Below are 57,671 nucleotides of genomic sequence, written 5' to 3'. Positions count from 1 at the left end.
TGAGCCAACAGAAGTAAGCTCAGGTAACGACGGGATCTCTATTCTCCATCCCTCATCATCTGTTAAATGCAGGTGCAGCGTATTCAACTTATACAGGCTCATGGCTTCGAGCAGTTTCAACACCTGCTGCTTTGACTGAAAGTTACGGGCAACATCAAGCATTACCGCCCGATAAGAAAAACGTGGCGCATCAGCAACCTCAACACAGGGTATTTGTACCGATGATAGCGTTTTAGCCATGGCAGCAGCCGGGATCATACTTTTAAATGATTGGATGCCATAGTATATCCCCGTACTGGTTGATGCCCGGATAACAACAGCGCCTGGTTTTATACTTAATTCGTATGCTTCATCGCCCAAACCGGCTTTATATTCAAATGAGATCATATTAGCCGAAACCTTGCCCGCTTCCTTTTTGCCGAAGATGGTAGTGATATAATTACTTAAAGTCAAAGCCTCTTTGCTAAAGCGCAGATCGGCAGCCACAATATCTGTTTTACGCGAAAACGAAAAGCTCCCATTACCCGCGGTATAACTTACCGGCGTAGGAAAAACTTTTGTTAACTGATCGGCCGGAATATCGGTAACAGTTTTATTCCTGTCGTAAACAATTTCAGGAGTTATCAAACCTTGATAAGTTGGTTTATATGGCGTAATATCATATGAACCAAAAGAATAGCCTTTTTCGGGAGCATTATCCCAAACCAGGTAAGGGCCTTCAGGCGCATCGGTAATGTTTACAACGGGATCATCGCAAACAAATTCAATGCGGGCGCTTCCCCCGGGTTTCAGGTCCTTAAAACCTGTAGTTGGCGTTATGCTGTACATATCGCCGTTCACCTGTTCAATTAAAGCATTATTGCTTACCGCTGCCTTTGTAAAACCACGACCAGAGTTAAAATAGATCTTCCATCCCCCTGCCGGTAAAGTTTCATGGCTTTTATTGGTAATTACCAGTGCGGTGAGTGCTTGATTCTTATTCTGATAGTTATTGTCCATCACCTGCCAGTTGAGGTGCAACTCGGTAATGTTCGGCTTCTGATCGTCGTTAAATTTAAAACCGCTGCAAACAAAAACCGCGGCGATAACCATCATCGTAAAAATTTTGTTCATAATTGATACTGTGCCTGGGAGAAAGCAGACAAGTAAATATATTACTTTTTAAATTATTTTAATAAGTATTTTAAGGAAGATTTAGTCCAAAGTACTAAGTCTTAAGTTAAATCCATGGTAGCTCATTTTCGACTTAAGACTCTAAACTTCCGACTTAGGGCTTACACCGAAAACTTAATCCATCCCTCGCCCTCATACCCAAAAATGAATTGTTTAGGGCGAATAATTTCGGCCAGGATCTCGATGGAATCAATAATGCGGGGACCGGGACGGTTAAAGTATTGGTTGCCGTCGGCGATATAAAACCTGTCGTTTTTTACAGCTTTGAGCGATGCAAAGCCTGGGCGGTCCAGCAATAAGTTAATCTCGCGCATAGTACGCTCAATGCCGAAGCCGCAAGGCATTACCACAATAATTTCAGGGTCTTGTTGAAGGATATCGTCCCAGGTTACATACGGCGAATGTTTTCCATCCTGCGCTAATACCGGCGTTCCGCCTGCAATGTTTACCAGGCCTGGAACCCAATTTCCTGATATCATTAAAGGCTCGAGCCATTCAATGCAAGCCACGGTGGGCTTGTTATCTATGAATTTCAGCTTGTGTTTAATGATGTCAACACGTTCCTGCAGGTTTTCAATTAAATCGGCTCCTGCTTGCGGTATATTTAGTGCGCCGGCAACATTGGCGATATCACTAAAAATATCATCGAGACTATTGGGTTGTAATGATATAATTTGTGCCTGTTTGTCAAGATAGTTTTCCAGTGCTTCTTCAACATCCTTTAATGATACGGCACAAACCTCGCACTGGGCCTGCGTTACCACTACATCTGGTGAAAGGGCTTTAATTTGCTCACGTTTTACAGTATAAACCGAAAGAGCATCGGCAAGAATCTCTTTTACCTTTACGTCGATATCTGCGCTGCTCATGCCGTCTGGAAAATTAGCTTCGGTGCATACCGGCAATTGTTTTACCGACTCAGGAAAATCGCACTCATGCGAGCGGCCCACCAGGTTTTTCTCTAATCCTAAAGCACAAATTATTTCGGTGGCGGCCGGCAGTAATGAAACTATTTTTTCAGTTGGCATGTTAACAAGTTAAAGTTTGCAAATGTAAGAATTATAGATGTGCAAATTCCAGATGTGCAGATGTGCAAATTATGATAAGATGTACAGATTTGAAATGTGCAGATTCCAGATGTGCGGATTGTTGAATTGAGATGAAAATCATTATACCTCAATTGAAATCATCTGCACACTTGCACATCTGAAATTTGCACATCTGCCCATTTGCCAACTTCAATTAACACCCTATCTTTGCTGCGATGATATTTTTGACTTTTTTCATCGGGCTTATAGCCAATTTCATAGGCTATATACCACCCGGCAACATAAACCTAACTTTAGTACAGATCACTATAAACCGTGGCATTAAAGAAGCGGTACGCTTTATAACTGCCTTTTCGGCCGTTGAATTTTTCTTTACTTATTTCATCATGCATGCCGCCCGCTGGCTTTCGGGACAGTTGAAACTGGGTACCATCATCGACTGGATCATGGTTGTTTTGTTTGGCGTAATGGGTTATATCACCTGGATCCATCGTAACGCCCCACCAAAAGCTAATTACTCGGAGCATGCCAGCATTAAATATGGTATTTTATTAGGATTCTTAAACCCTATGCAGGTACCCTTCTGGATGGTGACCGGCACCTACCTCATCACGCACGAGTGGATACTTGACGGACGGGTAGCACTGGTTATTTTTAGTTTAGGCTCGGCAGCAGGTGCATTTTTATGCCTGTTTATCTATGCCAAATTTGCCAAATACATCCAGGATAAATTTGCATTAAGCAACAAACTGATCAATACCAGCATAGCTATACTGTTTTTTGCATTTGCTGTGTATCATGTTGTAAAGCAGATCTATTTGTCGTTTTATAAGCATTAAAACCTTGATTTGCCCGATTTGAGGATTACCTGATACGATCCATACTAAATTCAAGGTAATCCTTAAATCACGAAAATCATGGTTCCTTTAAAATTCAAGACTTAAAACATCCACCTTATCCTGCGCCAGCTGCACTTTCAACTCATTAAGTGATGAAAACTTAACATCGCCGCGAATGTAGTGGTGAAATTCCATGCGGATAGTCTGATTGTAAATCTCCTCGTTAAAATCAAAGATATTTACTTCAATGTTACGGGTAAGCCCATTAACCGTTGGACGGCTGCCGATGTAAGCCATTCCCTTATATTTCTGATCTGCAATGATAACCGTTACTGCAAAAATGCCATCGCCCGGAATAAGCTTATATTTTTCTTCGACAACAATATTGGCCGTAGGATAGCCGATTTGACGACCGATCTGGTCTCCGCGTACAACCTTTCCGGTGATAAAGAATGGGTAACCTAAAAAGGTGTTCGCCAAATCGATATCGCCATTTAATAAAGCATTCCTAATTCGGGTTGAACTGATAGCAACTTCATTGATGTCCTGCTCCGGGATCTCCACTACATCAAAACCATATATCGGGCCAAGACGCTGCAAATCTTCAAAACCGCCTTGTCTGTCTTTACCGAATCGGTGGTCATAACCTATCACTATTTTCTTTGTACCGATTTTGTTTACCAGCACATCGCGGATATAGCTTTCGGCAGATTGATTAGAGAAATCCCTTGAAAAAGGGGTTATAATCAAATGATCGACACCAAGCTGTTCCATCAGTTCGGCCTTTTCGGCTATGGTGGTTATCAGTTTAAGACTTTCATCCTCAGGGTGCAGGATCATACGTGGGTGTGGGAAGAAGGTAAGGATCACCGTTTCACCACCTGTACTTTCGGCCAGTTCTTTTATGCCTGATATGATTTTACGGTGCCCTATGTGTACCCCATCAAATGTACCGATGGTGACTACTGCATTGTTTACCGCTATAAATTCGTCAATGTTATGATAAACCCTCATTAATTATATGAGTAAAACACAAAGTTAATTTTTAGTTGATGGGATTAACAACCGGAGTGTTTGCGCTTTGTAAATTTCCTTTACCGTGCCGTTTGCACATCTGATACTTTTAATTCCCTGATGGTGTTTACCAGTTCCATCACCTCCCAGGCATCTTCAATTTTGAAGTTTCCGCTGCGTGTACGCCTCAATTTTGACAGATATGCCCCATTATTCAAAGCAGCGCCAAAATCATTTACCAGCGAGCGGATGTAAGTTCCCTTGCTGCATACTACCCTGAAATCAATCTCGGGCAGTTCAATACGGGTTAATTCAAATTCCGATATGGTTACGTTACGTAGCTTTAGCTCTACATCTTCGCCGCGGCGTGCCTTTTCATATAAACGCTCACCATCAACTTTGATGGCCGAGTGCGCAGGAGGATACTGCTGGATGTCACCAATAAACTTTCCGCAGTTATTACGGAGCATTTCTTCGGTGAGTTGGCTGATATCGAAACTTTTGTCGGGCCCGGTTTCCATATCGTACGAAGGCGTAGTTGCGCCCAATACCATGGTACCTGTATATTCTTTTTCTTCGGCCTGGAAAGTATCTATCTGCTTGGTCATTTTACCGGTACAGATAATCAGCAAGCCTGTAGCCAGCGGATCAAGCGTGCCCGCATGACCAACCTTTAATTTAAGCGGTTTAAACGAATTGCGAAGTTTGCCAACCACATCAAAGCTTGTCCATTGATAAGGCTTGTTAACCAGTAAAAGCTGACCTTCAGCAAATTCCTCTATTTTGGTGTACGTATTCTTCAAATCTTCTATTTATCCGGGCCATGTTGCCCGATTTTCCGCAAAGGTACGATTTTCGCCTTGATTGACGCAGAATGGGGAATTGCAGCAAAAAACAAATCGGATATCCGCAAATATTTAAAACACTTGCAGATATCCGATCTAAAAGAAAATATCCTGTTAAATATTTTGTAACTGATGACCGCTCAGCATTAAGCCGATAATGATGGCACCAACAACAATACGGTACCAACCGAATATTTTAAAGCCTTTACGCTCCAAAAAGGTTATGAATGTTTTTATGGCAAGCATGGCAACAATAAATGCTATAACGTTGCCTATTGCCAGTAACTTGATTTCCTCACCGGTAAATATGTGACCTTCTTTATGAAAGTCATACAATTTTTTAGCGGTTGCAGCAAACATGGTAGGCACAGCCAAAAAGAATGAAAACTCGGCAGCTGCGGTACGGCTCAGCTTTTGGGTCATACCTCCAACAATGGTAGCGGCCGAACGTGAGGTACCAGGAATCATAGCCAAACATTGAAAAAAACCAATTTTTAGAGCAGTTAAATTGCTGATATCCTTCTCCTCTTTAACTACAGGCTTATTAAACCATTTATCAACAAACAATAAAATGATACCTCCCACAAAAAGGGTAATCCCTACTACATAAACGCTTTCAAGCAGGGCATCTATCTTTTTGCTGAACAATACACCAAATACTGCAGCCGGTATAAAGGCAATAAATAATTTCAGGTAAAAATTAACCGATTGTAAAAACCTTTTCCAATACAGGATCACTACCGATAAAATAGCGCCCAGTTGTATGGCAATAGTAAAGAGTTTAACAAAAGGATCGGCAGCTATGCCCATTACCGATGAGGCAATGATCATGTGCCCTGTCGACGAAACAGGCAAAAATTCAGTTATCCCTTCAATTATTGCAAGGATAATAACATGGATTAAATTCATTGGGATTTTAAGGGGTTGAGGTAGAGGTATATGTTATTTACAGCAGGCATGCTTTAATTAAGACAAACCTGCTGTAAAAATCAGCCTAATTATTAATTGGCCGAAGGTTTTTTAAGAATAGCGAAGAAACCTAAAGCAAAGCCGCCTAAAACTACTATTGGGGCAATAACTATTTTGGTGGTACTGTAAATATCAGTTGTACCCGACATCAGCACAAAGCCGAAAGCTACAACAGCTACGCTGATGATCAGCATTCGGTAATTGCTTTTATCAAATATAAATTGTACCGGTTGTGCTGGCGCTGTAGCTTTTACAGTACCTGCAGATGCCGGCGAAGCTGCAGCAGTTGTTTTTACAGAAGCAGTTGGTTTAAATTTTTGTGCCATATCTTTTAATTACTGAATTATTGAGTTTTGAATTAATGATTAAAGTTCAGACAAACCTTTCAGCTTTATCCTTTCGCCTTTAATCTTATCTGTACAGATCGTATATTTTTAAACGTAAAAATTTGTTAACTGCTAAAAAGGTGCTAAAGCCCGATATAAAAATACCCAGCCCAACAACACCTAAAAATACAATACCAAACTCAGTGTAGTTTTGTAGAAACACCAGGTCGGGTACATTGTCATAAGCTACATAAAGCGTACCTATCAGCAAGATGATAGCGATTAAGCCGCCCAGTAAGCCATGCCAAATACCATATAATAAAAAAGGCTTGCGAATAAACCCTTTGGTAGCTCCAACCAATTGCATTGACTTAATCAGGAAACGCTGCGAGTAAATGGCCAGCCTGATAGTATTGTTAATCAACGCTACCGAAAGCACCACAAAAATACCGGCAAAGGTAAGAATGATCAAACTGATGGTAGTTACATTCTGATTCATCTGATCAACAAGTGATTGCTGATATTTAACCTCTTTTATCAACGGGTTTTTCAGCAGCTCGGCTTTAAACTTTTCAATATCCTTATTATTGGCATACTCGGCTTTCAGGTAAACATCAACAGATTGCGACAGCGGATTGTACCCTAAAAACTTTACAAAGTCTTCGCCAAGATCCTTTTGCAGGTTGCGGGCTGCAAGCTCTTTGCTTACGTATTGGGTTTGTTTCACCATTACGTTGCCATCCAATTGCTTTTGAAGTTGCAATACATCGCTTTCATGGGCAGCATCATCAACAAAAATATTAAGCACGATGTTTTCTTTAACATAGCTCGAAATATTTTTAGCGTATACCAGTATTAAACCCAGCAACCCTACCATTAACAGCACCATGGCAATACCAAATACAGTTGAAATGTAGATGGTTTTTGTCTTTTTTGAGGATGCGCTTGCTTCAAATTCTTCCATTTACTTTTGTTAGATGTTAGATATCAGACATGAGGTTTGAGACCACTATCCCCCCTCAATTTAATATCATATTTCTGCGAAAATAAGAAACCCACCCTAAAGGTAAAAGTTTATTGCTTATAAATATGTTTAATAATGCCTTAGCTAAACAGATTTAACATTTATTAACAGCTGAACCGGATCAGAATTTACAGGATTTAAGAATTAACAGAATCTTATTCGCTTTTGGCGACTTGATTACACTGACGGATAATTCTGAAAATTTAAAAATTATGTAAATTCTGATTCAGACAAATTAACCACCAAATTCTGATCTAAATCTGGAATTAAACAAAGCATCATTGCCGTTGTTATTAAATCATGACAAAGCCAGCAAATCAGAAAGATAAACCTTCACCATCAGACACTCCTACCCATAGACCAAATGACAATGGGCATAAAAGTAAAGTACGTAAGGAAGATAAACAGTATCACGCCGATAACCCGCATGGCGGCGATATCGCCAAAAAGCATGAAAAGGAAGAGCAACCGGTGCATTCTGTTAAGAGTGTACCGAAGAAGTAAGTCGGAAGTCTTAAGTCCAGGATTCTAAGTCTGAATGCTTTTGACTTCTGGCTTAATACTTTCGGCTTCGAACTAAGACTTAACAATCCCCGCCGAATTAAACTGCAGATCGTACAGCTTCCGGTAGTGGCCGTTATCAATTTTAAGCAGCTCCTGGTGGGTACCCATTTCCATGATTTCGCCGTGGTCAAGTACAATGATCCTGTCGGCATTTTGAATGGTGGATAACCTATGCGCTATCACTATAGCCGTACGGCCTTCCATTAATTTATTGATAGCATTCTGGATCAGGATCTCCGTTTCGGTATCAACAGATGAAGTAGCTTCATCCAAAACCAAAATTGCAGGGTTATAAACCAAAGCCCGGATAAATGAGATCAGCTGCGATTGCCCAGCCGAAAGGGTGGAACCGCGTTCCATTACATTATAATCATATCCGCCGGGCAAGCGCTCAATAAAATCATGCGCGCCAACATCTTTGGCAGCAGCCACAATCTGTTCGCGGGTGATAGTTGGATTATTGAGGCTAATGTTATTGGCAATCGTATCGCTAAATAAAAACACATCCTGTATCACGGTAGCTATCTGCGAGCGCAGGTAGTTAACATCATAATCATGAATATCATGCCCATCTACTTTAACGCAGCCTTTACCTATTTCATAAAAGCGGTTCAGGATATTAATGGTTGATGATTTACCCGCCCCGGTTGCTCCAACCAAAGCCAGCGTTTCGCCGGGTTTGATGTGGAAGCTGATGTTTTTTAATACCCAGTTTTCATCGTTATAGGCAAACCATACTTTATCAAAGCTGATATCTCCTTGAAGCCTGCCGGTGGTAAGTGTGCCATTATTTTCAGCTACCTCGTCGGTATCCAGTACTTTAAAAATCCTGTCGGCCCCAACCATACCCATTTGCAGGGTATTAAATTTATCAGCCAGTTGACGAATAGGCCTAAAAAGCATATTGAGCAATACAATAAAACTGGTGATCAAACCAGGAGTAATGCCTTTACCTGACACGGTAATAGCAGCCATTTGACTGTCAGACAGCATCCGTTTACAACCATACCAAACCAACAGGCCCATGCAGATGGCAAACAAAATTTCTACCACCGGAAAAAATATCGAATAGTACCAGTTTGAGCGGATATTGGCATCACGGTATTTTTCATTCACGGCTTTAAACTTGCGCATCTCCTGGTCTTCGCGGGCAAAGATCTGGATTACACTGATGCCCGAAATATGTTCGGCCAAAAAGGTATTGAGCCTCGCCACTTGTGTACGCACCTCCTGAAACGATGATTTGATAGCCTCCTTAAACACATAAGTTGAAGCAAACAGGAAGGGCATCGGGATGAGGGTAATCAATGCCAGTTTCCAGTCCTGCCAAAGCATGTAGCCTATTACCGCAACCACCAATAGCATATCCCCCATGATGGAGATCAACCCTTCCGAAAAAATATCGGCAATAGTTTCCAGGTCGGATACCGTGCGGGTGATGAGCATACCAATGGGTGTACGGTCGAAATATTTTAATCTTAAACTGGTAATATGATTAAAAATGTCGATCCTCAGATCACGGATAACGTACTGACCAAGCGCGTTGGTTGAATAGGTTTGATAATACTGGGCAATGGTTTGAATGATAAGCTGGGCAATCATAAGCTCAACCATAAAAACCAGCCCGTTATAATCATCGTTCAAAATATTAACATCAAGCGTACGCTGAATCAGGATAGGCTGCAACAAAGCATTGGCAGCTATAAAAATGGTGAGGAAAGTAGCTACAACAAATGTTTTGTTATATGGCTTAACATAGTGCATTACCCTACCAAGCAGCTTCCAGTCAAGGGCCTTTCCGGTTACGCCCCCCCCGCCCCCTAAAGGGGGTGCCGCTTGCTTAGTTGCTCCCCCGTTTGCTGAGGGGGGAATTTCCTGCTTATTATCTTTTTCGTCTTTAGCCACTATATCAAAGTTAAAGTATAATTATAAATCTTAAAATAACATTCTCCGCCATTGTTCCCCCTTTAGGGGGCTAGGGGGCTTAAGGGGTACGGATATTTAACCTCTGTCAAATACAGCCCGCAAGCAGGTACACTTGTGCCTGCGTTTGAACGGTTTTTACTTTCAATAATTTCGCGGATAGCTTCCGGCTTCAATTCTTCCCGGCCAATCATCATTAACGTACCAACAATAGCGCGAACCATGTTGCGCAAAAACCTGTCGGCCGTAATATGAAAAACAATACCATTATCAGTCTTTATCCATTCGGCACGGGTAATTTTGCAGTTATTGGTTTTTACCTGGGTATTTGATTTACTGAAACAGCTAAAATCAATATACTGCATCATGATAGCCGCCGCCTGGTTCATCAGGTCAATATTGGGCACATCACGCAATTGCCATGAATAGCCGTGTAAAAACGGATCTTTATTAAAATGGAGGTGATATTGATATGAACGCGCTGTGGCATCAAACCGGGCATGCGCGTCGGCATGAACGGGAATAACATTTTTTATAGCGATGTCATAAGGGAGCAGGGCGTTTAGGCCCCCCCGCCCCCTAAAGGGGGTGCTTTCCAGTACGCTTACCCCCCCTTCAGGGGGCAGGGGGGCATCAAAATGCGCAAAAAACTCTTTTGCGTGTACGCCTGTATCCGTGCGGCCACAGCCGGTTGTTTCTATTGGCTGGCGTAATATGGTGCTTAAGGCTTTATTTAGCAACTCCTGCACACTTACGGCATTTTGCTGCACCTGCCAGCCGTGATAGGCGGTGCCATTATAAGCCAGTTCAATAAAATAACGCTGATTGGTATTCACGACAACAAAGTTAATAATCTGACACCGATGACGGGTTCATAATTTGGTCATAGTATTTTAAGGCTGCAACAAATCGGCTACATTCTACAAGCAAAACAATTATATTTGCCCATATAATTATTAATATCATGCTTCAACGCATCCAAAGCATTTATCTTTTATTTGCCAGCCTTGTGCTGTTCGCCCTTTTCTTTTTTCCGCTTGCACACAACGTTTACATTAATGATAAAGCATCAAGCATTATGGTTACCGGTATTTACCAGGATGTAAACGGGGCGCAGCAACACACTCAAACATTTGTTGCACTTACTGCCATAACAGCTATTGTTGCCCTTGTGCCGCTGGTTATCATCTTTCTGTATAAAAACCGCAAACAGCAAATAGCTTTTTGCTACAGCGCTATATTGGTGCTTATAGGCTACAGCTTTTGGATGGCACAAACTGTTAAAGCTGTGGCTGGCAGCATTACACTTGATACACATACTATGGGCATTGGCTTGTTCCTTACTTCATTAAGTATAGTATTCATCATTTTTGCCCAAAAAAGTATTAAAAAAGATGAAAAGCTGGTAAAATCGGCCGACAGGTTGAGATAAGCCACATTAACGTTAAGTCGAGCGTATTAAGCCAAAGGTCACAAGTCTGGCTTTTTTTCTTTTCTATACCTATAGCTTTAGGCTAAAGGCTAAGCTGTTCGTTGCTATCCGAGTGTAAAAAACAAATTAAAAAATCTGTAATTTCTACCTTCAATAAAAGATTCCTTTCAAAGAAACAGATCTTAAAAACTGGTAAAGAAGGCTGTCTATATTACGAAATCATTAATTAACTTGTTTTTTTTCAGTCAATTAGTGCGTTATTTATAATAAAATCATTAAAGTTCATTTTACCTCAATGCACCTATTGGAATTGTAAAACATTAACGCTATCTTTGCGCCCGATTTGACGATGTTGTCAAATTCGTTATTTAAATTCATGAACAACCCATTTATTGAACTGGGAATCCGTCATGATATTGTTAATGCCATCTCTGAGTTAGGGTTTGAGAATCCTACACCAATCCAGGAGCAGTCAATCCCGGTATTGTTAACAGGCAGCAACGATTTTGTCGGATTAGCCCAAACCGGGACCGGAAAAACTGCTGCCTTTGGCCTACCATTGTTGGAACTGCTTGATTTCGAAGAAAATCATCCACAGGCACTTGTTTTATGCCCAACACGCGAACTTTGTTTACAGATCGCGAACGACATTAAGAACTACGCCAAAAAAATGAACAACGTACATGTTGTTGCCGTTTATGGTGGTGCAAGCATTATGGATCAGTTACGCCAGATCAAACGCGGCGTGCAGATCGTAGTAGCTACACCTGGTCGTATGCTTGATATCATAAACCGTAAGGCCATCGACTTTTCGGCTGTGAAGTATGTAGTATTGGATGAGGCTGACGAAATGCTCAACATGGGCTTTCAGGAAGACATTGATAGTATCTTATCTACCACACCCGAAGAGAAAAAAACCTGGCTATTCTCGGCCACCATGCCTGCCGAAGTTAGGCGGATCGCGAAAAAATACATGACCGATCCCTTCGAGCTTACCATGGGCGCAAAAAACACAGGTAATGCTAATATCGAGCATGAGTACTATATAGTACGTGCACGTGACAAGTATGCCGCATTTAAACGTATTGTTGACTTCAACCCTGATATTTTCGGTATCGTATTTTGCCGTACCAAAATTGAAACCCAGGAAATTGCTGAATCACTGATCAAAGACGGTTACAATGCCGATTCATTGCACGGTGACCTTTCACAGCAACAACGTGATAAAGTAATGAAACGCTACCGCGAACGCAGCCTGCAATTATTAATTGCTACTGATGTTGCAGCCCGTGGTATCGACGTTAACGACGTAACACACGTTATTAACTATTCATTACCTGATGAAATTGAAAACTACACCCACCGTAGCGGCCGTACAGCCCGTGCCGGTAAAACTGGTGTATCAATCTCTATCGTAAACGCTAAAGAATTAGGCAAAATTCGCCAGATTGAGCGTGTTATTGGTAAAAAGTTTGTAAAAGCCGAAATCCCTACAGGTTTTGACGTTTGCGAAAAACAATTGTTCTCTATCGTTCACAAAGTACACAATGTTACTGTAAACGAAGAGCAGATTGAGCAGTACCTGCCACGCATTTATGAAGAGTTTAAAGATTTCACCAAGGAAGATTTTATTAAACGTTTTGCTTCAATCGAGTTTAACCGTTTCCTTGATTATTATAAAAACGCTCCAGACCTGAACGCTAACGTAGAAGAAGGCCGTAACAGGTTTGAAGATCGTGGCGAACGTGGTAACGGCGTAAGAGGCAACTTCACCCGTTTATTTATAAACCTGGGTTCGGTTGACGAGTTTAACCGTGGCGATTTGTTAGGTTACATTTGTAACACTACCAAAATAAGCGGCCGTACCGTTGGCAAGATCGACGTTAAAGGTGTGTATTCATTCTTTGAAGTTCAGAACGAAGATGTTGATAAAGTGATGACCAGCTTCAAAGAAGCAGAATACAAAGGTCGCCCGGTAAGGATCGAGATTTCAGGCGAAGGCACCAGCGAGCGTCGTGAAGGCGGATATCGTGGTGGCGACCGCAGAGAAGGTGGATACCGTGGTGGTGACCGCCGTGAAGGTGGATACCGTGGTGGTGACCGCCGTGAAGGCGGATACCGCGGCAACGAGCGCCGCGAGCACAATGGTGGCTTCCGTGATTTTTCGGGCAAACCCCGCGAAGATCGTCCGGAACGCAGAAGGAGATTTTAATCACCCATCATAAAAAAACCACCATGTGCAAAGCATGTGGTGGTTTTCATGAGCTTCCTTTAGTAAGAAGCATTAGTTTTAGTTTAGTTTTGTTAACAAAGCCTTTTAACCGCTGCATACGGGAATAAAGGCTTTTGTTGTTTAACGGCTAAATTCAACAATATCCGAATCCGGGTAACAAAGCGTTAACTTAGTATCCGTAAGCTCTTTAATGCTGAACTTGGTGTAAGGCCTGCTACCCTGATATGAGGTGTAAATGGTATCATTTTTCACAAAATAATCCTCTTTGCTTGCCTGCCCGTCATCCATGATAAAATCTTTATCGGTTATTGACAGTTTGGTTGAACCATCTTTTGATTTCCAGTTACCTTCCAGCTTTTTGTTTGGCGCGGGGGCACTGGAACAAGCATAAATCATTAACGTGACTGCACATGCAGCAAACATCGGAACAAACTTTTTCATGACGGATCAGGTTAGAATGGCTTACGCCTTTGTTGAATTTGCTATTGAGCTGGTTTATCTATCAGCTCGGATTTTTTCAGGTAAACACGGTGCCCTTTTTTATTTACATAAAAATAATGCGAATATTTATCGATATAGATAGTTTCACCATTAGGGCCAGCTTTGCCGGCATATTTCTTATCAGCAACTGTAGCTGCGCCTTTGGCTGCAATTTCGGATGTTTTATGACCTATCTTTTTTGTGGCTTTACTGATCTTACCACCAAGGGTCGAATCTTTATGTGTTTGGGCAAAACCGGGAGTAACCATAAAGGTGCCGGCCGCAAACAAAGCTATTTTAAACAGATTTTTCATGAGTGACAATAATTAAGTTTCGTTTCCTAAAATTAACTCAATTTCTCGGCCAAATTTCTCATTTCTATCACAGGTGAGCGTTTTTGATATAAAATAGCATAAACGGCTTCGCAAATGGGGATACTTACACCATATTGCTTATTAACTTCATGTAGGCAATTTACTGCATAATATCCTTCGGCAACCATGTTCATCTCCAGTTGTGCCGATGTTACGGTATATCCCTTGCCTATCATATTACCAAAAGTACGGTTACGGCTAAACTGCGAATAAGCGGTAACCAACAGATCACCCAGGTAGGCCGACTCTTTAATATCCCTGTCAATAGGGTGTACAGCAGCCACAAAACGCTCCAGTTCGCGTATAGCATTTGATATCAGCACTGCCTGGAAGTTATCACCATAGCCTACACCATGGCAAATACCACTGGCAATGGCATACACGTTTTTTAATACAGCGCCGTATTCCGTACCGTAGATATCGTCAGAAATATTGGTTTTGATATACCTGGTATTAATCATGCCTGCAAACTGTGCCGCCAGTTCGGTATCGCCGGAGGCGATAGTGAGGTATGACAGTTTTTCAAGCGCTACTTCCTCGGCATGGCACGGACCGCTGATCACCATAAAATCATCAAACGATATATCGTATTTTTGATGAAGAAACTCGGCAATTATCAGGTTTTCGTCGGGTACTATCCCTTTTATGGCCGATACTATTTTCTTTCCTTTCAGGTCGGCAGCCGTTATATCTTTTAATGCTTGTTTTAAAAATGCCGCAGGTACATTAAGCAATACAATATCGGCAACTGCGATAAGTGGTTTCAGATCTGTAGAAATATTTTGTTCGGGAAGTTTGATCTCAACCGAACTCAAATAGTACGGATTGTGCGCAAATTTTTGCAAATGTTCCACAGCCTCGGCGTTACGCATCCACCAAAAAATCTCTTTTGGGGTAGTATTGTCAATAAGCATTTTGATATTGGCCGTAGCCCAGCTCCCTCCGCCAACAACTGTGATCTTGTTTAATTTTTTATCCATCAATAAATAATAGAAATATCGCTGCCAGGTTTTAATCGGCTAAGCAAATTAATGAAATATTATGCAGAATGGCGAATAGCAAACTCCTTCATGTCATTGCGAGGCACGAAGCAATCGCACGGAAGCACGGTCGCCCTGTATAGCATGCGATTGCCACGCTACGCTCGCAATGACATTTCTGTAATATAACAAAAACGCCCGGCTTTCGCAGGGCGCTACAAAATTTAATTCCTCATCTGCACATTTGAAATCTGCGCATCAAAAATCAATTACTTAGTGTTATCAGCATTAAATAATTTCGATTTATCTACTTTCTCAACAGCTTGCCCATCGCTAAGTGTTTTTGAGATAGCCGAATAAGGGGCTGATACTACTTCCTCACCTCCTTTAAGACCGGATAGGATCTGGATATAACTATCATTTTGAATACCCGTAGTTACCTGCACTTGTTTCAGTTTGCCCGCATTAAGTACAAATACATATTCTTTAGCTACCGGGCTGATCTGTGGCTTACTCTTATCATCATCAGCTTTCGGCGGACCATTATTTTCTTTCTTCTCTTCGCGGGTGGTTACCGACTGGATCGGTACCGACAACGCTTTGGCAGAATTGGTGCTGATATCAACAGTAGCGGTTAATCCCGGGCGGAAAGGAGACGGGTTATCGGCTGTTTTCTTTAACAGGGCGGCGTATGATTCAGCATTGATCCTCACCTTTACAGTGAAGTTAGTTACCTGATCAGCAGAGGTACCTACTACGTTTGCCGAGCTGCCTATTTCAGTTACCACACCGGTAAATTTCTTGCCTAAAAATGCATCTACTTCAATTTTTGATGAATCACCAAGAGAAATACGGTTGATATCATTCTCGTTCACATCAACATTAACATCCATTTTACTCAAATCAGATATGGTCATGATCTCGGTACCGGCAAACTGCTGGGTACCCAAAACACGCTCGCCTTTTTCGACAGATAGTTTTGAAACAACACCATCAACCGGCGAGTAAATGGTAGTTTTTGCCAGGTTATCCTGAGCTTCCTTAACAGATGCCTGAGACTGGGCTAAGCCGTATTGTGAACCTACAACATTCTGTTTGGCTGCCTCAAGAGAAGCTTTAGCGCCTTCATATGCAGCTTTAGCATTTTCAAATTCCGAAATAGTTAATACCTTTTTATCAAAAAGCTCTTTACTGCGTTTGTAAATACCAGCCTGATTAGCATAAGTAGCTTCGGCTTGTTTAAGCATTTGGCTTGAATTACCTACACTGGCTTTCTGGGTATTGTATGATGCGATAGCACGGTCATAACCTGACTTTAAAATGTCTGGTCTGATTTTACATAATAGCTGGCCTTTTTTAACCACATCCCCCTCTTTAATGGGCAGCTCAACCACCTCGCCCGATACTTCGGGGCTTATCTTAACCTCAACATGCGGTTTGATTTTTCCACTGGCCGATACTGTTTCATTTATTTCACGTGTTTCGGCCTTTTCGGTAGCTACCTGGGTTAGCGCAGGCTTACCTATTAAGCCCGCCGCCTTAGCAATGATCAGCAGGACAATCAGTACGCCAAGACCTATCAGAATATATTTAGTAGTTTTTCCCATGACGGTGAATTTGGATATTTTACGGTTAAGATTTTATTAAAGTGTTATAGGGTTGCCTAAATAATAGTCAATGACTTTGCTTCTGAAAATCACCTGGTATTGCGCCTCAATCATATCGAACTGCGATTTGTTGAGGTTAGTTAATGAGGTATTATAATCAAGCGAGTTAACTAAACCTACGGTATAACGTTGCTGTATAATATTAAACGCATCTTTATTGGCGTTATAGGTTTGCGTTGCAGATGCATAACGCTTATCTGCCGCCTGCAAATCCCATACGGCCTGATAAATGATCTTGCTCAGATTATTACGAGCCAGTTGTGCCGTTACTTCGGCATTTTGATTTTGCAGTTTGGCTTTCCGTACGGCAGTGCGCGACAAGAACCTGTTAAAAATAGGGATCTGCAAGCTTACCCCTACCGATTGGTTAAAGTTATCACTCAGTTGCCTGAAGAATGGATTGCTTTTATAGCCTACTTTATAATTAGGCACTACAACAGCCTGCTGCGAATTTTGCACAAAACCAACTGTATCAAATTTACCCGTTGGCGTAACACCAAAAGGCGTGTTCTTGGCATCAGAAAAGTATGAGCCGGCCGCACCAAACAATACTACAGATGGATAATAATTACCCCTTGCTATTTTAACACCCTGCGCGGCAGCTTTTTGGCGCTGTTCAGCCAGCAACACATCAGGATTTACTGCAAGGGCCGTTTTCACAACTTCCTGTGCATCATACACGGTTTTTACATTGTTTAACTTACTGATATCCGGCCTTTCAACTTTAATATCGGTGCCGGGGTCCATCTCCATATATTGCTTTAAGGTCAATAAGGATTGCTCCAATTGATTTTCGGCATTGGTATAGTTCAGGTCGTTGGTTGACAGCTGTGCTTTGGCCTGCGACAGATCGGCAAGGGTTTGGTTACCTACGTCAAAATTTTTCTGTGCGCGGTCTAAAGCTATTTTAGATACATCAATTTGTTGCTGAGCGGCTGTTACCAGATCCTGGTTGGTTAGCACCAGCAGGTAAGTTGTAACCACATTCAATATCAGGTCGTTTTTTACTTTGGCTACATTGGTTTTGTCGGCATCAAGCAGGATCTTGTTCTGAATTACTGTGTTACGCAACTGCCCACCCTGAAATAAAGTAACCTGCGAGGTAAAGTTACCGTTAACCGCCAAGATGCGCTGATTACTGAACTGGTTGGTTGAAGGGTCGATATTACGGCCAAAATTAAATGAGCCCTGTGGACTTACCGCCAAGTTGGGTAGTTGATTATATTTCGACTGTTTAAGATCTTCATTTGTGACAGCGGCCGTAAACTCGGCTTGTTTAATGGTAAGGTTGCGTTCGAGGGCAAGATCTACCGCTTTTTGCAAGCCTATTACTTCCTGCGCACCGGCATTAAAGCCGCATACCGAAAATATAATTGTGCAAATGAGCGTTGCTTTAACTGATAGTAATAATTTTAGTTTCATAAGGTTTTTCTATACAATGGTAAGCAACTGTTCATTACATTGCAGTGTTTATTTTTGTTAAATGTTGTTAATAGGGATAAAACACAAACTACCTCATCTGTATGTACCTGGTTAAAACTCCCTGGCTGCTAAAAAAGCTTTATCCCCAACTTACCTGGGAGATAAAATCAACTGACCGTTGCATTTATCTCACTTTTGACGACGGCCCTATACCAATTGTTACACCGGCTGTATTAAATATTTTAAAACAATACAATGCCAAAGCCACCTTTTTTTGTATTGGCGACAATGTACGCAAACACCCTGATATTTTTGAACAGGTAAAAGCCGAAGGCCATGCAATTGGCAATCATACTTTCAACCATCTTAAAGGCTGGAAAACCGACACGCAAACCTACCTTGATAATTTTTTAAAGGCTGATAAATTGCTGGATACACGCTTGTTTCGCCCTCCTTATGGCAGGATCAAAAGGGCCCAGATCCGCGCGCTGAAAACAGCAAAGCCCGATCTTAATATTTTTATGTGGGATGTGCTCAGCGGTGATTTTGACATGGCGCTTCAACCCGAAGATTGCTTAAAAGGAGTGCTTAAATATACCGAAGCAGGATCGATGGTGGTATTTCATGACAGCATCAAGGCTTTTAAGCGATTGGAATATGTACTGCCAAGGGTATTGGAGTTTTGGAGTAAGGAGGGGTTTAGTTTTACCCCCCTGGCCCCCTGAAGGGGGGATCAAGTGCTAAAATCAAAAAAGCCGTATGCTGCAGGCACACGGCTTTTTGATGCGGGGCGTTTTTCTCAGCTTATTTTTTCACAGAAGCATTTTCTGCTGCTTTGATAATTACAGCGGCAACAGCTTTAGGTTGCGATATGAAAACAACATGGCTTCCTTTTATTTCGGTTATTGTTGTATTTGAACGTTTGTACATAGCACGCTCAATATCGGGGTTGATACTTTTATCTTCAGTAGCAACTATACCGTAAGCAGGTTTAGTTTTCCAGGCGGCGTTAGTGATTGGCGTACCAAATCCCTTTGCGTAAAAGGCGCCTTGTGAAGCATACATGAAATCAGCTTCTTCTTTGCTGATATCGGCACAAAAGCCGGCATGGAATTTAGCTTTGTCATAATAAACAATGCCTTTATCATCTGGTGCTAAAACACCGTTTTCGGGAGCAGGAGGAGCAGTTTGTAACCACTGAACAGATGTTTCACCTTTATCCGGCTGCAGTGCTGCGATATAAACAAGGGCCGCTACCTTCGGATTGTTACCTGCTTCGGTGATTACTGTACCACCCCATGAATGGCCTACCAATATAGCTGGTCCGTCTTGTTTGTCAAGTGCAACTGTTACAGCTTTAACATCGTCTTCCAATGAAGATAATGGATTTTGCACCACAGTAACGTTGTATCCTTTTTTGGTAAGTTCGGTATATAAAGCTTTGTAGCCAGAGCCATCGGCAAATGCGCCGTGAACCAATACTACATTTTTAACGGCCTGGGCCTGTGCTGAAAAAGTAAAGCCTAAAATTGCGGCGAAGATTAACGCTAAACTGATTATGCCTGCTTTAATGCTGTTTTTTAATGTTGGAGTTTTCATATTGTTTTGTTTTTAAATGTTGTGTTTGATTTAACAATACAAAAGTGCCCCAAATGCGGCAGGCTGGAAATGTCGCCAGTTCCCGAAAGATTGTAATTTCTTCCCGGATGGTTTAAAGGAGTTGGGAAAGTCCTTCAATTCCCTCCCTTGGGAGGGGTGCGGCTGGTTTGCGCGGTGGCAGGGAGGGGTTTGTACGCCATGCTAATATGCCGGGCGATGAACCCCCTCCCTACACCCTCCCAAGAATCACACATAATCCTGCTTTTAACATAATACCTTTGTTTCCTTTCACGCTGCCACCGGCTGAGCCTTTCCACTCCTGAAATCAGCGGGCGATTGCTTGGTATGCCGTTTGAAAAAATTGCAGAAATAGGCAGGATCTTCAAAACCCAGTTCATAAGTAATCTGCTTAACCGACTTGGTAGTGTAGCTAAGCAGCCGCCTGGCTTCAACAATAATACGCGCCTGGATTACCTGCTGTGGTGTTTTGTCGTTATAAAGGGAGAAAATATTTGACAATGTTTTAGGCGATTTATTCATCAGGCCCGCATAAAAGTTGACTGAATGTTCGCTTTTGAAATTCATTTCAACCAGCAGGTTAAATTTCCGGAAGATGTCCAGCTTTTGATCCTGGTTGTTTTCTGCGGGGATATATTCAGTACGGGCCATCTGTGTCACCATGATGATCAGCCGCTTTAACAGCATGATCAGCATATCATTCTGAATATTATCTTTAATATGCAGTTCCTGGGTAAAAATATCAAGTAATACTTTAAGCTTTGATTGGTTGGGATCATCCAGAGGAATGAACAGCAAATCGCCCATGCCAAAAAGAAAGCCTACGCAGCTTACTTCAGTATCATGATCAATCAGGCAGTAAAACTCCCTGTTAAACTGCCAGGCGATGATGTCCGCAGATCTTTCGAAGGTAAATGTCTGATCGAACATGAGCGGCAGCAGCGTGTTGGAATTAAATGCATGATCCACGCCATCTATATTGATAATCTGGCTTGCGCCGGTATTCCAGGCAATAGTAAAGTACTTCTTTGCTTTATCACGGGTATAAAAAAAGCGGTCAAAATTTTCCTCTCCGCTGATCAGTAACAGATCGCCGCCGGTTTTATGATCGGAAACAATTAACTTCATTAATTTTTTTGGTGTTAAAGATAAGGCAGATTGATGAGGTTTTAAACAAAACATCCGCATACGGTTTAAGGCATGCGGATGCTTAAAGGGTAGATAGTTTATTTTTACACTTCAGAAGCTTTTTGGGCGGCTTCAATGATCACTTCGGCAACAGTTTCCGGGTGCGACATAAAGATTACGTGACTGCCTTTTACCTCTGTAACGATAGTGTTTGACCGTTTATACATAGCATGCTGAATATCCGGGTTGATACTTTTATCTTCCGTAGCTATTAAACCATAAGCAGGCTTGTGACGCCAGGCCGCATCAGTTATTGGTGCAACAAAGCCCTGGGCATAAAACGCGCCCTGTGAGGCATACATAAAAGCGGCTTCATCAGCGTCGATATCAGCGCAAAACCCTGCATGAAATTTATCTTTATCATAGTATACTATACCTTTTTCATCAGGAGGCAGCACACCGTTTTCGGGTGCAGGTGGGGCAGTTTGCAGCCACTGTAATGCCGACTCACCGTTATCCGGCTGAAATGCCGCGATGTAAACCAAAGCAGCTACATTTGGATGGTTCCCCGCCTCGGTAATAACAGCGCCACCCCATGAATGCCCGGCAAGAATAGCTGGCCCGCCGATCTTGTCCAGCACAACGTGTGTTGCTTTTACATCATCTTCCAGTGAACTTAGCGGGTTTTGTACAACCAATACATTATACCCTTTTTGAGTAAGGATTTGATAGAGGGCTTTAAAGCCTGAGCCGTCTGCGAATGCACCATGCACGAGCACGACATTTTTTAAGTTTCCCATAGTTAATCTGTTGTTTTATAACGATTTGACTTACCACAAAGCAACAAACTGTTTCAGCTTAAAACAATGTATGAATAGCGGAAACATATGTACAATTAGCGGTATTTTTTCCGGAAAGCCACCGGCGACATTTTTACAATACCGATAAACATCTTTGAAAAATAGGTATAATCGGCATAGCCCAGTTCAAAGGCGATAGCTTTAATAGTTTTATCGGTATAGATCAGCAGGCGTTTAGCCTCAACCATAATCATATACTGGATCCAATAACTAACCGTGTTACCCGAAATTTCTTTAACCGCCTCGTTAAGATAAGGCGTAGATATATGCAATGCCGCGGCGTATGATGACGGCTTTTTCAATGTTTTATATTCTGCAAAAATCAGCCTTTTAAAAGCTGTAGTGATCCTGACCGCGCTGGAATCTTTTCTTCCATGTGCTACTGTGCTATCGGTATATTCTCCGGCAAACATACCAGCTACCGCATCTATCAACCCGCGTTTAATATGCTCTTTACAGCTATTGATGCTTTTATCTTTTATCTCTGCAGCCAGCAACAAAATAGCAGCCTGTAATCTTTTAGCCTTTTCCGGATCTATTGAAACCGGTATTTGTGCAAAACAACCCTCATCAAGGATATACTTATAAGTTTGATTAAGCAAAAAGGCATCCACTGCAATAACATAGGCATCGGCATCGGTGTCAAAATGCTGCATTACTTGTCCCGGCAAAATGTAATAAACAGACTGGGCGGGTATCACCACCCCGCGCGAATCAACAATGAGTTTCAGGTTACCTTCATTTACCAATACAAAAAGATAATGCTCATTGCGGTGCGGGCTTTTAAGAAAATGGAGGTCACCCGCTTTTCTGTAATCAACCACTTGCAAACCAAGCTCAGTTACTTCGTCAAGTTTGATTGTAGGAATAAGTTCATTGCTCATTTTGTTAAATTTAATACAGTTATGCACTGTTGTTTAATTAATTACACAAAGTTGCTTATTCATCAGCGCAGTATATCTATGTATAATTCCCGGATGATTGTAATTATTTCCTGTTGGACGATACCAGTTCAAAATCCCTGCCTTACAAAATAACAGGGTTTTGAACTATTGCCGAATTATCTTTCCTTTGCACCCATGAGCAACGAACTCACCGACAAGGCATTTTGGGCCGGTTACTGGGAATCAAAAAAAGATTTGGCCTTTAATGTGCCGGCTAATTATACTTTTCATAAACTGCTGAAAAACATTACAGAAGCTAACAAGCCGGCTTCAGCCATTGAATTGGGCGGTTTTCCGGGGTATTTTGCCATTTTTTTGAAAAAGTATTTCGGATTAAAAACTACGCTGTTTGATTTTTACGTACACCCTAAAGTTTTAAAGGAAGTACTGGATGCCAACCAGCTTAATGATCAGGATATCGCGGTTATTGAAGGTGATCTGTTCAAATATCAACCCGCAACCGAATACGACCTGGTACTTTCGTGCGGATTGATTGAGCATTTTAACGACACCAAAGGCATTATTGAAAAACACCTCTCCTTCCTTAAACCGGGCGGTACGCTGTTCATTACCTTGCCTAACTTTACCGGCGTTAATGGCTGGGTACAACGCAATTACGACCTTAACAACTATGAAAAGCACAATATTAATAGCATGAACCCAACGTTACTGGCCGGTTACTGCAAAGAGCTTGGATTAAAAAATATTGAGGCATATTATTACGGCAAATTTTCGGTTTGGCTGGAAGATAAGGCCAATAAACCGGCATTGGCTAAAGCCATCACCAAACTGGTTTGGGTGGCAGGTAAGGTTGTCACTAAAATTATCCCGTTTGAATCAAAACTGTTATCGCCTTATATCGTAGTTACAGCAACTAAATAAGGGGTTTTATCAACTCCCTTTTCGGAAACTATATTTTGCCAGTTTATGGTGTAAATATCCGCGTCTTTTCATCGCTTCCGAAAGCGTTTTGTCATCAGCAAAATCATCACGGAGTTTGGTTACACCAATTCTTTGCGAACCATAGATACCTGTATGCCCGCTGAAAAGGTAAGCGGTAAAACAAGCTACAGCAAATAACAGGGCATGCTCGCCGCCAAAAAGCTCTATCCCCATAAATGTGCAAGCCAGCGGTGTATTGGTTGCGCCTGCAAAAACGGCTATAAAGCCTAAAGCCGCAAACAGGCTTACAGGAGCATCGAGCAAGCCGGACAAAGTATTGCCCAAAGTAGCGCCGATATAAAACAGAGGCGTTACCTCGCCGCCTTTAAAACCGGTACCTAAGGTTATAGTAGTGTAGATGGTTTTCCAGAGCCAGCTCCAGGTATCGGCACCGCCGGCATGAAAGGCCGATGGAATGGTAACGGCACCCAGGTGTTCGGCATCTACCCCTAAACTTAAATAATCGGGTTTACCATTAATAAAAGTAAGCGCAATGATGATAAACCCTCCAATAAAGGGAATAAGCCAGGGGGTTTTAACATATTTAGTGAAAAACCTTTTAATGCCGTGCACCATTTTTGCGAACAGGTAGCTGGCCAATCCGAAAGCTATTGACGCTACTATTGTTTTCATGATCAGCAACAGATCGGTTGAGATATAACCCGAAAACCAGTGTGGTATAACAGGGATAATATCGATATGATAAGGCGTATGATGAACACCCCAGGCCGACACCGTAACATCACCAACTATGCCGGCGATGAGGCAGGGTAGCAGCGCATTATATTGTACCCGACCAATAGTTAGCACTTCCATAGCAAAAACAGCCCCTGTTAATGGCGTACCGAACACCGCCCCAAAACCTGCCGCTATACCTGCGGTAAGTAATGTTTGCGTATCGGCTTCATTGAGTTTAAGCCATTTGCCTATCATTTGGGCTAAGCTGCCCCCCATTTGCACAGCCGTACCCTCTCGCCCGGCCGAACCGCCAAACAGGTGCGTAATGATGGTAGTAATGAGTACCAGCGGGGCCATGCGTTTAGGAACCCCGCCGCCGGGATTATGAATTTCATCGATAATTAAATTATTTCCCTTCTCTGCCGAACCACCAAAAAGTTTATAGATGAAGTATATGGCTATACCTGCGAGCGGTAGCAAATACAACAACCAGTTATGAGTAAACCGAAAATGAATAGCCCAACTCAATAGCCAAAGAAATAAAGCCACCGCACTACCGATAACAGCGGCAATAGGAATGACGATGACCGTCCAACGAAGGGCGTTCTTCAGGATTGCGAAATGTTGTGAAGAGAAAAGTTGGTTTTGCATGCTGCTGATATTATTTACCCACAAAAAATTAGCACAGGGCAAAACCCCGTGAGTTAATTATCTGTAGGCGCCATCAGCTTTTTTAGGGCGGTTAAGTAGGAAGACACCATTTCCTTTTGATGAGGCTAAGATAGCTTTCTTTTGTTAAAAATAAAATATGGAAAAATCGCTTTAAGTATAAGGAGGCACCTACGGAGCCAATACATGTGCTTCATTTTCTATAAACATGGTACACCTACGGAGTTTGAAACAGCATATTCACAAAACTCCGTAGGTGTACCATGTTTATAGCTTACGCAAGCGAGAAGACATCTGGCTCCGTAGGTGCCTCCTAATTAAAAATTCCTCAAACAAAATAGCCTTACTTAGCACGCATGCATGAGTAAGGCTATTTTTCCAGGTCGGGTTGAACCAACCGGCTCAAGTTATTCTACTTAAGCAATGCTTAGTGTTTCCACATCCTTCAGAGCCAGAAGCATTAATTTACCCTGGTATTCCACCCAGATGTCGGCGAAACTATTCTCATCGTACCCCATAAATTTTAATGGATGACCTATATGCAGGTTTTTCCATTTCTTTCCGATGTACTTAAGGAGTTGTCCGCTTTTTAGTGTGTGCTTTGCCATAAGTTTTAACTTTTAGGAGTGAAAAACTAAATTAATTAACGAAATCGATAAAATTTAACTTTTAAAGAATATTTCTTGAATTGTATCAGGTTTATTACAACTGTTGGTTAAACAGCCTTAGCTTTGCTTTGCTCAATTACCTCAAGGTAAAAGTTTTCGTATTTAGGCAAAATGCTGGCCAATTCAAACTCCTTGGCGCGTGCCAGTGCATTTTCTTTAAATTTAGCTAAACGTTCTTCATCTTCCAAAATAAATATTGCTTTTTCTGCCATACCATCTACATCGCCGGGTTCTTTCAAAAAGCCGGTTAATCCGTCAACATTTAACTCGGGTAAACCACCTGCATTACTACTGATAACAGGTACTTTACAAGCCATGGCTTCCAGCGCGGCCAAACCAAAGCTTTCTGATTGTGATGGCATCAGGAACAAGTCGGATACCGAAAGGATCTCTTCAACAGCATCCTGCTTACCTAAAAAGCGCACATTATCGGTAACACCCAGATCACGGCAAAGCTGCTCGCACATGGAACGCTCAGGCCCATCACCCACCATCAGCAATTTAGACGGGATCTTTTTGATCACTTTGGCAAAAATCTTCACTACATCTTCGGTACGTTTTACTTTACGGAAGTTGGAGGTATGCACCAAAATCTTTTCGCCCGAAGGGGCAATGGCTTTCTTAAAATGATCTTTTGGCTTAAGGCTGAACCTGGTCAGGTCGATAAAGTTAGGGATCACCAGGATCTCCTTCTTAATATCAAAAAACTTATAGGTATCGTCTTTAAGGTTTTGCGATACAGCAGTTACGCCATCACTTTGGTTGATTGAAAAAGTAACAACAGGTTTAAATGTGCGGTCTTTACCAACCAATGTAATATCGGTACCGTGCAGCGTGGTTACTACCGGTATGTATATGCCATAAGTCATTAATATCTGCTTGGCCATAAACGCAGCCGAAGCATGAGGTATAGCATAATGTACGTGCAGTACATCCAGTTGCTCATGGCGCACCACGTCAACCAGCCTGCTTGCCAGCGCCAACTCATACGGCGGAAAATCAAACAGCGGGTAATTGGAAACCGAAACTTCGTGGTAAAACAGGTTTTCGGAAAAGAGGTCCAACCGGGCAGGCTGGTTATAGGTAACAAAATGTACCTGGTGACCGCGGTCTGCAAGGGCTTTACCAAGTTCAGTGGCAACAACCCCGCTTCCGCCAAAGGTTGGGTAACAAACAATTCCGATCTTCATTAATATGTTTTAATTGGTGCAAGTTTAACAGCAATTTACATCAAAAATGTTAAGCTTGTGTAAAATGATGGATGGATGATAATTACCGCATATTTATTTTACGGCCATAGTGAACCATACTTCAGGCTAAGCGTTTAAACATATATTAAACTAACAACAAACATCTGATTATCAACATGAGCAGCAATATAAATTTAGCGATAAACGGCATACAACATATCGGCATACCGGTAACCAATATCGAAGCATCACAACAATTTTACAGCAGGTTAGGCTTTAGCAATGTAATGCAAGCCCCCTTTACCGATAATGACGGCACCGGCACTTGTATCATGATGCAGCGCGGTAACATGATCATGGAACTTTATCAACTGCCGGAGACTTCACTGGCTGAGATCCGTGCCCGCTCAAACGGCCATGTTGACCACGTGGCTTTTGATGTAGATGATATCGACCTTACTTTTAAAACTGTTAAGGAAGCAGGCCTAAATATCCTTGAACCCGAACCGGTGTTTTTGCAATTCTGGAAAAACGGCTGCAAATATTTTAACATCACCGGGCCGGATGGCGAGCGGCTGGAGTTTAACCAGGTGCTGTGATTTGGGATTTCGGATGTTCGATTTCGGATTTAAGATTTTGTCATCCTGAGCGATAGCGAAGGATCTTCTTCAACAAGCATAGCCAATATAACGGGCGAAGAAGTTGCTTCGTACCTACCCATGACAAAGAGGCAAATGTCATTTTTTTCCTTCATAGCCCCTGAATTTTACCTGCACAGCATGATAAAAGTTTAAAACGCCCTGAATAACGGCCTGCTGATCAACGGCGAAAACGACCATGGGACAGAACTTAATATAACCAGCAGTGCAATAGTTAGCCAGATAGCCATAGTTTTAAACTTTTCCTGATCAGTTGTTTTCCGTTTGGCTTTTGCCGAAGCTATGGTGATCAGCGTTATGCCGATGAGCATCATGGTAACGTGCTCCATACCAAAAAACCGGATCTGCCGTTCGTGCACTGCTTTTTTAAAATGGCTGATGAAGTAATTTGCTATTGGACTTATAAAGTACAACCAAAGCCCAACAACTAATTGAATATGTGACACGGTAGCGGCAATAGTGCGCACCCGTTCATCCAGTTTTGAAAAAGTTTTATTGCCGAGCCACCCGGCATAGGCACGATAAAGAGCAAAAAGTAAACTGGCCAAAACAAACCAGCGAATAAGGGAGTGTAGTGCTAAAATAAAGGCGTACATATATTATATTACGACGAGCGGCAAAGGAAAAGATTTTATTTGAAAGAAAATTATTTTGATGCCAGCCCTCTTATGTAAATAGTACCAGGCTTATCGTTAGGGTTCGGTTTATAAACAAACCCTTTACGGGCTTCAGGCGCCAGCATCCATATGTTGATTGTTACGTCAGTTGTAGCATCCTTATTCTTTTTCCAGGTTAAGTTTATTTCGTTAATATCCTGTGCAGAAATGAGCATGCTTTCATCATCAACAAAATAGCCATCTATAGCAAACCTGGCTTTGCCATCTATATTAAACCTCTTTTTTATATCATTAAAGGTGTTTGTTTCAATCTTCACATCTTTTTTAAGTGTGATGGATATTACACCAAACCTGCTTAAATTGGCCAGATTGGCTGGCGAATCCCTATCTTTCAAAACCGTTAAGGAAGCAATATCGTTAGGGTTTATATGACCAAGCCCGGTAATGATATTGGAGTTAACAATAATTAATGGTTGCTTTTCCTTCGCATCGGGCAAATGGCGGTATAACGAGTCCGATGCATTGCTTTTGACAGCCTTTGCACTATCAGCTTGTGCCATTACACTAAATGCACTAAAAACCGCAACTAATACTGTAATAAGTTTCTTCATGGTTTATAATTTATGGATAAGATGTAAGTACCATGCAATTTCCATAAATTAAATCGCTTTTTTTTAAGAAAACCTACCTGCTTGCCGAAACCTGATTAGTGAGCTTTACAAAATCATCAACGCTCAATCTTTCCGCACGGAGATCAAGTATCGGCTCACTGGCCATTTTTTCTTTGTTGATGAGTGACGAAATAGCGTTGCGTAAAGTTTTACGGCGTTGGTTAAAACCTGCTTTTACTATCTGCCAAAACAGTTTTTCATCGCAATCAAGGGTTTGCTTATCATTGCGGGTAAGCCTGATCACTGCCGATAGTACTTTTGGCGGAGGGTTAAATACACCGGCTTTTACCGTAAACAGGTATTCAACTTTATAGTAGGCCTGCAAAAACACACTGAGGATACCGTATTCTTTGCTGCCCGGTTTTGCGGCACAGCGTTCGGCAACTTCTTTCTGGAACATGCCAACTACCTCAACCACCTGCTGGCGGTTATCAAGCACTTTAAACAGGATCTGCGATGAGATATTATAAGGAAAGTTACCGATGATGGCGAAGCTTTCAGGAAAAATGCTCTGAAAATCAAGCTCCAGAAAATCGGCATTGATCAACCGTGTGCCTAACTGCGGATATTTCTTTTTCAGGAAATCGTACGATTCGGTGTCAATATCGATAAGCGATGTTTCGTATTCAGTTTTTTGCAGCAGGAAATCAGACAGTACACCCATCCCCGGCCCTACCTCAAGCACATGACCGAAACGCCCTTCGGGCCTCAGACTGTCAACTATCTTTGCTGCTATGTTTTTATCAGTAAGAAAATGTTGCCCTAAATGTTTTTTTGCCCTTACCAATGTCATTATTAATCAAATATTTGAGCAAATTAAATCATATTTGTGCTTTTATCAGGAACTGTAAGCTTAAAATCTTTTATTTGCAGGTGTAAAGATAGGTTAAAGGCGAAAGGTTAAAGGTAAAAGGTTTGCCTTAACTACTAAGCTCTTATAAACCATTACAGGTTAAAGGCGAGTGGTAAAAGGCAAAAGGTTTGGTTAAGCTTTTATAAACCATTAATAATCATCACTGTTAAATCAACTGAAATCATTGCTTAAAAATCGGTGAAATCATAATTTAATCGGTGAAATCCACATAAAAAAATGAGCGATAAATTAAAAATTGGGATCAGCATTGGCGATGTAAACGGCATCGGTTTAGAGATAATTATTAAAACTTTGGCCGACAGCAAAATTTATGAGTATTGTACGCCTATTGTTTACGGGCATACCAAGGTGGCTTCTTTTCACCGTCGTGCAACCCATGTAAATGAGCTTAATTTTTTAGTGATCAATGATCCGTCGCAAACGCATTTCCGCAAGCCCAATATGATCAATTGCTGGGAAGAGGATGTAAAAATTGAGTTGGGTCAGGTTACCGAAGCAGGCGGCAAATATGCCTTCAAATCATTAGAGCGCGCAGTATACGACCTGAAAGAAGGTTACATAGATGCCCTCGTAACAGCTCCTATCAATAAGGATAACATCCAGAACGATAAATTTCATTTTCCGGGCCATACCGAATATTTGCAGCAATATGATGGCGCCGCCGAATCGCTGATGTTTTTAGTAAGCGACACTTTGCGCGTTGGCGTGGTTACCGGCCACATCCCGGTATCAAAAATTGCCGAAAGCATCACTGCCGAAAAAATATTGGCTAAGCTGAAGTTGATGAATCACAGCCTGCAAAATGATTTCTGGGTACGCAAACCCAAAATTGCTGTATTGGGACTAAATCCCCATGCGGGCGATAACGGCCTTATTGGCAGTGAAGAAAAAGATATCATTATACCTGCCATTGAAGAAGCCCGCTCAAATAATATCCTGGCGTTTGGCCCGTACTCTGCCGATGGCTTTTTTGCCAATGGCACCTACCTTCAGTTTGACGCTGTGTTGGCCATGTATCATGATCAGGGCCTCATCCCTTTTAAACAGATTGCTTTTGAATCGGGCGTTAACTTTACCGCCGGCTTAAACTTTGTGCGCACCTCACCCGATCATGGTACCGCGTATGATATCGCTGGTAAAAACCAGGCCTCTGAGATCTCGTTCCGCGAAGCTTTGTTTACTGCCATTCACATTGTAAAAAATCGCCGCGAAGGGCTCGAACTTAATGAAAATCCGTTATTATTTAGCAAGTTGAGCCGCGATAGGGATTAAAAAACGTTCTGTAATAGTAATGTTTCAATTTAATTGCCGTTAAATTAAAACATTTACCCCGCTACGCGCATTTACATGACTGAATGAGTAATTTTCTGAGTCGTATACGTTCAATTGATGCTTTCCGTGCTGTAACAATGTTTTTGATGATATTTGTGAATGACCTGGATGGCATTCCGAATACCCCAAACTGGCTAAAACACGCGGGCTCAAATGTGGATGCACTGGGTTTGGCCGATACCATTTTTCCGGCATTTTTATTTATCGTTGGGCTTTCAATACCCTTTGCTTTTCAAAACAGGTTAAAGCAGGGTGATAACTTCAAGCTGCTATCACGCATAGTAAGCCGCTCGTTTGCGCTCATTTTTATTGGCTTCTTCCATGCTAATATGGAAACTTATAATGAGGCTACTACGCTGTTGCCCAAGCCTGTTTGGGAAAGCCTGGTAACTTTCAGCTTTTTCTTTATTTTTTTAGATTACAGCAAAGACACACCACCTACAAGGCGCTATTTATTGCAGGGTTTCGGGGTTTTATTACTTGCGGGTATGGCTGCCCTTTATCGCACCAGCGACCCGGGACACACCTGGCTGCATTTTACCTGGTGGGGCATTTTAGGCTTAATAGGCTGGTCGTACATGTTATGCGCCCTTATCTACTATTACTCCGACGGGCATTTGTGGGTGCAGCTGGCGGCATGGATGTTTTTCATGTTCTTTAACCTGGATGTGCATTTCGGTTTTCTTGATTTCGTCGACAGACTGCAGGGTTATATCTGGATAGCCGGCAATGGCGCTATGCAATCGTTCACCATGGCGGGGGTATTTATTTCGGTATTATATATGCGCCTGAAGGCTAATAACGAAATGAAGATGCTCTGGGTAGCAATGATCCTGATCGCTATCATCCTGTTTAACCTGGGTTTCATAGTACGCTATTTTAGCGGGGGAATCTCCAAAGAGCGCGACACCCCTTCATGGGTGCTCATTTGTACAGGGATAAGCCTGGTGGTATATGCCTTTTTTATTTTCCTTGTTGATGTTAAAAACAAATACAACTGGTTTAAGGTAATTGAGCCCGCAGGCACCAATACTTTTACCTGCTATATTGTGCCCTTCCTGTTTTATCCTATATATGAAATGAGCAGGATAGGTTATCCCGAATACCTGAGCCAGGGTATCGGGGGCTTAATCAAATGCATTGTATTTGCCTTTGTAATGGTATGGCTTACTGGTTTGCTGGATAAGATCAATATCAGGATTAAGATATGAACAATTTTTAGCCCTTACACTTAAATAATGTGGTGTTTATTTATGTTTTTTTACTCGATTAGGGGCAAACGCTTTAGAAATCGATTAAAAATGTAAAATATATGTATTAAAAATCAAACCAATACCACGGTTAATTGCATTTAACACATTAGTGTTTATATTTGCGTTCGCAAAAAAACATCATTTTACTATAATGAGAGAAATACAATTCAGAGAAGCGCTAAGAGAGGCCATGGTCGAAGAAATGCGCAGCGACGAGAATATATACCTGATGGGTGAAGAGGTTGCCGAATATAACGGTGCGTACAAAGTAAGCCAGGGAATGCTGGACGAATTTGGCGAAAAACGCGTTATAGATACGCCTATCTCTGAATTGGGCTTTGCCGGTATCGGCATCGGCTCGGCAATGAATGGCTTACGCCCTATCATTGAGTTCATGACTTTCAACTTTTCACTCGTAGCTATCGACCAGATCATCAATGGCGCTGCCAAAATGATGTCAATGAGCGGTGGCCAGTTTTCGGTGCCAATTGTTTTCCGCGGCCCAACCGGTAACGCAGGTATGCTTAGCTCACAGCACAGCCAGTGCTTTGAAAACTGGTATGCCAACTGCCCGGGCTTAAAAGTGGTTGTACCGTCAAACCCTTACGATGCTAAAGGCTTGTTAAAATCAGCTATCCTTGATCCGGATCCGGTTATTTTCATGGAATCTGAATTAATGTATGGCGATAAAGGTGAAGTACCTGAAGAAACCTATTACATCCCACTGGGTAAAGCAAAGGTAGTAAAAGAAGGTTCTGACGTTACTTTAGTTGGCTTTGGCAAAATCATGAAAGTGGTTATCGCTGCCGCTGCTGAACTTGAAAAAGAAGGCATCCATGCCGAAGTGATCGACTTGCGTACCGTACGTCCTATCGATTATGCTACAGTTATCGAATCTGTAAAGAAAACAAACCGTTTGGTAATCATCGAAGAAAGCTGGCCTTTAGGTTCAATTGCTACCGAGGTTGCTTTCAAAGTTCAAAAAGATGCTTTCGATTACCTTGACGCTCCTATACAGCGTATCATGGGTGGCGACGTTCCGCTTCCTTATGCTCCAACTTTGATCCAGGAGTACCTGCCAAACCCTGAAAGGGTGATCAAAGCGGTTAAAGAAGTAATGTACGTTACCAAGTAATCGTTTTATAAATAAAATATCAAAAGGGCCCGGTGTGAAAATATCGGGCTCTTTATTTTTATCACCCTCAACCTAACTTTTAAGTTCCTTATCATTATGAAGTACTTCTTTGCTTGTATTTTCTTAATAACAGGCCTTTTTGCATACGGGCAAAAAGCAAAAATAATCCCGCTGGATGATGTTGAGATCGGCAATGTTTTGAAAGAAAATCAAGCTATTATTTACGGAAGTTTTATTCAGCGCCTCAGCTTTTGGCAAACCGGTTACCAGCAAAATATCAGGATCAGAAACCTGGAAACCAACGAAATATTTTCATTTGTGGTGAAGCCCCCACTCAGGTCAAGAAAAGAGAACCCATTTTGTTTCTTTATAAAACCCGGTACTTATGAGGTGGTAAACTTCTATTATTCAAAAAGCAAATGGTATGGCACAGAATATAATATGAGACCGGTTTTCAGAGGGATTGATTTTGAGGTCAACGTTAAAAATAAAATAGACAGTGGCCTCATCAAGCTGGAAGATCTGCATCGTATTGTTTTTAAAGTAGCTAACAACACGCTTACCTATCTTGGACAATGGCACTTTGAATCCGGTGCGCCATCATTCACCGATGAAAAGGCAACACTTGATAAGAAGCTAAAGGAAGATTACGTTCTTCTTGAATTTGAAAAGGCTGTCACCGTACTGCCCGAGTAAAATTTTACACCCGTATCAAAATCTTTTTTTGTAAAAAATACCTACTTTTAAAAATTAACATTTGTAAACATGCGTTACACCTATTTTAAAGCATTTAAACCGTTATTTTTTATAGTATCGGCCCTGATACTGATTAGTGATACTGCTTCGGCACAAACCCAGCCAGCCGCCGTACCGGCCACTGCCGCGCCGGCTGCAGTTGCCGGTGTGCAAACCCATATTGATAAGTTTTTTAAGGAATACGATAAGCAAGGTACGGCCCGGGCGGTGATTGATATTTTTAAAACCAATAAGCTGATGGATTCAACCAGGCTTACAGGGCTTATTGTTAAAATAGACTCCATGAGAAGCATAATCGGCAAATACCTTGGCAAAGACCTTATCATGCAGCGTAAAGCCTCAAACAGCCTGGTATTATACAGCTACCTGCTTAAACATGAAGGCCAGCCGGCACGAATGACCTTTATGTTTTACAAACCGAAAAACGAATGGGAAATTTACCGTTTATATTTCGACATAGACGTTGACGGTGAACTTGCCGAGTCATCAAAGGTGACGGGAAAACCTTAAGAAAAGGTGAAAGGCGAAAGGATAAAGGTGAAAGGCTTATCTTGTATTGCCGATGAAGCAACCTTTTGCCTTTCGCCTTTAACCTTTTACCTCAAAATTAATCCACCAAGATATTTTCCCCAAACTTTTGGGAAACCGTGGTATCCTCGCGGTCTTCGATTTTTATCACCAGCGAATTATCGTAGGGTATTTTTTCAATCAGTTGGATTTTTGTGCCGATGCCGATGTTCAGCTTTTGCAGATATTGCAAAAAAGAGCTGCTGGTATCACGCACTGCGGCAACCTGGCTTTGAGAGCCGGGCTTAAGTTCAGACAAGCTTACGGAATATGATTTGGGCACTTTGCCGTTGGCTTTCGGAATAGGGTCGCCATGAGGGTCATACTCTGGGAAGCCCAGGAATTTATCAAGCCTGTCGGCGAGGCTGGCATCATTAATATGTTCCAGCTCTTCGGCAATATCATGGATCTCATCCCAATGATAGCCTAACTTCTCCAGCAAAAAAACCTCCCACAAGCGATGGCGGCGTACAATTAATATGGCATCCTTTAAGCCTTGCCCGGTTAACCTTACACCTTTCTTTTTATCATATTCAATCAGCTGCTTTTCGGTAAGCTTACGGATCATATCCACTACCGAAGCAGGATTGTTATTAAGCGCCTCGGCAATGGCAGTAGGCGTAATTTTAAAATCCTTCCCCTGCGATGCAAGGCGATAAATAGCTTTTAAATAGTTTTCTTCCGAAAGCGTGTACATCAGTAAAGAGGTTGATAAAATACAAACATAAGCAAAAGGAGGACGCTTATTATATGTTGAACGTTACTAATTAGCTGTATGTACCCGTAAAAACAAGAACGGCCTCCTTATCTGGAAGCCGCTCATGTTTTAGAAAATGTCTTTATTAATGGTGCCCGTGACCACCGCCATGTCCATGTTCGCCACCGCCGTGGCCATGTTCGCCACCACCATGCCAACCTCCCCTGTTTGGGTTGCCACCGTGCCAGCCATTATCGCCACGCCATCCACGGTCGCCCCCGCGCCAGTGATTAGCATATCTTACATCACGGCTGTTACGAATAATAACCTGGTCATGACGACCACGATAGCCATAATAGTGATCCCTGTAATAAGTATTACGGATCCATGGGTTGCGGTCGTTTATTACAACCTTGTAACCATTGTACACATTGTAATTGCGATATCTTACAGGTAAATACCTGCGGTGTACCCATACATTGTTTTCAAAATAAACGTAATTGTGTGCCGGTACATCGTAATAAGCATCAATGTCGGGCATGTAATAATAATTTACATAATCATACCCTACCGGGCCCCAATCTGGCTGACTGCCTATATTAATACCCAATCCAATACTCACTTGTGCCGAAGCCATCTTTGCAGTGAAACAGCTTAATAATATTGCAGCCGATAAAATAATCTTTTTCATGACGTGTGTAATAAGTTATGTAGGTATGACTATGGTTAACGCCCATGGTTTAACCTGTTTTAATACCTGTTGCGCTATTTATTCAAAATAGATGCCATTGTAATCACCTCCTTAGTGTAACGAACTAAAACTAAGTTATTACAATTCAGCCGCTACAGCTTGTTATTGTATTAATTAAACGCCATGTATTTTAAATTAAAAAACCTGTGTTTTACTATTAAAAATTAAAATTTACAGCGTGGATAAAGGTTAAATGCGGATACTCAATTGCGACAACACGCTGCTACGAATTGTATATAAAAATATACAATAATAACAATCTACAAAAAAAGCTACCCTTTTCGGGGTAGCTTTAAATATTAATAGTTAAAACTAAATTATTGTTTAGGTGGGGCAGGCTGATCGGCAGGTGCTTTGCCTATCAGATCCATAAACTGATCCAATTTTGGTGTAATGATGATCTGTGTACGCCTGTTTTGTGCTTTACCACTCGGAGTTGAGTTATCAGCAATAGGATTGTACTCGCCACGGCCACCGGCAGTTAAACGCTTAGGATCAACCTGGTAAGTGGTTTGCAGCGCCTGTACTACTGATGATGCACGTAAAGCACTTAAATCCCAGTTATTACGGATATTTTTCTGTGAGATAGGTACGTTATCAGTATTACCTTCAATCAACACATCGTAATTGCTATAATCCATAATGATCTTAGCTATTTTGCTCAAGGTAGCGCCAGCTTTGTCTGATATCTCGTAGCTGCCAGATTTGTACAGCATGTTATCAGATAATGAAATGTAAACAACCCCTTTTAACACTTTTACGTCAACATCCTGGGTTTCCTGCGGAGTTAACGAACGGGTAAGGTTGTTGGTTAACACCATATTAAGCGAATCGCTTTTGTTTTTAGCATTAACCAGTTGCTGGATATAACGGTTAGAAGCGTTGATTTCATCAACCAGTTTTGAAATGTTAACATTGCCCTGGCTGCTTGAATTTAAACATTTATTCAATGCATCCTGTAAAGCAGTTACATTGTTTTTTTGCTGCTCAATTTGTTCTTCAAGGCTTTTGTTGCGGCTATTAGCTACCGCAAGGGCTTGCTCGCTGGTTTGATATTTAATGCTTAGGTCTTTGGTACTGTTTTGCAATTGGGTGTAATTAGCATCCAGTTCTTTGTACTTCTTGCTGCTTACACAGCTTTGGCCTAATACTGCTACTACAAGCAGCGCCAAAACGGATATTCGATATTTCATAAGTGTAATTTGATTTAAATCGTTTAACAATAAATCGGTTAACTAAGTAACGAATATAATGTTTGTTTATAGCTAAACCTAAGTAAACAAACTATAAAAGTTAACTCAAACGTGACATAAATCGGCAAGTTTTGTGCCGAAGGACTGGAATGCCGCTCATAGCGGAAATGGCAAGGATTTCCATCAAAAAAGGACTGTCCTTTTTGGGGGACAGTCCTTCATAAAAACAATCAAAAATTATAACAATATAAAAACTTAATCACGGTGGCCACGGCCATGATCGTGATCGTCGTGACCGTGGCCACGTTTATCATGTTTAACTACATCAACCCTGCGTACGGTTTTGCGTTCAACATAATGGTTACGATACTTTTCATCATGGCTATCGCGAATCACAACCTGATCATGGCGGCCTTTATATGAAGCATATTTACGTTTGTAAACATCGTTTCTAACCCATGGATTACGTTCATTAACTACCACTTTATAGCTGCGGTATACATCATAGTTGCCAAAACGCGGAGGTAACATGGCACCATGAACCCAAACATTGTTATCAAAATAAACATACTGGTGAGCATTGATATCATAATAAGAATCAATATCGGGCAGGTAGTAATAATCTACGTGATCATAACCTACCGGGCCCCAGGCCGGCTGGCTGCCAATGTTAATATTTAAACTTATTTGAGCGCTGGCTATTTTTACAGTTAAACTGCTTACTAAAATAGCAGCTGTTAAAATTATCTTTTTCATGTTGTGTTATTGTTTTGTTTGTAAGTATGACAATAACCGTGCATAAAAGTTTAACCCGTTACATGTTGCAACGGGTAACTAATTGGTTACAATATTTTAACTGATTTAAAACCTACTGATAATCAAACTATTCGTCATCATTATCTTTATCGGCAGCCTTTTTTCCGGCCATGGCAAGTACAGGCTTGCCAATAACTTTATAGCTGCCCTCACCCTTAAGAATAGATGCCAGCTGGGCTTTATCCTGCATGGTTTTTACGGCCTGAGCAAGTTCCTTGTCGTACTTAAAATTGGTTTCGTAGCGGCCTTTTTCGTAGTAATAGCGTGAAGCAATCTCATTTTCAAGCACTTGCTTTATCTCGTCTTTGTGCTGGATAAGATCATTCTTTTTGCTGGCAATCAATTTTGTTTTCAAACCCTCATATTCGGTCTGAATATCGTTGAACTGCTTATCCCTGGTGGCTTCAAGTTTTAAGGTGGTTAGTAATTTTTCCGACGCGGTGGTATAGTTGTAATTTTTATCGGCCAGGTATTTTATAAAATCGTTGTAATCACCATCAGATAGCGTAAACGACCGAGCATCAGCAATTTTGGAATGCTTGTCGCGATAAACAGTTGCATAATCAAATATTAATAGCTTGCCTACCAGTGCCTGGGTAACGTTGGCAAATTTTTCCTGTTTAATAAACAGATCAGGATAAATGCCGCTGCCATCATAAACAGAGCGGCCGTTTTTTGTTTTAAATTCGTGGATAAGTGAATCAGCCACTTTTACCACGCTGCCATCATCTTTACGGTGAGTGTAATCCAGTGCCTGGATGCAGCGGCCCGATGGTACATAATACTTGGCGATGGTAATTTTTACCAGGCTATTGTATGGTAAATTAAACGTTTGCTGTACCAACCCTTTGCCATAGCTGCGCTGCCCGATAATAACCGCACGGTCGAGGTCCTGCAATGAGCCGGCAACAATTTCACTTGCCGATGCTGAATGACTGTTAACCAATACGACCAGAGGCAAATCCGGTTCAAGGGGCGAGCTAATAGTGCTGTAGGTAAAATTCTTTTCCTTTATTTTTCCTTTTTGCGATACGATTTCTACATCTTTTGGCACAAAAAGGTTTACAATTTTAACGGCCTCCTGTAATATACCGCCGCCATTTGATCGCAGGTCGAGAATAATACCGTTAGGGTTTTTCTTTTTCAGCTCGGTAAGCGCAGTAGTAACTTCGGCGGCTGAATTTTCGAGGAATTTATCCAGCTTAATATAGCCCATGTTACCATCAACCATCCCATAATAAGATACATTGGGTTGCTTGATCTCGTCGCGGATCAGGTTTTTCTCAAACGGCTGTGGTGTGTTATCTCGTTTAATGAAGAGTTTTATGGCAGCCCCCTTTGAGCCTTTAAGCAACTGGCTTACCTGGTCATTATCTTTACCGTTCAGGTCAACATCATTGATCTTCAGTAGCTGATCGCCGGGATGAACATCTCCTTTTTGGGCAGGAAAACCCGCAAAAACTTCGGATACAAATACCTTGCTGTTGCGCACAAAGATGCTGGCGCCAATGCCGCCATACTGGGTACTTACGTAATGGAGCTTGTAGTCTTCTATTTCTGATTCGGGTACAAACTCGGTATAAGGATCAAGGCCATCGAGCATGGCGTCAACACCGGTTTTAACCAATTTGGCCGAGTTGATATCGTCGACATAATTGATGTTAACTTCCTTGTACACCGAAGCGAACACATCAAGATTTTTCGAGATCTGGAACAGGTCGTCATTAAAACCTACTATACCTGCGGCCAATAATGCAATACCTGCAAATAAGCCGGCTTTTTTGTATCCTTTTTTGAACACTAACCCCTGTTTCATCATTTATCCTCGAAAAAAATAAAAATACAAAAAAGCTTGCCAGTTTGTATAACCGCAGTGTCTATTTTACAGTCGGTTAGTATCAATATTAACCAGCGCCTTTTTTAAGGTAAAAACCACATATGCACGGTCGCGGTTAACAAGGTCCATTAGTTTGGTAATCAGGCTTTCTTCCTGCCCTTCGCTGTATTTCAACTGCTCGTCTGTAAGATGGTTGTATTTACGTTGAATTTTAATTTTTACGCGTTCCCAGTCCTTATTTGTAATACTGATTTCAGCCATGTTCAATTTATTTTCAGCAAAAATATAAAAAATACCAAGTTGCTACTGTTTAAATGTTTGGCTCATGTATTGATAATGTACAATAAGGCCCAAATATGAGCCTGGTTATAAACCAAAATAAATTAATAGCGTAAAGCCGTATACAATTTTAAGGATAACGTGCGTTTATGGCTTTACATTTAACATTGAAAATCATGAAAAAGTATCTATTAAGTGCGGTATTACTGATTGCTGTAAGCATCAGCGCCAAAGCACAGTTTTCTTTAGGTGTAAAAGGCGGTGTCAATTTTTCAAAAATTGGCTCCGATAATTTTAACGACAAAAACCTGACAGGTTACCAGGCAGGTTTGTTTGCCCGTGTAGGTAACAGCGTTTATTTACAGCCAGAGCTTTACCTGAGCGGTACGGGCGGTAAGTTTGAATCAAATGATAACAATACCGCTTTTAGTGGTAAGGTAAGGTTCACCAACTTAAATGTGCCATTATTGATTGGTAAATCATTTGGCGAAAAAGATTTGAACTTCCGTATTATGGCAGGGCCTATTTATACCTACACCCTTGATCAAAGCACAAGTCTTGGCAATAATATCAGTAATGCCGCGAATGACTTTAATAAGAGCAATCTTGGCTTCCAGGCAGGTGCCGGTGTTGATATCGGCTCTATTACTGCCGATTTAAGGTACGAAGGTGGCTTAACCAAGGTAAGTGACAGCTTTGCTAAGCGTCAAAACCTTTGGGCACTGAGTGTAGGCTTTAAGATTTTTTAAGTTCACGCAGCGTTCGTGAGGACACGAACTTGGGAAATAAAACGGCCCGGCAGGTTAACCTGCCGGGCCGTTGTTTTATAATATCAACCCGCCTTTAAAAAATGTCATTGCGAGCGATAGCGTGGCAATCGCATGCTTTACAGGGCCGCTTAGCCTCCGTGCGTTTGCTTCGTCGTTCCTTCTCGCAATGACATATTTAGGGCTACTTCGCGCTAAACACCACCGATGTTACGCCGGCTGTCATGGCAGCTTTACTTGCCGGTTTGTACACAAAGAACAGCTTATGTATTTTGCCATCCGTTACCGGTGTAAGCACCAGGTGAACAACACCGCCCTTGGCATCTTTGGCCGGTACCGGCATGCTGCCTTTACCCGCAAGGACACCAGTTTCTGAATCAAGCCTCAACTCAAAATTAAGCGGAGCAGTTGGTGGCGCCTGCCAGAAGTTGGTCAGGTTGATTGAACGCACACCTGAAAGGTCGATATTATCCAGTTCAAACCAGCCCTCTCCCGGAGGATAGATCATCAGGTTCATACCATTGTATTTAAAGGCGGTAAACCCGTTGAATTTTTCGGTGCCTTTAAACTGGTAGGTACTGCTGTTTAAAGATACAATGGCGCTACCGGTCAACTTCTTAATATCATTGCCGCCATCATCAGTATATTTAGCCGATAGTACCAGCGCCGCCGACTGTTGTTTCTCAGGTGGAGCAGGCAAAATAATACCTGACGAAGCCAGCGATGGTTTTTGATTACTATTGTCAAGCGAAAGCACCCAGTTAATGATCTGATCAAGGTCACCTTGTTTAATGTTTGGATGGGCAGACATTGCGGTTTCGCCCCAAACACCTGCGCCACCTTTGATTACCTTTTGGGTAAGCTTAGCCATGGCATTAGGGTCTTTTTTGTATTTCGCGGCAACTTGCACAAATGACGGGCCTATTGATTTACCGTCTTCCTTATGACAGCTTTTACAATCCATGGTTAACATGAGTGTTTTACCGCGATTTTCAGGTTCGCCCTGCTCGTGCTGCGCTGCTGATTGCGCTTTGTCAAAACCTTCAATATAATCGAGTGCTACATAAATGCGTTTCGGATCAACTGCTTTGGTATCCGGTCCGTCGGTTAGGTTAACCACGTATTTGAACGGCACACCCGGCAGATAGAATGATTTATTGCCTCCGGTAATATTGATACTAACCGTTGGCTGCTCGTTGCCTGCATAAACGCTAACCGGCGCGCTTTTACTTGCTGCACCTTTATCGTCTTTTGCTTCAACAGTAATTTTATAATCGCCAACTGTTGTATAAGTATAGCTAAGTGATGGAGTAGTTGTTTCTTTAGTTACGCCATTACCCAGGTTCCATGTGTAAGAAATATTATCTTTTTCCGGGTCGGTGGCTTTAGCAGTAAGCTTAACGGTGAACGGCAATACGCCCGATGTTTTATCAGCTTTGAAAGATGAAATTTCGGGAGGACGGTTTCCGGCGATATAGTCAATGCGGAACAGGCCTGCATCCGGGTTATGTGAAAACCAGCCGCTGCCATATTCCAAACCATAAAGCCTGCCATCCGGGCCAACCTCCATATCAATCATGGAGTTTACTTTCAATTTAGGGAAGAAAGGCTCCATTTTATCAAAATCACCTTCAGGAGTTAGGCTAACAGCTTTTATCCAGCCGCGCATCCAGTCGTACGCCAAAAACTTACCGTTATAATAATCAGGCAGGCGGGTTTCTGCCGGGAACATATCAGTATAATAAACCGGACCAGCCATAGCGTTACGACCACCTGTACCAACCTGCGGAAAATCGGCCGATGGACCATAAGGGTACCAGATAAATGCCGGTTGTGCCGGTGGCAGATCTGTTAAGCCGGTATTATTGCGTGAGTTATTAACCGGGTGCTTAGGATCAAACGCCGGGCCTGATTTGCCTGTGGCATAATCATAAAGATGGTACGGCTTGTTATCGCCTACAAAATATGGCCAGCCAAAGTTACCCGCTTTTTTAGCCTGGTTAACTTCATCATAACCCATTGGGCCACGATTGTCAAGGCTATCATTATGCGCATCCGGGCCTACTTCGCCCCAATATAGGTAGCCGTTTTTCTGATCAACCGAGATCCGGTAAGGGTTCCTGTCGCCCATTACATAAATTTCGGGGCGGGTTTTTGGTGTGCCTTTCGGAAACAGGTTACCTTCGGGTATTTCATACGTGCCATCATCCTTAAGATTAATGCGCATAATTTTACCGCGAAGATCATTGGTATTGCCGGCCGAGCGGCGGGCATCATACTGCAAATGACCTGGTCGGTCATCCAACGGAGCATAACCACTGCTTACATATTTTTGTCCTTTTTCATCAAACGGAGTTGAGTTATCACCGGCCGAGAAGAACAGGGTTTTATCCGGCCCCGGACCAAAGGCTATCGAGCCACCTGTATGGCAGCAGATATCACGCTGAGCTTTCACCTCCAAAATAACTTTTTCGGTTTTTTTATCCAGCGTATCATTTTTAAAGGTAAACCTTGAGAGACGGTTTACTGAACTATCGGCAGGACTATAGTATATATAGATCCAGTTGTTTTTTTCAAACTCCGGGTCTTTAGCCAGGCCAAGCATGCCCTCTTCGGCATTTACGTTAGGCACGTGGGCTTTCCAGTACACATCAAAAAAGCCAACCTGTTTTACTTTTTGAGTATCGTGCTTGTACAGCATGATCTCGCCACGGCGCTGAATTACCATAATGTCTAAGTTTGGCAAAATGGTCATCTCTGTCGGCTCAAAAAACTCGCCAGTTGAAAGTTGTGTTTTCTTGAAACGGTCTTCATCTGGCGGCAACTGGGTTTTGGCTCTGTCATAATTTAGTTCTTTGTTACCGCCTATGGCATATTTAATACCCGCAAGCAGCATTTTCAGGTAGCCGGCTTCTTTGTAACTTTCGTCGGTATGGCCCATTGCGGTATAAAACGCACGGCCACCGTCAAAATCATGATACCAGGTAGCCGGGTGCAGCCCCATACGCTTACCACCTTTATAAGTACTTTCATCAAGCGTGATCAGCACGTGAACATCTTCGGCCAGCGGTTTGCGAAAACTGTAAAACTCGTCAGTACGTTTCCATACTTTAGGCAGGTCTTTAGTAGCATCGTTATTGGCATCAACTATATTATAGGTACCCGGCTGTACATTAGGGTTTTTATCATGAATACCCGGGTGATCATAAAACCAGGCGCCAACTAAGCGACCGTACCAGCCCCAGTCATATTCGGTATCAGCCGCCGCGTGGATACCCACAAAACCGCCTCCGGCTTGTATATAACGTTCAAAAGCAGCTTCCTGCCTGTAATCAAGCACATCAGCAGTGGTACTTAAAAAAATAACAGTTGAGTATTTTTTCAAAGTATCTTCATTAAACATGGCCGAATTTTTTGTGGTATCCACATCAAAACCATTCTCTTCGCTGAGTTTTTTAATGGCTGCTATACCGGCATCGATGGATGCATGGTGAAAGCCCATGGTTTTTGAAAAGATAAGCACCCGCGGTTTATTGGGGCGTGTTTTGTTACAGGATAAGTAAATGCAGCTAAATGCCACAAGCACCATCAGGACGATTTTTTTCATATCGACTTGTTGTGGGTTTTGGGTTAATTGGTTTTAAATGTTGGTATATTCAGGGTTTGTGCCGCAATCTACTCAATCGATTGTAATAAATTGTTGCCTACCAAATTTATAACTAAATCTTTACGAAACAAGACGCAATGTGTAAAAATGACACATTATTATTGCTGTAGTTTTGACAGTTTTGAACAACTCTGTGTACAGTGAAGATTATTTCCTCTTCCGGTTTTCGAGCATATCAGCAATACTTATCACAGAGCAATCTGTAATAAGGGCCGAAATTATATCAAGGGGAATTTCGCCGGAGCTCGTGAAGTTGATGCAGCCTTTTTGAAATTTAGCATCGGGTAATAACGCGGCATACCTGGCATGGAGCACCGGGTTCATATAAATAGGCATACAATGCAACGACATGTAAGCTTTCACCGCCGACAGTCCATATTTCATATAACCTCTTTCTTTATAAAGGATCATTTGTTTGCCCATCATACTTTCGACACCTGGTACAATCGACCCATCATTGCCGGTAATTACATGATGAAGACTTGTTAAAAGCTCCTGTCTTTCTTCAGCTTGTTCAAGGATATAGTTGGATGGTGTCATGAGGTTTTGGCCTGGTATGCTAATTTACACTATTTTCCGATTGCTACGCCCAACACAAAAACCTATAAAAACAGCAAAGCCCCTGATGGGCAGGGGCCTTTACTAACCAATTATAAACCTAAATTATGAGAAGAGCTGTAGGAGAAGGAGTCGAACCTTCACGGAGTGGTTATTTTTATTACTAAAAGTTTCCCAAGATCTCCGCCACCGCGACAAGGAGGTGTGTCTGCCAAAAATTTCACCATCCTACAGTGTTGTAAGTCTTAAGTCGTTAGTCTGAAGTTCCAAGTCTTTTGACTTAAGACTTCTGACTTTGTACTTAAACTTGCTGTTGGGGAAGGATTCGAACCTTCACAGAGTGGTTAGCCCTTACGGGTTTTCCATAATCTCCGCCACCGGGACAAGGAGGTGTGTCTGCCAAAAATTTCACCACCCAACATTGTTTTTCTTTTAAAGAACAGGTAAGCATTTCCCTTTTGCTTGATACAAATTTAATAGGACTATCTATTTCTTGCAAATATTTCAACAAAAATATTTTATTTTTAATCGAATTTTAATTAAACTTGTATTTCAATATAGATATTCAAATTTATGTCCCACAGAAAAGCTCAAAATTTAGAAATTGATAATCTTGATATCCAGATTTTATCAATATTAATGAAAAATGCTACTACTCCGTACACCGAGATAGCTAAAGAGTTGATTGTTTCTGGCGGAACCATACACGTGCGGATGAAAAAGTTAGAGGAGATGGGTGTAATAAAAGGTGCCAGCCTTGAGGTAGATCCGCAAAAATTAGGATATGACATCACTGCATTCCTGGGTATTTACCTCGAAAAAGGATCACAGTATAATGAAGCGGTGAAGCAGTTAAAAACAATTAAAGAAATTGTTGAACTGCATTACACTACAGGCGAATGGAGCATTTTTGCTAAAATTGTATGTCATGACACGACTCACCTGCGCGAAGTTTTAAACGAGCAGATCCAGGGTGTAAGGGGCATTCAACGTACCGAAACCTTTATCTCGCTTGAAGAAAGTATCAGGAGGCAAATAACGCTGGAATAAATTTTTACTCAAAATTATTGACACGCCCAGCCTGGTTTTTACCGGGCTATGGGTGTTTGTTTTTTATAAAAATTAGCTTACAGAACCATTCATACCCCCCAGGGTCTCTCGCAGATTTAAGTTAACCCACAAAATTGCTTTGTCATTTAACCAGTAAGGCGTTTTGTTTTGCGCCCTCTGGGGCAAAGGCTATTTCTATATATTTTTATGCTACAAACCTTTTGCACCTCTGGTGCACCTGTGCTTGGCAATTAATACCTGTTCATTAAATTGCAAAAATCCCCCAGAGGGGGAAAAGGTTTGTAGAAAATAACATAACACCCTTTCCCGAACCCCAGAGGGGTTCAACTTATGCACATTACCCAATTTCACAATCGATTTTGTGGGTTAACTTAAATCAGCGAGAGGACCGTGAGGTTCACCGCGTCCTAAACATCTACCAAGATATTCTGAATAGCGAATCTGCTTGCAAACATCAGGGTCCTCTGCGAGAGACCCTGATGGGACGATAATATATTGAATATGGCTGACGTGCCAAGCGGCCTCAGAGAGGCTACGTGTTTATAGACAAAATTTAAAGAGATATTGGACTCCAGCGGAGTTTCGTAATCGTAAACTTGCTTCCCAGCCCTTAGAAACATTTAGATTTTGTGGGTTAACTTAAACCCGGAAGGGACGTAACTAGCCTCAATACAACTTCTTCCGCCTGCCGTTTTTGTTCATTTAACCTTTTTTATCATTTAAGTGTTAAAAAATGTCAAAATCAGTTAATTACATTAATTAAAAGTCCATTTTCATCTCAATTTCATAAAGCGCCGCTACTTTAGTTTTTGTAAAGGATTGATGTAGCGTAATTGATCTAACCCTCGTAAGGTACATTACAATACATTTTGTGTTCATTTTTAGATACTTAAAACTAATTTTATGCTGGCTATAAAAACTTTAACCGATAATTTAATAGTCTACAAACGTAATGCGCGTTTAATGGGCGATAAATTTGAGATTAGTGTAGTGGGTAATAACCCGCTACTGGCCGATGAGCAAATTGACATTGCCATTGATGAAATTAACAGGGTTGAAAAACTGCTTTCGGCATTTAGCGATGATAGCAGCATCAACCAGATAAACCGCAACGCCGGCATTGCCCCGGTAAAAGCCGACGGTGAAACTTTCAGGCTTATTGACAGGGCCTTGCAAATAGCTGAGCTTACCTACGGTGCTTTTGATATTACCTACCTGGCGGATAGCGTAGCTAACGAAAATGACGTTGAAGCCGCTTCAGTAAAAACTACAAAACGTACGCTATCACTTGCCAGCTATAAAAACATTGTACTTGACGCTGTTAAACAAACTGTGTTTCTGAAAGAAAAAGGAATGCGCATAGGCTTTGGCGCCAACGGCAAAGGGTATGCTGCCGACAGGGCAAAATATGTATTGCAACTGAACGGTGTAAGCAGTGGCGTGATCAATTTTGGCGGCGACCTGCTTGCGTGGGGCCTGCAGCCAAACCTGCAACCATGGACTGTTGCCGATGCCGACAGCACCCAGCAAAACCAACCATTTGCCGATTTGGAAATCAGCAATCTTGCTTTTGCAACTTCAGTTAACGCCGAAAAATATGCAAGCATCAGCAATAAAAAATTCACTAACGTATTTAACCCTAAAAAAGGTTTCCCGGTTAGCGGCATTACAAGTGCAAGCATCCTGAGCCCTACTGCCGAATTTGCCGACGCTTTAGCTACACCAATACTAACCATAGGTGTAAATGCCGGCTTATACATGATCAACCAGCTTAACCAGGTTGCCTGTGTTATCATCGACGATCAAAACAGGGTTTATCCATCAAAAGATATAGTTCTTTAGTTTTCAGCAATTAAAGTTCATTCATAAACCTTTCATCATAATTGTGATCTGTTATTATTCATTTGCATCGGCATTTTTACAAGTGCCCCTGCAAATGAATTGTTATTATTGTACCTTTCTCATTTTGGTGTAAACATTTAAAATAACCGTTATTTGAGCCTTATTTTTACTTTTTCCTCTTCTAAATGATAAAGTGGTTTGCGTATATTGTCCTGTTATTGATATTTGCAACACGTATATCATCTGCCAATGCCCTTACAAAAAACATTGATGCACATGCTTATACCGGTAACAAAATGCCGGCTATCTTGTGGCATACTTCATTAGCGGCCGACACTATCAAAACCAAAAAGCAACAAGAGGACGAAAAGAAAAAGATCAAAGAAATAGCCAAAGCAAAACGGCAGGCCAAACCAGCTACTGTTGATGACGATGCTGTACCGCCTAAGCCCAAGCCAAAAAGGCAACGACGCCCCGAAGGCATGGAGCGCCCGCCCGAAATACCAAGGAGAAATGGTAATTAAACAGGTTAAACAGTTAAATATATTGATGAAATACCTTTGCTTACTTCTTTTTATGGCTACAGCCAGTACCGCCTTTGCCGGAGATACTGATCTGCGCCTTTTTGCCGGTAAGCATTCTTTAGCTGCCGACTCTGATACCATTATCCGCAAACGGTCTGTTTCGGCAGGGGTAAGCTATGGCAGCGATGTGCTGTTTTTTGGCCGTACCGGCCCGATAAAATATCCTTTTGTTACTGCCGATCTGATCTATAATACCAAATCGGGCATTTTTTTATATGGTTCGGCTTTTAAGGTTTTGGGCTATGCGCCAGTTGATGAGGTGGATTTAGGCGGAGGATATTTTTATAAATTTTCAAAAGCTTTTTCAGGCTCTGCAAGTTATACACGATTCTTTTTTGCCAGGGATGCCGCGCAGGTTATTAAATCGGCCTCATCAAATGATATCAACTTCAAAAACTCGTATGATTGGAAATACCTAAAAACAAGTGCCGTGCTTGATTATCTTTTTGGTAAATCAAATGATATTTTTTTAACAATAAGTAACTCTAAGTATTGGGAAAGCAGCTGGAGTATTTTTGACGATCAGGATTTCCTTTCCTTTAACCCGTCTTTTAATTTCATCCTGGGTACACAAAACTTTGTTCAGCGCTATTCGCTTGATCATCATTTCAGGGACGAGGCTGCCAATATATCTATTGAGTACGATCCGCGTTATGCAAGCCGTAACCGCCGGTTCAATATGTTGAACTATAGCTTCAAAATTCCGGTGGCTTACAACCGGCCGCATTATACGTTTGAATTTTCATACAAATATTCAATTCCGGTTAACGTAGAGGGGGTACTGCTTAACCGCCGTGAATCATTTTATAACTTAACTTTTTATTACGTTTTTTATTAGCCATAATACATGAATGTTTTAATAATAGAAGACGAAACAGCCCTTGCCCACGAACTGGAGATTTTTCTTTCAAACTATAACTACATCTGCGAGGTATGTTTTGATGGCACTTCGGCCTCCGAAAAAATTGCCACCAACCTGTATGATTTCATACTGATAGACCTTGGTTTGCCAGATTACGATGGCCTCGACCTGCTCAGGGAATCAAAAAAGACTAATTCGGAAGCAGCTTGCATTATACTCACCGCCCGCGCAGAAATCAACGATCGGATCAAAGGGCTTGACCTCGGCGCCGACGATTATCTGCCCAAACCATTTTCGCTGCTTGAACTGCAAAGCCGTATGCAGGCCATCATCAGGCGTAAGTTTGGGGTTAAAAATAACATTGTTGAACTGGGCGGCTTTTTGATTGATCTTACCGCGCGTACTATTTCCTATTATAACAGCGTTGTAAATACCATCACCAAAAAAGAGTTTGACCTTATAGCCTATTTAATATTACATAAAAACCGTACGCTTACCCGCATGCAGCTTAGCGAACACATTTGGGGCAGTGTGGTAAACAATGATTACGACAGCAATTATATAGACGCGCATATAAAAAACATCCGCAAAAAATTAAATGCCTATGCCCCACCTGATTGGCTGGAAACGGTACGTGGTTTGGGCTATAAAATAAAGATCAACGCCTGAGTATTTGAAATTAGGAACAAAACTTACGCTTTTCAATGCCATCTCCAAGCTGGTTATCGTGATACTGTTTGTATTGCTTGTTCCTGTATTGATCAAAAACATCAGCCGAAATTATGTTGATAGTAAACTTATTAAGCAAAAGAACAAGCTACTGCAAATTGTCAAAAGCAAAGGCATTGAAACTTATATCGAAAACGGTGAAGCTTACGGTAGCTACCTTCCGCTTAAGGAAGAATACATCAGCTTAGACGAGGTTGACCCTGATTACTTTCTTGATACCATAAAAAGAGGCAAGCGGCTTTTTAGTGAAGGCGATACCTTAGAGTACCGTATTTTGAGCCACACTTTTAAGGTTAAAAACAAAAACTACCTGCTTGAAATAGGCAAAAGCGTAGATACATTGGACGAGACCAGCGTCCCGCTGCAAAATATAGCTTTCCAGGTACTACTGGGCATGATCCTGCTTACAGTATTGGCCGACCAGGTGTATTCAACTTATGTGCTTAAACCCCTGCGGCTTATTATCAAAACCAAACTTGTAGGTCAAAAATTCCCTAATTTTCATACTTACCGGCAGGTACGAACCACCACATCTGATTTTCAGCACCTGGATATCAGCATCCATAACATGATTGAAACTATTGCCGATAAATTTCATAAAGAGCGGGAGTTTATCTCCAATGCATCGCATGAGCTCATGACGCCAATCTCCATCCTCCAGTCAAAAATTGAGAATATGTTTGAAGAGGAGGATATTAATGATGAGCTGAAAGGCAGGTTACTGGAGATGCAAAAGATCCTGAACCGGTTAAAAAGCATCACCAAAACATTACTGCTTATTTCGCAGATAGAGAATGAACAGTTTTTAAAAGAAGACAAAGTTTCGGTATCAGAGCTTTTGCAGGATGTTTATGACGAAATCTCTATCCGTTTACAGGATAAAAACATAGATTATGATATGTTGGTGCCTGATAACTGGCATTTTGTCAATATCAATAAATTTTTACTTTTTAACCTGTTTTTTAACCTTATTAACAATGCCATTAAATACAATAATGAAGGTGGGAGTATTAATGTAACAGGTGTGGCTGTACATAGTAAATTTGTGATCAGCATAACCGATACAGGCATAGGTATTGCCGAAGATGCCATACCGCTGATCTTTAACCGATTCAAAAAATTCAGACAGTCATTACAGCAGGATAGTTTTGGGCTGGGCCTGCCCATCGTAAAATCAATTGCAGGCTTTCACGATATTGAAATTGACGTAGTTTCTGAAAAAGATAAGGGAAGCACCTTTAAACTTATCATCCCTTCAACGCTAATTGTTGTTTCCTAAAACAGCAAAAAAGCATGCCATGTTGTACTGTATCTAAAATTTTACGCCGCTTTGTACTAAAAACCGGGCAGTGCAAAAAAACCTCCAATCCAATATTCTTTACTTCATCGACATTAACTTTACTTATCATTAAAAAAATGTTGCAATGATTGATGGATAATGTCCTTTCAAGGAATGTGATTATTAAAACTGCCATCCCCTCATTTTGGCACCTGCTTTGTAAAACATACGGTATAACATAATTATACAAGTACAATGAGAACGCTAAAATTAAAAGTAGCCACCCTTGGCATAGCATTAGCTACCGCAGGCATATTAGGCTCAGGATGTAATTCACTTACAAAAACACAAAAAGGTGCTGCTATTGGTGCAGGTGCCGGGGGTACAGTAGGTGCATTTATTGGTAAGGCCGCAGGTAATACTGCTTTAGGCGCTATCATAGGCGGTGCCGTTGGCGGTACTGCAGGCGCTTTTATTGGCCGCAATATGGACAGACAAGCTGCTGAAATTAAACAAACAGTACCAGGCGCTACCGTAACCCGCGAGGGCGAAGGTATTTTGGTAAAGTTTGATTCGGGTATTTTATTTGATACCAATAAATCAGATTTGAAACCGGCGGCACAAACCAATTTGCAAAATCTGGCTGCTTCATTGCAGAAAAATCCCGAAACCAATATTACCATCATCGGCCATACTGATAACACCGGCTCTGATAGCTATAACCAAACACTTTCGGTACAAAGAGCTGATGCGGTAAAATCATACCTGGCTGCAGGTAACGTAGCAACATCACGTATGACAGTAACCGGTAAAGGCGAAAGTGAGCCGATTGCTGATAACACTACTGCCGATGGCCGCGCGCAAAACCGCAGGGTTGAGATTACTATTGTTGCAAACGAAAAAATGAAAGAGCAGGCTAAGCAATCTGCACAATAACCAAACGAATAATAAGATCAGTTAATAGTTTAATGAGGAAGTCCCCGGCGCAAGGCCGGGGCTTTTTTGTATGTGCCAAAATCACTATTTGCACATTTGTTAAACTATGGATCACCCAAACTGGTAAAAACATTTTGTAATCAACAAGTTAATCACCTACTTTTGTAATATGGTAAAAAGATCAGGAGCAATATTACTCACTATGCTGTACACAGTTACAGTGCTGGGCTTTGCTCTTAATTTCCATATCTGCGGTGACTATGTAGCATCGGTAAAAATTGATGCCCCGGCTGTTAACTGTAAAATGGACAAGCAGGGTGGCAAAATGAAATGCTGCAAGGACAAGCAAGTTGAAGTAAAAGTGAAGGATGCCCACCAGGGTGAAGCTACTTCATTTTTGGCAAAAATATTTGGTTTTGAACTGCCAAGCTGGTCGTTTGATAGCCTTTTTCCTGCTTTGCCATCTTCTTCATCCGACAAATTTTATGACCGCGGCCCGCCAGATCCGCCTGCGCAAGGCATCGCTACATTTATCCGCAACTGTATCTTCCGTATTTGATCTGTTAATTGCTAACCCGATAAACCTTATCTTCAGTTTATTATCTAACAGTTAATTATACGATCAACATGAAATCTTTAAAAATATTCATCATCATATTTTCGCTTTCTGTAACCGCAGCCAAAGCTCAATTTACTAAAGCCGAACTACAGGTAAGCGGTCTTACCTGCGCCCTTTGCGCCAAATCAACAGAGAAAGCCTTACGTACGCTACCTTTTGTTGGCGAAATTAAAACCGATCTTATCCGTAATACATACCTCATTACCTTTAAAAATGATGTGCCTGTAAATTTCGAGCAGATCAGCAAAAAGGTTCAGGGCTCTGGGTTTTCAGTTAACAGCTTAAAAGCCACTTTTAACTTTGCCAATACCAAGGTTGCCGAAAATACTTTCAATTATGGAGGGGATACCTATCATCTGCTTAACGCTGCCGATAAATCATTTACCGGCGATGTCAACTTTACTGTAGTTGATAATGGTTTTGCACCCAAATCGGTATCTAAAAAATACCTTGGTCAGGTTACCGACGCCACTCCTGCAAGCGGTCGTGTTTATCATTTAGCAATATAAGTTCTTCATTTAACATCAATTTTTATGAAGAAGATCATATTGGCTATTTGCCTTATGGCAATGCCTTGCCCATTATTTGCACAGGAACTGTATGTAAATACAGAGCCTGCCAGCAATATGGCAACCGGCTCGTTAGGCATCCGTCTTGAAAACCAGGGGTACTTCAAACCATCGTATAAAAACCGTAGTACTATTGAAGCAATGTATGGCGTTAATCGTCACCTGATGGTTCATGGCTCGGTTTACATGTCTGATTATTACAGCAACAACCAGCATTTTGAAGGGGGAAGCGTGTATGCCAAATACCGTTTTCTATCTATTGATACCGTTCAGCAACATTTCAGGGGCGCATTTTTTGCCAAGCTGTCAAGCATCAGCAACCCAATAGTTAACCGGGAGATCACTTTAGAAGGTGATAACAGCGGAGTTCAGGGAGGCGTGGTTTTCACTCAATTGCTGCATAAGCTGGCATTGTCTGGTTCGGCAAGCTATTTGCGGGCTTTTAATAACAGCGGAGATTATGAAGTGCCGGTAGATAGGGTGCGCAATGCCGCTGCCTATACCCTATCAGGCGGATATTTACTGTTGCCGCGCAATTATCGCGACTACAAGCAGGTAAACTTAAACCTGTATTGTGAACTGCTGGGCAAAACAAATCCGGGGCATGGCGAAAGTTATTTGGATGTTGCCCCTGCCCTGCAATTGATTTTTAACAGTACCTGCCGGCTGGATTTCTCGTACCGTACGCCTATCTATAATGATATGCAGCGGAACACCAAAAACATGTACCTCATCAGGCTGGAGTACAACTTTTTTAATCTGTAACCCTACTCTGCTATGAAATCATATTTTTTGTTCATCATATCTGTGATATAGGGTAGGGCTTTTGCTCAACATCATTTATGACAGCACACAATTTGGAGTTGAAGTGTATGTGTATTTAAGGATAAGCCCGGTTCCGATGAAAATGTAATAATTTACACTATTTTTTTCGAATTAGGACGAATTACACGAATTGGAAATAATGGATAACTGCACAGTAATTGCAATAACGTTCTTTTGAGATATCAAATACAAAGAGGCCCGATTTGCGTAGCAAACCGGGCCTCTTCCTTTTATTCGTGTAATTCGTCCTAATTCGAAAAAATTAGTGTCGATAATTATTTAAGAGTAATACCTGTTTTACCCATAGTACCGCCATCAGCATAAAGCATAATAGTATAAGTACCTTTTTGGAATGGCAGGGTTGGGTTGATCCAGTCGATAGTGTATTGTGAACCATCGTCTTTAAAATCAATTGATGTTTTGTAGGTGTATTGCAGATCCTGGCCGTCGGCGCTGAAAGTACCTGAATCAGGTGCGGTGATGAGGTTACCTGTTGGGTCAATCACACGCACATAAATATCATGCATGGCTTTTGTAGCCAAAGTATTGCTGGCCACGGTGAAGTTGATTTTTAGCTTTTTAGCCGGATTTGCACGGGTAACATCAACTTCTTTTCCGCTTCCTCTTATTTTATAGGCTACCACATCTGATGTCGCCAGCTTAAGTGCCTGGGCTACCTTAACCTTAGCCCCAAGGTCTTCGTTTTGTTTGGAGAGCGTATCCACCTTTTTGGCAACCGTTGCCAGGTTGGTTTTCAAAGTATCCCGTTCATTGGTAAGGTTGGTGTTTTGTTTCTTCAACTCATCAATATCGGCAGTGTACTTGGTTACAAAGTAGCGGAGTTGTTTTACATCTTCCTGTACTTTGGCAAGTTCCTGCGCGGTAAGTTTACCTTTAGCCAGTTTGGCCCTTAAAATTTTGATGGTCGACTTTAACGAGTCGTTTTTTGCGGTTAGTGCCGCGGTCATTTTGGCTTTGCCTGCAGTGACCTGTTCAACCTGCGATTCAAGACTGTCAAGCTCGGTTTGCAGTCTTGTTTGCTCATCATGCTGGTAAACTATTTTTTTATCAGAGTTGTTTTTTTGCAGGTACAGGTACACATCGGTACCCAATAAAGCAAGCACTACTACAATAAGAAAATAAATGACGTTTGAGTTTTTCTTAGGTTGTTGTTGCCCAGATTGGTTTTCCATAGCAATTAAATGTTAAGTTTTAGCATAGTTAAGCAAGTGGTATAACAAAAGCTTAGCTATAGTGTTTGTTTTTGGCGAAATATCAACTGTTAATTAATGTAATTCGCTATCCTGCAAGCATATACAGGCTGTTTATTTTTAATGGTTAACATATTGAACGTTAAAACACTAAAAATATGATTAAAAAAATTTATTACATCAATTGTGTTAGGCGTGGGGCTAAAATAAATACAAAATGTTTAAAACACAATAAGGCTTCAATTTTTATACTTCATAATAAACCTGCTACGTTATGAGTTTATATCTTTGCAGCTTTCTAACTTAATATTATTTAATGCATATATACCAACGGTTTGTACTTCCTCTGATCATAATTCTGTTTACAAGTTTAACAGTTAATGCGCAGCCGGCTGAGCTTGTTCCGGCGCCGGTTGATGTAAAAATGCAGCCCAAACGCGAATTCAGAGGGGTATGGATAGCTACCGTAGTTAATATCGACTGGCCAACCAATTCCAAATCGCCATCCGAAAAACAAAAACAGGAACTGATTGATATACTGAACTCGCACCAGGAAACAGGTATTAATGCAGTTATGTTGCAGGTAAGGCCTGCTGCCGATGCATTTTATGCCAAAAGCCGGGAACCATGGTCAAAATATTTAACAGGCAAGCAAGGACAAGCCCCAAGCCCCAATTATGATCCGCTTGAGTTTGCTATCACCGAAGCACATAAACGCGGAATGGAGCTGCATGCCTGGTTCAATCCCTACCGTGCTACGTTTGACGGCAACTTTGCAGCGCTTAGTCCACAACATATTACCAAGATAAAACCAGAGTGGTTTTTTACTTATGGCGGGATAAAAACCTTTAATCCCGGCCTGCCCGAGGTACGGGATTATATTGTACAAGTGATACTGGATGTGGTGGATAACTATGATATCGATGGCGTACACATGGACGATTATTTTTATCCGTACCCTATTGCCGGCCAAAAAATCAACGACGAAGAAACGTTTAAAAAATATGGCGAAGGCTACGACAATATCAAAGACTGGCGTCGTCACAATGTGGATTTGCTGATACATATGATTGCCGATAGCGTTCATGCGCATGATCCTAATATCAAATTCGGCATTAGTCCGTTTGGCATCTGGGCCAATAAGGCACAAAACGATGAGGGCTCAGAAACCAACGGTGGCTCTTCCTATTATGAAAACTATGCCGATACCCGCAAGTGGGTAAAGGAAGGCTGGATAGATTATATTAACCCGCAGCTTTACTGGCAGATAGGCAACCGCGCCGCCGATTTTCAGAAACTCTTAAGCTGGTGGAGCGATAACACGTATGGCAGGCACCTGTACGTAGGCCAGGCAGCTTATCGTATTAACGAACGCAAGGTTCAGGCTTTCAGAAACCCGGCACAGTTGCCGCAACAAATAGAACTTATCCGCGATAACCCCCGGGTACAGGGTAGTGTTTATTTTAGTTCTAACTCACTTACCAGCAATCCGCTTGGCTTTACCGATTCGCTGCGTGATAATTATTACCAATACCCGGCCCTGCCACCGGTAATGCTTTGGCGCGATTCGATACCGCCTAATGCTCCACAACAGGTTACGGCCAAAGTTGCAGGAAGAAGTGTAGCGGTAAGATGGCTTACGCCAACTTTAGCTAAAGACGAAGAGCCTATTTACGGCTATGTGATCTACCGTTTTAATGATGGC

57 protein-coding genes, 1 tRNA gene and 1 riboswitch (2 of these 59 running past the window's edge) are annotated in these 57,671 nt (G+C 41.7%); of the genes, 24 read left to right on the top strand and 34 right to left on the bottom strand.

What is annotated here, in order from left to right; genetic code table 11:
* A protein-coding gene (locus AC59JO_RS15115) for a family 20 glycosylhydrolase (RefSeq protein ID WP_497306243.1) crosses the window boundary here: on the bottom strand, positions 1-1,113 show its beginning. It extends 1,446 nt beyond the left edge of the window; only the first 1,113 of its 2,559 coding nucleotides appear in the window; the start codon lies at positions 1,111-1,113; its stop codon lies beyond the left edge, outside the window.
* Positions 1,114-1,274: 161 nt separating this feature from the next.
* On the bottom strand, positions 1,275-2,201 hold the full coding sequence (locus AC59JO_RS15110; protein ID WP_413669878.1) for a cobalamin-binding protein: 927 nt from the start codon (positions 2,199-2,201) through the stop codon (positions 1,275-1,277).
* Positions 2,202-2,437: 236 nt separating this feature from the next.
* Between AC59JO_RS15110 and AC59JO_RS15105 the strand changes: the two genes are divergently transcribed.
* The gene (locus AC59JO_RS15105; protein ID WP_413669879.1) at positions 2,438-3,061 is read left to right on the top strand and encodes a LysE family transporter; all 624 of its coding nucleotides are present in this window, start codon (positions 2,438-2,440) and stop codon (positions 3,059-3,061) included.
* 87 nt (positions 3,062-3,148) lie between these two features.
* Here the strand turns inward: AC59JO_RS15105 and AC59JO_RS15100 are convergent, their stop codons facing one another.
* The 5 genes from AC59JO_RS15100 to AC59JO_RS15080 all read right to left on the bottom strand — a co-directional run bounded on the left by AC59JO_RS15100 (position 3,149) and on the right by AC59JO_RS15080 (position 7,179).
* Positions 3,149-4,075 (bottom strand): bifunctional riboflavin kinase/FAD synthetase, encoded by a 927-nt coding sequence (locus AC59JO_RS15100; protein WP_497306240.1) that lies wholly within the window; start codon positions 4,073-4,075, stop codon positions 3,149-3,151.
* Positions 4,076-4,155: 80 nt separating this feature from the next.
* On the bottom strand, positions 4,156-4,887 hold the full coding sequence (truB, locus tag AC59JO_RS15095) for a tRNA pseudouridine(55) synthase TruB (protein WP_413671121.1): 732 nt from the start codon (positions 4,885-4,887) through the stop codon (positions 4,156-4,158).
* Between the two features lie 147 nt (positions 4,888-5,034).
* Entirely contained in the window at positions 5,035-5,829 is a 795-nt protein-coding gene (locus tag AC59JO_RS15090) for an undecaprenyl-diphosphate phosphatase (protein ID WP_413669881.1), read from the bottom strand.
* Positions 5,830-5,921: 92 nt separating this feature from the next.
* Positions 5,922-6,215, bottom strand: coding sequence for a DUF3098 domain-containing protein (locus AC59JO_RS15085; RefSeq protein WP_497306238.1), 294 nt, complete (start codon positions 6,213-6,215; stop codon positions 5,922-5,924).
* Positions 6,216-6,300: 85 nt separating this feature from the next.
* Positions 6,301-7,179 (bottom strand): cell division protein FtsX, encoded by an 879-nt coding sequence (locus AC59JO_RS15080; protein WP_091215297.1) that lies wholly within the window; start codon positions 7,177-7,179, stop codon positions 6,301-6,303.
* Positions 7,180-7,539: 360 nt separating this feature from the next.
* Between AC59JO_RS15080 and AC59JO_RS15075 the strand changes: the two genes are divergently transcribed.
* A complete protein-coding gene (locus tag AC59JO_RS15075) occupies positions 7,540-7,743 on the top strand; it encodes a hypothetical protein (protein ID WP_413669883.1) in 204 nt (67 codons plus the stop codon).
* A 72-nt stretch (positions 7,744-7,815) separates the two neighbouring features.
* Here AC59JO_RS15075 and AC59JO_RS15070 read toward each other — a convergent pair whose 3' ends face one another.
* Positions 7,816-9,567 (bottom strand): ABC transporter ATP-binding protein, encoded by a 1,752-nt coding sequence (locus tag AC59JO_RS15070; protein WP_413671122.1) that lies wholly within the window; start codon positions 9,565-9,567, stop codon positions 7,816-7,818.
* Between the two features lie 203 nt (positions 9,568-9,770).
* Positions 9,771-10,562: a tRNA pseudouridine(38-40) synthase TruA gene (gene truA / locus AC59JO_RS15065; RefSeq protein WP_413669884.1), complete on the bottom strand. Its 792-nt coding sequence runs from the start codon at positions 10,560-10,562 to the stop codon at positions 9,771-9,773.
* 128 nt (positions 10,563-10,690) lie between these two features.
* Between truA and AC59JO_RS15060 the strand changes: the two genes are divergently transcribed.
* Together AC59JO_RS15060 and AC59JO_RS15055 are read left to right on the top strand one after the other, a co-directional pair.
* Entirely contained in the window at positions 10,691-11,158 is a 468-nt protein-coding gene (locus tag AC59JO_RS15060; RefSeq protein WP_497306235.1) for a DUF4293 domain-containing protein, read from the top strand.
* A gap of 376 nt (positions 11,159-11,534) precedes the next feature.
* A complete protein-coding gene (locus tag AC59JO_RS15055) occupies positions 11,535-13,370 on the top strand; it encodes a DEAD/DEAH box helicase (protein WP_497306233.1) in 1,836 nt (611 codons plus the stop codon).
* A gap of 141 nt (positions 13,371-13,511) precedes the next feature.
* Here the strand turns inward: AC59JO_RS15055 and AC59JO_RS15050 are convergent, their stop codons facing one another.
* The 5 genes from AC59JO_RS15050 to AC59JO_RS15030 all read right to left on the bottom strand — a co-directional run bounded on the left by AC59JO_RS15050 (position 13,512) and on the right by AC59JO_RS15030 (position 18,314).
* On the bottom strand, positions 13,512-13,832 hold the full coding sequence (locus AC59JO_RS15050; protein WP_413669887.1) for a hypothetical protein: 321 nt from the start codon (positions 13,830-13,832) through the stop codon (positions 13,512-13,514).
* Positions 13,833-13,873: 41 nt separating this feature from the next.
* The gene (locus tag AC59JO_RS15045) at positions 13,874-14,185 is read right to left on the bottom strand and encodes a hypothetical protein (RefSeq protein ID WP_413669888.1); all 312 of its coding nucleotides are present in this window, start codon (positions 14,183-14,185) and stop codon (positions 13,874-13,876) included.
* A gap of 32 nt (positions 14,186-14,217) precedes the next feature.
* Positions 14,218-15,225, bottom strand: a complete 1,008-nt coding sequence (locus AC59JO_RS15040; RefSeq protein WP_497306230.1) for an NAD(P)H-dependent glycerol-3-phosphate dehydrogenase — start codon at positions 15,223-15,225, stop codon at positions 14,218-14,220.
* Between the two features lie 269 nt (positions 15,226-15,494).
* A complete protein-coding gene (locus AC59JO_RS15035; RefSeq protein WP_413669892.1) occupies positions 15,495-16,832 on the bottom strand; it encodes an efflux RND transporter periplasmic adaptor subunit in 1,338 nt (445 codons plus the stop codon).
* 36 nt (positions 16,833-16,868) lie between these two features.
* The gene (locus tag AC59JO_RS15030) at positions 16,869-18,314 is read right to left on the bottom strand and encodes a TolC family protein (protein ID WP_497306228.1); all 1,446 of its coding nucleotides are present in this window, start codon (positions 18,312-18,314) and stop codon (positions 16,869-16,871) included.
* A 101-nt stretch (positions 18,315-18,415) separates the two neighbouring features.
* Between AC59JO_RS15030 and AC59JO_RS15025 the strand changes: the two genes are divergently transcribed.
* A complete protein-coding gene (locus AC59JO_RS15025; protein ID WP_413669894.1) occupies positions 18,416-19,039 on the top strand; it encodes a polysaccharide deacetylase family protein in 624 nt (207 codons plus the stop codon).
* A gap of 79 nt (positions 19,040-19,118) precedes the next feature.
* On the opposite strand, the gene AC59JO_RS15020 is transcribed toward AC59JO_RS15025, so the two are convergent.
* The 4 genes from AC59JO_RS15020 to AC59JO_RS15005 all read right to left on the bottom strand — a co-directional run bounded on the left by AC59JO_RS15020 (position 19,119) and on the right by AC59JO_RS15005 (position 22,803).
* Complete coding sequence (locus AC59JO_RS15020; RefSeq protein WP_497306226.1) at positions 19,119-19,913, bottom strand: alpha/beta hydrolase; 795 nt, start codon at positions 19,911-19,913, stop codon at positions 19,119-19,121.
* Positions 19,914-20,201: 288 nt separating this feature from the next.
* On the bottom strand, positions 20,202-21,059 hold the full coding sequence (locus AC59JO_RS15015; protein ID WP_497306224.1) for a helix-turn-helix domain-containing protein: 858 nt from the start codon (positions 21,057-21,059) through the stop codon (positions 20,202-20,204).
* A gap of 104 nt (positions 21,060-21,163) precedes the next feature.
* On the bottom strand, positions 21,164-21,859 hold the full coding sequence (locus AC59JO_RS15010; RefSeq protein ID WP_121233348.1) for an alpha/beta hydrolase: 696 nt from the start codon (positions 21,857-21,859) through the stop codon (positions 21,164-21,166).
* 95 nt (positions 21,860-21,954) lie between these two features.
* A complete protein-coding gene (locus tag AC59JO_RS15005) occupies positions 21,955-22,803 on the bottom strand; it encodes a helix-turn-helix domain-containing protein (protein ID WP_497306222.1) in 849 nt (282 codons plus the stop codon).
* A gap of 195 nt (positions 22,804-22,998) precedes the next feature.
* Between AC59JO_RS15005 and AC59JO_RS15000 the strand changes: the two genes are divergently transcribed.
* A complete protein-coding gene (locus tag AC59JO_RS15000; protein WP_497306220.1) occupies positions 22,999-23,745 on the top strand; it encodes a class I SAM-dependent methyltransferase in 747 nt (248 codons plus the stop codon).
* A 9-nt stretch (positions 23,746-23,754) separates the two neighbouring features.
* Here the strand turns inward: AC59JO_RS15000 and AC59JO_RS14995 are convergent, their stop codons facing one another.
* The 3 genes from AC59JO_RS14995 to bshA all read right to left on the bottom strand — a co-directional run bounded on the left by AC59JO_RS14995 (position 23,755) and on the right by bshA (position 27,010).
* Complete coding sequence (locus tag AC59JO_RS14995; RefSeq protein ID WP_413669899.1) at positions 23,755-25,134, bottom strand: voltage-gated chloride channel family protein; 1,380 nt, start codon at positions 25,132-25,134, stop codon at positions 23,755-23,757.
* Positions 25,135-25,191: 57 nt separating this feature from the next.
* A riboswitch (Fluoride riboswitch) is annotated at positions 25,192-25,257 on the bottom strand.
* A 311-nt stretch (positions 25,258-25,568) separates the two neighbouring features.
* Positions 25,569-25,760, bottom strand: a complete 192-nt coding sequence (locus tag AC59JO_RS14990; RefSeq protein ID WP_091215242.1) for a hypothetical protein — start codon at positions 25,758-25,760, stop codon at positions 25,569-25,571.
* 107 nt (positions 25,761-25,867) lie between these two features.
* Positions 25,868-27,010, bottom strand: coding sequence for an N-acetyl-alpha-D-glucosaminyl L-malate synthase BshA (bshA, locus tag AC59JO_RS14985; protein ID WP_091215239.1), 1,143 nt, complete (start codon positions 27,008-27,010; stop codon positions 25,868-25,870).
* Positions 27,011-27,186: 176 nt separating this feature from the next.
* On the opposite strand from bshA, the gene AC59JO_RS14980 reads away from it, so the two are divergent.
* Positions 27,187-27,609, top strand: coding sequence for a VOC family protein (locus tag AC59JO_RS14980; protein WP_497306217.1), 423 nt, complete (start codon positions 27,187-27,189; stop codon positions 27,607-27,609).
* A gap of 191 nt (positions 27,610-27,800) precedes the next feature.
* Here the strand turns inward: AC59JO_RS14980 and AC59JO_RS14975 are convergent, their stop codons facing one another.
* The 3 genes from AC59JO_RS14975 to rsmA form a co-directional block, all read right to left on the bottom strand.
* On the bottom strand, positions 27,801-28,265 hold the full coding sequence (locus AC59JO_RS14975; protein WP_497306215.1) for a hypothetical protein: 465 nt from the start codon (positions 28,263-28,265) through the stop codon (positions 27,801-27,803).
* 50 nt (positions 28,266-28,315) lie between these two features.
* Positions 28,316-28,897, bottom strand: coding sequence for a hypothetical protein (locus AC59JO_RS14970; RefSeq protein ID WP_497306213.1), 582 nt, complete (start codon positions 28,895-28,897; stop codon positions 28,316-28,318).
* A 73-nt stretch (positions 28,898-28,970) separates the two neighbouring features.
* On the bottom strand, positions 28,971-29,750 hold the full coding sequence (gene rsmA / locus AC59JO_RS14965) for a 16S rRNA (adenine(1518)-N(6)/adenine(1519)-N(6))-dimethyltransferase RsmA (protein ID WP_413669904.1): 780 nt from the start codon (positions 29,748-29,750) through the stop codon (positions 28,971-28,973).
* A gap of 297 nt (positions 29,751-30,047) precedes the next feature.
* On the opposite strand from rsmA, the gene pdxA reads away from it, so the two are divergent.
* The 5 genes from pdxA to AC59JO_RS14940 all read left to right on the top strand — a co-directional run bounded on the left by pdxA (position 30,048) and on the right by AC59JO_RS14940 (position 34,817).
* The gene (pdxA, locus tag AC59JO_RS14960) at positions 30,048-31,103 is read left to right on the top strand and encodes a 4-hydroxythreonine-4-phosphate dehydrogenase PdxA (protein ID WP_413669905.1); all 1,056 of its coding nucleotides are present in this window, start codon (positions 30,048-30,050) and stop codon (positions 31,101-31,103) included.
* Positions 31,104-31,186: 83 nt separating this feature from the next.
* Entirely contained in the window at positions 31,187-32,374 is a 1,188-nt protein-coding gene (locus AC59JO_RS14955; protein ID WP_497306211.1) for a DUF5009 domain-containing protein, read from the top strand.
* A gap of 193 nt (positions 32,375-32,567) precedes the next feature.
* On the top strand, positions 32,568-33,551 hold the full coding sequence (locus tag AC59JO_RS14950; RefSeq protein ID WP_413669908.1) for a pyruvate dehydrogenase complex E1 component subunit beta: 984 nt from the start codon (positions 32,568-32,570) through the stop codon (positions 33,549-33,551).
* A gap of 96 nt (positions 33,552-33,647) precedes the next feature.
* On the top strand, positions 33,648-34,247 hold the full coding sequence (locus AC59JO_RS14945) for a hypothetical protein (RefSeq protein WP_497306209.1): 600 nt from the start codon (positions 33,648-33,650) through the stop codon (positions 34,245-34,247).
* 69 nt (positions 34,248-34,316) lie between these two features.
* Positions 34,317-34,817 carry a hypothetical protein gene (locus tag AC59JO_RS14940; protein ID WP_497306207.1) on the top strand — a complete coding sequence of 167 codons (501 nt, stop codon included), beginning with the start codon at positions 34,317-34,319 and terminating at the stop codon, positions 34,815-34,817.
* A gap of 97 nt (positions 34,818-34,914) precedes the next feature.
* On the opposite strand, the gene AC59JO_RS14935 is transcribed toward AC59JO_RS14940, so the two are convergent.
* From AC59JO_RS14935 to AC59JO_RS14910, 6 genes are all read right to left on the bottom strand, one after another.
* Positions 34,915-35,571 carry a metal-dependent transcriptional regulator gene (locus AC59JO_RS14935; protein ID WP_497306205.1) on the bottom strand — a complete coding sequence of 219 codons (657 nt, stop codon included), beginning with the start codon at positions 35,569-35,571 and terminating at the stop codon, positions 34,915-34,917.
* A gap of 145 nt (positions 35,572-35,716) precedes the next feature.
* Positions 35,717-36,262: a hypothetical protein gene (locus tag AC59JO_RS14930; RefSeq protein ID WP_413669912.1), complete on the bottom strand. Its 546-nt coding sequence runs from the start codon at positions 36,260-36,262 to the stop codon at positions 35,717-35,719.
* Between the two features lie 377 nt (positions 36,263-36,639).
* The gene (locus AC59JO_RS14925; RefSeq protein WP_413669913.1) at positions 36,640-37,515 is read right to left on the bottom strand and encodes an OmpA/MotB family protein; all 876 of its coding nucleotides are present in this window, start codon (positions 37,513-37,515) and stop codon (positions 36,640-36,642) included.
* Between the two features lie 255 nt (positions 37,516-37,770).
* Positions 37,771-38,271 (bottom strand): hypothetical protein, encoded by a 501-nt coding sequence (locus AC59JO_RS14920; RefSeq protein WP_413669914.1) that lies wholly within the window; start codon positions 38,269-38,271, stop codon positions 37,771-37,773.
* A 127-nt stretch (positions 38,272-38,398) separates the two neighbouring features.
* Positions 38,399-40,147 carry a S41 family peptidase gene (locus AC59JO_RS14915; protein WP_497306202.1) on the bottom strand — a complete coding sequence of 583 codons (1,749 nt, stop codon included), beginning with the start codon at positions 40,145-40,147 and terminating at the stop codon, positions 38,399-38,401.
* Positions 40,148-40,213: 66 nt separating this feature from the next.
* Positions 40,214-40,429, bottom strand: a complete 216-nt coding sequence (locus tag AC59JO_RS14910; RefSeq protein WP_091215171.1) for a hypothetical protein — start codon at positions 40,427-40,429, stop codon at positions 40,214-40,216.
* A 194-nt stretch (positions 40,430-40,623) separates the two neighbouring features.
* On the opposite strand from AC59JO_RS14910, the gene AC59JO_RS14905 reads away from it, so the two are divergent.
* Complete coding sequence (locus AC59JO_RS14905) at positions 40,624-41,196, top strand: porin family protein (protein ID WP_413669916.1); 573 nt, start codon at positions 40,624-40,626, stop codon at positions 41,194-41,196.
* A 202-nt stretch (positions 41,197-41,398) separates the two neighbouring features.
* Here AC59JO_RS14905 and AC59JO_RS14900 read toward each other — a convergent pair whose 3' ends face one another.
* The 3 genes from AC59JO_RS14900 to AC59JO_RS14890 all read right to left on the bottom strand — a co-directional run bounded on the left by AC59JO_RS14900 (position 41,399) and on the right by AC59JO_RS14890 (position 45,860).
* On the bottom strand, positions 41,399-44,821 hold the full coding sequence (locus AC59JO_RS14900; protein WP_497306200.1) for a ThuA domain-containing protein: 3,423 nt from the start codon (positions 44,819-44,821) through the stop codon (positions 41,399-41,401).
* Between the two features lie 207 nt (positions 44,822-45,028).
* Positions 45,029-45,421, bottom strand: a complete 393-nt coding sequence (locus AC59JO_RS14895; RefSeq protein ID WP_413669918.1) for a DUF1801 domain-containing protein — start codon at positions 45,419-45,421, stop codon at positions 45,029-45,031.
* A 328-nt stretch (positions 45,422-45,749) separates the two neighbouring features.
* Positions 45,750-45,860 (bottom strand) — tRNA-Asp (locus tag AC59JO_RS14890).
* 152 nt (positions 45,861-46,012) lie between these two features.
* Here AC59JO_RS14890 and AC59JO_RS14885 point away from each other — a divergent pair.
* The 10 genes from AC59JO_RS14885 (at position 46,013) to AC59JO_RS14840 (ending at position 54,695) form a co-directional block, all read left to right on the top strand.
* On the top strand, positions 46,013-46,489 hold the full coding sequence (locus AC59JO_RS14885) for an Lrp/AsnC ligand binding domain-containing protein (protein ID WP_090532141.1): 477 nt from the start codon (positions 46,013-46,015) through the stop codon (positions 46,487-46,489).
* Positions 46,490-47,413: 924 nt separating this feature from the next.
* Entirely contained in the window at positions 47,414-48,352 is a 939-nt protein-coding gene (locus tag AC59JO_RS14880) for an FAD:protein FMN transferase (RefSeq protein WP_413669919.1), read from the top strand.
* A 185-nt stretch (positions 48,353-48,537) separates the two neighbouring features.
* Positions 48,538-48,876, top strand: coding sequence for a hypothetical protein (locus AC59JO_RS14875; RefSeq protein WP_413669920.1), 339 nt, complete (start codon positions 48,538-48,540; stop codon positions 48,874-48,876).
* A gap of 25 nt (positions 48,877-48,901) precedes the next feature.
* A complete protein-coding gene (locus AC59JO_RS14870; RefSeq protein WP_497306197.1) occupies positions 48,902-49,774 on the top strand; it encodes a hypothetical protein in 873 nt (290 codons plus the stop codon).
* 9 nt (positions 49,775-49,783) lie between these two features.
* Positions 49,784-50,467 carry a response regulator transcription factor gene (locus AC59JO_RS14865; protein ID WP_090532151.1) on the top strand — a complete coding sequence of 228 codons (684 nt, stop codon included), beginning with the start codon at positions 49,784-49,786 and terminating at the stop codon, positions 50,465-50,467.
* Positions 50,468-50,471: 4 nt separating this feature from the next.
* Entirely contained in the window at positions 50,472-51,806 is a 1,335-nt protein-coding gene (locus AC59JO_RS14860; RefSeq protein WP_497306195.1) for a sensor histidine kinase, read from the top strand.
* A gap of 255 nt (positions 51,807-52,061) precedes the next feature.
* Positions 52,062-52,742, top strand: coding sequence for a YiaD family glycine zipper/OmpA-like lipoprotein (locus tag AC59JO_RS14855; protein WP_413669923.1), 681 nt, complete (start codon positions 52,062-52,064; stop codon positions 52,740-52,742).
* Between the two features lie 169 nt (positions 52,743-52,911).
* Complete coding sequence (locus tag AC59JO_RS14850) at positions 52,912-53,301, top strand: HYC_CC_PP family protein (RefSeq protein ID WP_413669924.1); 390 nt, start codon at positions 52,912-52,914, stop codon at positions 53,299-53,301.
* A gap of 68 nt (positions 53,302-53,369) precedes the next feature.
* Positions 53,370-53,870, top strand: coding sequence for a heavy-metal-associated domain-containing protein (locus AC59JO_RS14845; RefSeq protein ID WP_413669925.1), 501 nt, complete (start codon positions 53,370-53,372; stop codon positions 53,868-53,870).
* 24 nt (positions 53,871-53,894) lie between these two features.
* Positions 53,895-54,695 (top strand): hypothetical protein, encoded by an 801-nt coding sequence (locus AC59JO_RS14840; protein ID WP_413669926.1) that lies wholly within the window; start codon positions 53,895-53,897, stop codon positions 54,693-54,695.
* Between the two features lie 335 nt (positions 54,696-55,030).
* Here the strand turns inward: AC59JO_RS14840 and AC59JO_RS14835 are convergent, their stop codons facing one another.
* Positions 55,031-55,948 (bottom strand): DUF8428 domain-containing protein, encoded by a 918-nt coding sequence (locus tag AC59JO_RS14835; RefSeq protein ID WP_413669927.1) that lies wholly within the window; start codon positions 55,946-55,948, stop codon positions 55,031-55,033.
* A 334-nt stretch (positions 55,949-56,282) separates the two neighbouring features.
* On the opposite strand from AC59JO_RS14835, the gene AC59JO_RS14830 reads away from it, so the two are divergent.
* Positions 56,283-57,671, top strand: the 5' portion of a protein-coding gene (locus AC59JO_RS14830) for a glycoside hydrolase family 10-like protein (RefSeq protein WP_413669928.1). 177 nt of this gene lie beyond the right edge of the window; 1,389 of the gene's 1,566 nt are visible here — the first part of the coding sequence; its start codon is at positions 56,283-56,285; the stop codon falls past the right edge of the window.

The organism is Mucilaginibacter sp. A5337 (assembly GCF_059690695.1).
Note: the sequence above shows the minus strand (reverse complement) of the source record. Positions and strands in the feature narration are given on the sequence as shown.

Coding starts and splice junctions, on each gene's coding strand:
- AC59JO_RS15110 (WP_413669878.1), bottom strand. CDS start 2,201: ATGCCAACTGAAAAAATAGTTTCATTACTGCCGGCCGCCACCGAAATA.
- AC59JO_RS15105 (WP_413669879.1), top strand. CDS start 2,438: ATGATATTTTTGACTTTTTTCATCGGGCTTATAGCCAATTTCATAGGC.
- AC59JO_RS15100 (WP_497306240.1), bottom strand. CDS start 4,075: ATGAGGGTTTATCATAACATTGACGAATTTATAGCGGTAAACAATGCA.
- AC59JO_RS15090 (WP_413669881.1), bottom strand. CDS start 5,829: ATGAATTTAATCCATGTTATTATCCTTGCAATAATTGAAGGGATAACT.
- AC59JO_RS15085 (WP_497306238.1), bottom strand. CDS start 6,215: ATGGCACAAAAATTTAAACCAACTGCTTCTGTAAAAACAACTGCTGCA.
- AC59JO_RS15080 (WP_091215297.1), bottom strand. CDS start 7,179: ATGGAAGAATTTGAAGCAAGCGCATCCTCAAAAAAGACAAAAACCATC.
- AC59JO_RS15075 (WP_413669883.1), top strand. CDS start 7,540: ATGACAAAGCCAGCAAATCAGAAAGATAAACCTTCACCATCAGACACT.
- AC59JO_RS15070 (WP_413671122.1), bottom strand. CDS start 9,567: ATGCACTATGTTAAGCCATATAACAAAACATTTGTTGTAGCTACTTTC.
- AC59JO_RS15060 (WP_497306235.1), top strand. CDS start 10,691: ATGCTTCAACGCATCCAAAGCATTTATCTTTTATTTGCCAGCCTTGTG.
- AC59JO_RS15055 (WP_497306233.1), top strand. CDS start 11,535: ATGAACAACCCATTTATTGAACTGGGAATCCGTCATGATATTGTTAAT.
- AC59JO_RS15050 (WP_413669887.1), bottom strand. CDS start 13,832: ATGAAAAAGTTTGTTCCGATGTTTGCTGCATGTGCAGTCACGTTAATG.
- AC59JO_RS15045 (WP_413669888.1), bottom strand. CDS start 14,185: ATGAAAAATCTGTTTAAAATAGCTTTGTTTGCGGCCGGCACCTTTATG.
- AC59JO_RS15040 (WP_497306230.1), bottom strand. CDS start 15,225: ATGGATAAAAAATTAAACAAGATCACAGTTGTTGGCGGAGGGAGCTGG.
- AC59JO_RS15035 (WP_413669892.1), bottom strand. CDS start 16,832: ATGGGAAAAACTACTAAATATATTCTGATAGGTCTTGGCGTACTGATT.
- AC59JO_RS15030 (WP_497306228.1), bottom strand. CDS start 18,314: ATGAAACTAAAATTATTACTATCAGTTAAAGCAACGCTCATTTGCACA.
- AC59JO_RS15025 (WP_413669894.1), top strand. CDS start 18,416: ATGTACCTGGTTAAAACTCCCTGGCTGCTAAAAAAGCTTTATCCCCAA.
- AC59JO_RS15020 (WP_497306226.1), bottom strand. CDS start 19,913: ATGAAAACTCCAACATTAAAAAACAGCATTAAAGCAGGCATAATCAGT.
- AC59JO_RS15015 (WP_497306224.1), bottom strand. CDS start 21,059: ATGAAGTTAATTGTTTCCGATCATAAAACCGGCGGCGATCTGTTACTG.
- AC59JO_RS15010 (WP_121233348.1), bottom strand. CDS start 21,859: ATGGGAAACTTAAAAAATGTCGTGCTCGTGCATGGTGCATTCGCAGAC.
- AC59JO_RS15005 (WP_497306222.1), bottom strand. CDS start 22,803: ATGAGCAATGAACTTATTCCTACAATCAAACTTGACGAAGTAACTGAG.
- AC59JO_RS15000 (WP_497306220.1), top strand. CDS start 22,999: ATGAGCAACGAACTCACCGACAAGGCATTTTGGGCCGGTTACTGGGAA.
- AC59JO_RS14995 (WP_413669899.1), bottom strand. CDS start 25,134: ATGCAAAACCAACTTTTCTCTTCACAACATTTCGCAATCCTGAAGAAC.
- AC59JO_RS14990 (WP_091215242.1), bottom strand. CDS start 25,760: ATGGCAAAGCACACACTAAAAAGCGGACAACTCCTTAAGTACATCGGA.
- bshA (WP_091215239.1), bottom strand. CDS start 27,010: ATGAAGATCGGAATTGTTTGTTACCCAACCTTTGGCGGAAGCGGGGTT.
- AC59JO_RS14980 (WP_497306217.1), top strand. CDS start 27,187: ATGAGCAGCAATATAAATTTAGCGATAAACGGCATACAACATATCGGC.
- AC59JO_RS14975 (WP_497306215.1), bottom strand. CDS start 28,265: ATGTACGCCTTTATTTTAGCACTACACTCCCTTATTCGCTGGTTTGTT.
- AC59JO_RS14970 (WP_497306213.1), bottom strand. CDS start 28,897: ATGAAGAAACTTATTACAGTATTAGTTGCGGTTTTTAGTGCATTTAGT.
- rsmA (WP_413669904.1), bottom strand. CDS start 29,750: ATGACATTGGTAAGGGCAAAAAAACATTTAGGGCAACATTTTCTTACT.
- pdxA (WP_413669905.1), top strand. CDS start 30,048: ATGAGCGATAAATTAAAAATTGGGATCAGCATTGGCGATGTAAACGGC.
- AC59JO_RS14955 (WP_497306211.1), top strand. CDS start 31,187: ATGAGTAATTTTCTGAGTCGTATACGTTCAATTGATGCTTTCCGTGCT.
- AC59JO_RS14950 (WP_413669908.1), top strand. CDS start 32,568: ATGAGAGAAATACAATTCAGAGAAGCGCTAAGAGAGGCCATGGTCGAA.
- AC59JO_RS14945 (WP_497306209.1), top strand. CDS start 33,648: ATGAAGTACTTCTTTGCTTGTATTTTCTTAATAACAGGCCTTTTTGCA.
- AC59JO_RS14940 (WP_497306207.1), top strand. CDS start 34,317: ATGCGTTACACCTATTTTAAAGCATTTAAACCGTTATTTTTTATAGTA.
- AC59JO_RS14935 (WP_497306205.1), bottom strand. CDS start 35,571: ATGTACACGCTTTCGGAAGAAAACTATTTAAAAGCTATTTATCGCCTT.
- AC59JO_RS14930 (WP_413669912.1), bottom strand. CDS start 36,262: ATGAAAAAGATTATTTTATCGGCTGCAATATTATTAAGCTGTTTCACT.
- AC59JO_RS14925 (WP_413669913.1), bottom strand. CDS start 37,515: ATGAAATATCGAATATCCGTTTTGGCGCTGCTTGTAGTAGCAGTATTA.
- AC59JO_RS14920 (WP_413669914.1), bottom strand. CDS start 38,271: ATGAAAAAGATAATTTTAACAGCTGCTATTTTAGTAAGCAGTTTAACT.
- AC59JO_RS14915 (WP_497306202.1), bottom strand. CDS start 40,147: ATGAAACAGGGGTTAGTGTTCAAAAAAGGATACAAAAAAGCCGGCTTA.
- AC59JO_RS14910 (WP_091215171.1), bottom strand. CDS start 40,429: ATGGCTGAAATCAGTATTACAAATAAGGACTGGGAACGCGTAAAAATT.
- AC59JO_RS14905 (WP_413669916.1), top strand. CDS start 40,624: ATGAAAAAGTATCTATTAAGTGCGGTATTACTGATTGCTGTAAGCATC.
- AC59JO_RS14900 (WP_497306200.1), bottom strand. CDS start 44,821: ATGAAAAAAATCGTCCTGATGGTGCTTGTGGCATTTAGCTGCATTTAC.
- AC59JO_RS14895 (WP_413669918.1), bottom strand. CDS start 45,421: ATGACACCATCCAACTATATCCTTGAACAAGCTGAAGAAAGACAGGAG.
- AC59JO_RS14885 (WP_090532141.1), top strand. CDS start 46,013: ATGTCCCACAGAAAAGCTCAAAATTTAGAAATTGATAATCTTGATATC.
- AC59JO_RS14880 (WP_413669919.1), top strand. CDS start 47,414: ATGCTGGCTATAAAAACTTTAACCGATAATTTAATAGTCTACAAACGT.
- AC59JO_RS14875 (WP_413669920.1), top strand. CDS start 48,538: ATGATAAAGTGGTTTGCGTATATTGTCCTGTTATTGATATTTGCAACA.
- AC59JO_RS14870 (WP_497306197.1), top strand. CDS start 48,902: ATGAAATACCTTTGCTTACTTCTTTTTATGGCTACAGCCAGTACCGCC.
- AC59JO_RS14865 (WP_090532151.1), top strand. CDS start 49,784: ATGAATGTTTTAATAATAGAAGACGAAACAGCCCTTGCCCACGAACTG.
- AC59JO_RS14855 (WP_413669923.1), top strand. CDS start 52,062: ATGAGAACGCTAAAATTAAAAGTAGCCACCCTTGGCATAGCATTAGCT.
- AC59JO_RS14850 (WP_413669924.1), top strand. CDS start 52,912: ATGGTAAAAAGATCAGGAGCAATATTACTCACTATGCTGTACACAGTT.
- AC59JO_RS14845 (WP_413669925.1), top strand. CDS start 53,370: ATGAAATCTTTAAAAATATTCATCATCATATTTTCGCTTTCTGTAACC.
- AC59JO_RS14840 (WP_413669926.1), top strand. CDS start 53,895: ATGAAGAAGATCATATTGGCTATTTGCCTTATGGCAATGCCTTGCCCA.
- AC59JO_RS14835 (WP_413669927.1), bottom strand. CDS start 55,948: ATGGAAAACCAATCTGGGCAACAACAACCTAAGAAAAACTCAAACGTC.